Annotated in this window: 49 protein-coding genes (1 of these 49 only partly in view); 26 read left to right on the top strand and 23 right to left on the bottom strand. The window is 70.8% G+C overall.

Annotated features, from left to right (window positions below; genetic code table 11):
* Positions 1-19: 19 nt before the first annotated feature.
* From L0984_RS09930 to L0984_RS09920, 3 genes are all read right to left on the bottom strand, one after another.
* Positions 20-817 carry a hypothetical protein gene (locus L0984_RS09930; protein WP_234193526.1) on the bottom strand — a complete coding sequence of 266 codons (798 nt, stop codon included), beginning with the start codon at positions 815-817 and terminating at the stop codon, positions 20-22.
* 39 nt (positions 818-856) lie between these two features.
* Positions 857-1,624 carry a hypothetical protein gene (locus L0984_RS09925; RefSeq protein WP_234193525.1) on the bottom strand — a complete coding sequence of 256 codons (768 nt, stop codon included), beginning with the start codon at positions 1,622-1,624 and terminating at the stop codon, positions 857-859.
* Between the two features lie 222 nt (positions 1,625-1,846).
* The gene (locus L0984_RS09920) at positions 1,847-2,251 is read right to left on the bottom strand and encodes a phage holin family protein (protein ID WP_114801701.1); all 405 of its coding nucleotides are present in this window, start codon (positions 2,249-2,251) and stop codon (positions 1,847-1,849) included.
* Between the two features lie 143 nt (positions 2,252-2,394).
* Here L0984_RS09920 and L0984_RS09915 point away from each other — a divergent pair, with 143 nt between their 5' ends.
* Complete coding sequence (locus L0984_RS09915) at positions 2,395-2,706, top strand: plasmid stabilization protein (RefSeq protein ID WP_234193524.1); 312 nt, start codon at positions 2,395-2,397, stop codon at positions 2,704-2,706.
* Positions 2,707-2,852: 146 nt separating this feature from the next.
* On the top strand, positions 2,853-3,356 hold the full coding sequence (locus L0984_RS09910; protein WP_234193523.1) for a hemerythrin domain-containing protein: 504 nt from the start codon (positions 2,853-2,855) through the stop codon (positions 3,354-3,356).
* Positions 3,357-3,484: 128 nt separating this feature from the next.
* Here L0984_RS09910 and ubiM read toward each other — a convergent pair whose 3' ends face one another.
* Together ubiM and L0984_RS09900 are read right to left on the bottom strand one after the other, a co-directional pair.
* A complete protein-coding gene (gene ubiM, locus L0984_RS09905) occupies positions 3,485-4,684 on the bottom strand; it encodes a 5-demethoxyubiquinol-8 5-hydroxylase UbiM (protein ID WP_234193522.1) in 1,200 nt (399 codons plus the stop codon).
* A gap of 66 nt (positions 4,685-4,750) precedes the next feature.
* Entirely contained in the window at positions 4,751-6,622 is a 1,872-nt protein-coding gene (locus L0984_RS09900) for an adenylate/guanylate cyclase domain-containing protein (RefSeq protein ID WP_234193521.1), read from the bottom strand.
* 333 nt (positions 6,623-6,955) lie between these two features.
* On the opposite strand from L0984_RS09900, the gene L0984_RS09895 reads away from it, so the two are divergent.
* Together L0984_RS09895 and L0984_RS09890 are read left to right on the top strand one after the other, a co-directional pair.
* The gene (locus tag L0984_RS09895) at positions 6,956-7,960 is read left to right on the top strand and encodes a flavodoxin family protein (protein ID WP_234193746.1); all 1,005 of its coding nucleotides are present in this window, start codon (positions 6,956-6,958) and stop codon (positions 7,958-7,960) included.
* A gap of 191 nt (positions 7,961-8,151) precedes the next feature.
* Positions 8,152-8,682 carry a Spy/CpxP family protein refolding chaperone gene (locus tag L0984_RS09890; protein ID WP_234193520.1) on the top strand — a complete coding sequence of 177 codons (531 nt, stop codon included), beginning with the start codon at positions 8,152-8,154 and terminating at the stop codon, positions 8,680-8,682.
* An 88-nt stretch (positions 8,683-8,770) separates the two neighbouring features.
* Here the strand turns inward: L0984_RS09890 and L0984_RS09885 are convergent, their stop codons facing one another.
* The gene (locus L0984_RS09885; RefSeq protein ID WP_234193519.1) at positions 8,771-9,190 is read right to left on the bottom strand and encodes a serine/threonine protein kinase; all 420 of its coding nucleotides are present in this window, start codon (positions 9,188-9,190) and stop codon (positions 8,771-8,773) included.
* 263 nt (positions 9,191-9,453) lie between these two features.
* Here L0984_RS09885 and L0984_RS09880 point away from each other — a divergent pair, with 263 nt between their 5' ends.
* From L0984_RS09880 to L0984_RS09860, 5 genes are all read left to right on the top strand, one after another.
* Positions 9,454-10,236 carry an endonuclease/exonuclease/phosphatase family protein gene (locus L0984_RS09880; protein WP_234193518.1) on the top strand — a complete coding sequence of 261 codons (783 nt, stop codon included), beginning with the start codon at positions 9,454-9,456 and terminating at the stop codon, positions 10,234-10,236.
* A gap of 26 nt (positions 10,237-10,262) precedes the next feature.
* The gene (clsB, locus tag L0984_RS09875; RefSeq protein WP_234193517.1) at positions 10,263-11,552 is read left to right on the top strand and encodes a cardiolipin synthase ClsB; all 1,290 of its coding nucleotides are present in this window, start codon (positions 10,263-10,265) and stop codon (positions 11,550-11,552) included.
* 5 nt (positions 11,553-11,557) lie between these two features.
* Positions 11,558-12,535 carry a lysylphosphatidylglycerol synthase domain-containing protein gene (locus tag L0984_RS09870; RefSeq protein ID WP_234193516.1) on the top strand — a complete coding sequence of 326 codons (978 nt, stop codon included), beginning with the start codon at positions 11,558-11,560 and terminating at the stop codon, positions 12,533-12,535.
* 50 nt (positions 12,536-12,585) lie between these two features.
* Positions 12,586-13,869, top strand: a complete 1,284-nt coding sequence (locus L0984_RS09865) for a putative DNA modification/repair radical SAM protein (RefSeq protein ID WP_234193515.1) — start codon at positions 12,586-12,588, stop codon at positions 13,867-13,869.
* 167 nt (positions 13,870-14,036) lie between these two features.
* Positions 14,037-15,596: a UdgX family uracil-DNA binding protein gene (locus tag L0984_RS09860; RefSeq protein ID WP_234193513.1), complete on the top strand. Its 1,560-nt coding sequence runs from the start codon at positions 14,037-14,039 to the stop codon at positions 15,594-15,596.
* Here the strand turns inward: L0984_RS09860 and L0984_RS09855 are convergent.
* Together L0984_RS09855 and L0984_RS09850 are read right to left on the bottom strand one after the other, a co-directional pair.
* Positions 15,571-16,755 carry a metallophosphoesterase gene (locus L0984_RS09855; protein ID WP_234193512.1) on the bottom strand — a complete coding sequence of 395 codons (1,185 nt, stop codon included), beginning with the start codon at positions 16,753-16,755 and terminating at the stop codon, positions 15,571-15,573. The two genes, L0984_RS09860 and L0984_RS09855, sit on opposite strands and share 26 nt — an antisense overlap.
* A gap of 155 nt (positions 16,756-16,910) precedes the next feature.
* A complete protein-coding gene (locus L0984_RS09850) occupies positions 16,911-17,414 on the bottom strand; it encodes a hypothetical protein (RefSeq protein ID WP_234193510.1) in 504 nt (167 codons plus the stop codon).
* 259 nt (positions 17,415-17,673) lie between these two features.
* Between L0984_RS09850 and L0984_RS09845 the strand changes: the two genes are divergently transcribed.
* A complete protein-coding gene (locus L0984_RS09845) occupies positions 17,674-17,970 on the top strand; it encodes a hypothetical protein (RefSeq protein WP_234193508.1) in 297 nt (98 codons plus the stop codon).
* Between the two features lie 79 nt (positions 17,971-18,049).
* Here the strand turns inward: L0984_RS09845 and L0984_RS09840 are convergent, their stop codons facing one another.
* Both L0984_RS09840 and mltA read right to left on the bottom strand, forming a co-directional pair.
* Positions 18,050-20,053: a PhoX family protein gene (locus L0984_RS09840; RefSeq protein WP_234193507.1), complete on the bottom strand. Its 2,004-nt coding sequence runs from the start codon at positions 20,051-20,053 to the stop codon at positions 18,050-18,052.
* A gap of 157 nt (positions 20,054-20,210) precedes the next feature.
* A complete protein-coding gene (gene mltA / locus L0984_RS09835; protein WP_234193506.1) occupies positions 20,211-21,413 on the bottom strand; it encodes a murein transglycosylase A in 1,203 nt (400 codons plus the stop codon).
* Positions 21,414-21,489: 76 nt separating this feature from the next.
* Between mltA and L0984_RS29795 the strand changes: the two genes are divergently transcribed.
* A complete protein-coding gene (locus L0984_RS29795; protein ID WP_017760173.1) occupies positions 21,490-21,618 on the top strand; it encodes a hypothetical protein in 129 nt (42 codons plus the stop codon).
* Positions 21,619-21,870: 252 nt separating this feature from the next.
* Positions 21,871-22,539 (top strand): OmpA family protein, encoded by a 669-nt coding sequence (locus L0984_RS09830; protein ID WP_234193504.1) that lies wholly within the window; start codon positions 21,871-21,873, stop codon positions 22,537-22,539.
* A 110-nt stretch (positions 22,540-22,649) separates the two neighbouring features.
* Here the strand turns inward: L0984_RS09830 and L0984_RS09825 are convergent, their stop codons facing one another.
* From L0984_RS09825 to L0984_RS09810, 4 genes are read right to left on the bottom strand one after another with little or no spacing between them, the layout of a single operon-like run.
* Positions 22,650-23,285: a response regulator transcription factor gene (locus L0984_RS09825; RefSeq protein WP_234193503.1), complete on the bottom strand. Its 636-nt coding sequence runs from the start codon at positions 23,283-23,285 to the stop codon at positions 22,650-22,652.
* A 4-nt stretch (positions 23,286-23,289) separates the two neighbouring features.
* Positions 23,290-25,362, bottom strand: coding sequence for a sensor histidine kinase (locus tag L0984_RS09820; RefSeq protein ID WP_370645921.1), 2,073 nt, complete (start codon positions 25,360-25,362; stop codon positions 23,290-23,292).
* A 16-nt stretch (positions 25,363-25,378) separates the two neighbouring features.
* The gene (locus L0984_RS09815) at positions 25,379-26,197 is read right to left on the bottom strand and encodes a carbon-nitrogen hydrolase family protein (RefSeq protein WP_234193502.1); all 819 of its coding nucleotides are present in this window, start codon (positions 26,195-26,197) and stop codon (positions 25,379-25,381) included.
* The gene (locus L0984_RS09810) at positions 26,194-30,243 is read right to left on the bottom strand and encodes a YhdP family protein (RefSeq protein WP_234193501.1); all 4,050 of its coding nucleotides are present in this window, start codon (positions 30,241-30,243) and stop codon (positions 26,194-26,196) included. The genes L0984_RS09815 and L0984_RS09810 overlap by 4 nt, the downstream gene beginning before the upstream one ends.
* Positions 30,244-30,370: 127 nt before the next feature.
* On the opposite strand from L0984_RS09810, the gene glnE reads away from it, so the two are divergent.
* Complete coding sequence (glnE, locus tag L0984_RS09805) at positions 30,371-33,106, top strand: bifunctional [glutamate--ammonia ligase]-adenylyl-L-tyrosine phosphorylase/[glutamate--ammonia-ligase] adenylyltransferase (RefSeq protein ID WP_234193500.1); 2,736 nt, start codon at positions 30,371-30,373, stop codon at positions 33,104-33,106.
* A gap of 7 nt (positions 33,107-33,113) precedes the next feature.
* Positions 33,114-34,358 carry a septal ring lytic transglycosylase RlpA family protein gene (locus L0984_RS09800; protein WP_234193499.1) on the top strand — a complete coding sequence of 415 codons (1,245 nt, stop codon included), beginning with the start codon at positions 33,114-33,116 and terminating at the stop codon, positions 34,356-34,358.
* A gap of 58 nt (positions 34,359-34,416) precedes the next feature.
* Here the strand turns inward: L0984_RS09800 and L0984_RS09795 are convergent, their stop codons facing one another.
* A complete protein-coding gene (locus L0984_RS09795) occupies positions 34,417-35,280 on the bottom strand; it encodes a ferritin-like domain-containing protein (protein ID WP_234193498.1) in 864 nt (287 codons plus the stop codon).
* Positions 35,281-35,691: 411 nt separating this feature from the next.
* Positions 35,692-36,306, bottom strand: coding sequence for a glutathione S-transferase N-terminal domain-containing protein (locus L0984_RS09790; RefSeq protein WP_234193496.1), 615 nt, complete (start codon positions 36,304-36,306; stop codon positions 35,692-35,694).
* A 115-nt stretch (positions 36,307-36,421) separates the two neighbouring features.
* On the opposite strand from L0984_RS09790, the gene purB reads away from it, so the two are divergent.
* On the top strand, positions 36,422-37,816 hold the full coding sequence (purB, locus tag L0984_RS09785; protein WP_234193494.1) for an adenylosuccinate lyase: 1,395 nt from the start codon (positions 36,422-36,424) through the stop codon (positions 37,814-37,816).
* Positions 37,816-38,376 (top strand): YaeQ family protein, encoded by a 561-nt coding sequence (locus L0984_RS09780; protein WP_234193493.1) that lies wholly within the window; start codon positions 37,816-37,818, stop codon positions 38,374-38,376. The genes purB and L0984_RS09780 overlap by 1 nt, the downstream gene beginning before the upstream one ends.
* Before the next feature lie 47 nt (positions 38,377-38,423).
* On the opposite strand, the gene L0984_RS09775 is transcribed toward L0984_RS09780, so the two are convergent.
* Positions 38,424-38,729, bottom strand: coding sequence for a DUF2007 domain-containing protein (locus L0984_RS09775; RefSeq protein ID WP_234193491.1), 306 nt, complete (start codon positions 38,727-38,729; stop codon positions 38,424-38,426).
* An 18-nt stretch (positions 38,730-38,747) separates the two neighbouring features.
* Positions 38,748-39,224: a DUF3717 domain-containing protein gene (locus tag L0984_RS09770; protein ID WP_017759568.1), complete on the bottom strand. Its 477-nt coding sequence runs from the start codon at positions 39,222-39,224 to the stop codon at positions 38,748-38,750.
* Positions 39,225-39,620: 396 nt separating this feature from the next.
* Between L0984_RS09770 and L0984_RS09765 the strand changes: the two genes are divergently transcribed.
* The 3 genes from L0984_RS09765 to L0984_RS09755 all read left to right on the top strand — a co-directional run bounded on the left by L0984_RS09765 (position 39,621) and on the right by L0984_RS09755 (position 41,311).
* Entirely contained in the window at positions 39,621-40,346 is a 726-nt protein-coding gene (locus L0984_RS09765; protein WP_017759569.1) for a TerC family protein, read from the top strand.
* A gap of 82 nt (positions 40,347-40,428) precedes the next feature.
* On the top strand, positions 40,429-40,902 hold the full coding sequence (locus L0984_RS09760) for a hypothetical protein (protein WP_234193489.1): 474 nt from the start codon (positions 40,429-40,431) through the stop codon (positions 40,900-40,902).
* Between the two features lie 61 nt (positions 40,903-40,963).
* A complete protein-coding gene (locus L0984_RS09755) occupies positions 40,964-41,311 on the top strand; it encodes a phage holin family protein (RefSeq protein WP_234193488.1) in 348 nt (115 codons plus the stop codon).
* 50 nt (positions 41,312-41,361) lie between these two features.
* Here L0984_RS09755 and L0984_RS09750 read toward each other — a convergent pair whose 3' ends face one another.
* Entirely contained in the window at positions 41,362-42,969 is a 1,608-nt protein-coding gene (locus L0984_RS09750) for a M48 family metalloprotease (protein WP_370645919.1), read from the bottom strand.
* A gap of 92 nt (positions 42,970-43,061) precedes the next feature.
* Here L0984_RS09750 and moaC point away from each other — a divergent pair, with 92 nt between their 5' ends.
* Positions 43,062-43,544, top strand: a complete 483-nt coding sequence (gene moaC, locus L0984_RS09745; protein WP_234193487.1) for a cyclic pyranopterin monophosphate synthase MoaC — start codon at positions 43,062-43,064, stop codon at positions 43,542-43,544.
* 154 nt (positions 43,545-43,698) lie between these two features.
* Here moaC and L0984_RS09740 read toward each other — a convergent pair whose 3' ends face one another.
* The gene (locus L0984_RS09740; protein WP_234193485.1) at positions 43,699-44,607 is read right to left on the bottom strand and encodes a LysR family transcriptional regulator; all 909 of its coding nucleotides are present in this window, start codon (positions 44,605-44,607) and stop codon (positions 43,699-43,701) included.
* A gap of 108 nt (positions 44,608-44,715) precedes the next feature.
* Here L0984_RS09740 and L0984_RS09735 point away from each other — a divergent pair, with 108 nt between their 5' ends.
* The 5 genes from L0984_RS09735 (at position 44,716) to L0984_RS09715 (ending at position 51,533) form a co-directional block, all read left to right on the top strand.
* Positions 44,716-45,156: a PACE efflux transporter gene (locus tag L0984_RS09735; protein ID WP_234193484.1), complete on the top strand. Its 441-nt coding sequence runs from the start codon at positions 44,716-44,718 to the stop codon at positions 45,154-45,156.
* Positions 45,157-45,428: 272 nt separating this feature from the next.
* Complete coding sequence (metH, locus tag L0984_RS09730) at positions 45,429-48,146, top strand: methionine synthase (protein WP_234193743.1); 2,718 nt, start codon at positions 45,429-45,431, stop codon at positions 48,144-48,146.
* Between the two features lie 190 nt (positions 48,147-48,336).
* Positions 48,337-50,106 carry an ArnT family glycosyltransferase gene (locus tag L0984_RS09725; protein WP_234193483.1) on the top strand — a complete coding sequence of 590 codons (1,770 nt, stop codon included), beginning with the start codon at positions 48,337-48,339 and terminating at the stop codon, positions 50,104-50,106.
* 49 nt (positions 50,107-50,155) lie between these two features.
* A complete protein-coding gene (locus L0984_RS09720; protein ID WP_234193481.1) occupies positions 50,156-51,103 on the top strand; it encodes a glycosyltransferase family 2 protein in 948 nt (315 codons plus the stop codon).
* Positions 51,104-51,137: 34 nt separating this feature from the next.
* Positions 51,138-51,533 (top strand): GtrA family protein, encoded by a 396-nt coding sequence (locus tag L0984_RS09715; protein WP_234193479.1) that lies wholly within the window; start codon positions 51,138-51,140, stop codon positions 51,531-51,533.
* A 19-nt stretch (positions 51,534-51,552) separates the two neighbouring features.
* Here the strand turns inward: L0984_RS09715 and L0984_RS09710 are convergent, their stop codons facing one another.
* From L0984_RS09710 to L0984_RS09700, 3 genes are all read right to left on the bottom strand, one after another.
* Complete coding sequence (locus tag L0984_RS09710) at positions 51,553-52,752, bottom strand: amidohydrolase family protein (protein ID WP_234193477.1); 1,200 nt, start codon at positions 52,750-52,752, stop codon at positions 51,553-51,555.
* Positions 52,698-53,456: a TetR family transcriptional regulator gene (locus L0984_RS09705; protein WP_234193476.1), complete on the bottom strand. Its 759-nt coding sequence runs from the start codon at positions 53,454-53,456 to the stop codon at positions 52,698-52,700. Before L0984_RS09705 ends, L0984_RS09710 begins: the two co-directional genes overlap by 55 nt.
* A gap of 114 nt (positions 53,457-53,570) precedes the next feature.
* Positions 53,571-54,344, bottom strand: coding sequence for a ferredoxin--NADP reductase (locus L0984_RS09700; RefSeq protein WP_234193475.1), 774 nt, complete (start codon positions 54,342-54,344; stop codon positions 53,571-53,573).
* A 289-nt stretch (positions 54,345-54,633) separates the two neighbouring features.
* On the opposite strand from L0984_RS09700, the gene L0984_RS09695 reads away from it, so the two are divergent.
* Positions 54,634-56,101, top strand: partial view of a 6-hydroxynicotinate reductase gene (locus L0984_RS09695; protein WP_234193474.1) — the 5' portion only. Its footprint extends 161 nt past the window's final position; only the first 1,468 of its 1,629 coding nucleotides appear in the window; the start codon lies at positions 54,634-54,636; its stop codon lies off the right edge, out of view.

Below are 56,101 nucleotides of genomic sequence, written 5' to 3'. Positions count from 1 at the left end.
GGCTTCGTTCACACCTTCTTTAGGCCGCCGGCGCGAGGATCGATGCGCGCAGCCGGTACTCGGCCTGGACATGCGGCATGGGCTGGCCGCGCTGCAGCGACTCGATCCAAGGCCGCAGCACGGGCCGGGGCCGCCACGTCACGCCCAGCGCGAGCAGCAGCGGCCTGGAGGCCCGGCCGAATGGCAGCAGCTGCACCCGCCCGTCGGGCGCGATGAGCGCCACCACCTGCCGGGCGCCCATCACCGGCGCCAGGCGCCAGGCGGACAGGTCGGGCGCCGGGTACAGGCTGAGCCTGCCCACCCGGGCGCGGCCGGCCAGGCGGTAGAGCTGGCAGCGGTTCTTGCCCTCACCGGCCCAGAAGAGGGGGATGCCGGCCAGGCCATAGGCCGTGGCGTCCATGGCTTCGGGGTCCGCATGGAGTTCGTCCACGAGGGCGCGCAACCGCGCCTGTGGCCGCTCGGGCGTGAGGCGGTAGGCGTCCTTGCGCACCCAGCCGAGCGTGCACCAGGGGGGCAGGCTGCTGCGCTCCCAGGTGCCGACGGGCTCGCCGGTGGCGGCGAACCAGTCGCCCAGCAGATGCCGGGCAAAGCGGTCCGGCAGGTGGGAGGTCCTGAGCGCGGCGGCCTGTTGCAGCGTCAGCCCGTGCGTGGACAGGACCTGTGCGGCACGGCCGTGCCGGGCCATGCGCTCGGGCCAGCGCACGGCATGGTCCAGGGCCTCCTTGAGTTCGCACAGCGGCTCCACCAGGCTGCGCCAGCCGTCAGGGACGAAGGGGCCCGTGCGTTCGAGAGTGGGTGAGGGGGGCGAGTCGATCATGGGGATGGGAAAGAATCGGGGTGAGGCGCGAGGGGCCGGTCAGGGCGTTCCTGCGGTGCGGAGCGCGGGCGTCGGGAGGCTGGGGAAGTTCTTTCGCATCACGCCGGGAAGGGTTGCGAACAGCGCTTGGCGCAGGCCGTCGTAGGCGGTCCGGTTCTCCTTCAGCAGCGTGTCGTAGGCGTAGTAGCGGGGCTCGGCCGAGCGGAACGACACCGAATCCCAGGCCAGGGGCGCCAGCTGGTCGTCGCGCAGCGCGTACTCCACCCGGGCATAGGGCCGGAAGCTCGAACCCAGGTCGGGCGCCCAGTAGGCGGTGGAGATGCGCAGCAGCAGCACGTCATGGCCCGGCGTGGGCGTCAGCCCCTCCAGGTGCAGTTCCCCGGCCGTGCCCAGGGCGCGTGCCGCGGGCGTGAGCTTGACCTCGCGGCCGGTCGAACGCAGCGCCTCGGCCAGGCGCTGCGCGTACTCGTGGTTGAGCGCGAGGTCGCTGCCCTCGCCGCGCACGGCCTGCGTGAAGCGCTGGCTACGCTCGCCGGCCTGCTGGGTCGCATTGCCGCGGCTGAGGGCATCGACGCCCATCGCCGCCAGCGCACCCACGGGGCCCAGCAACCCGATCAGGCCCACGGCGGGAATGGCCCCCGAGTCGCGCACCACCAGTTCGGGCTCGGCGTTGTAGAAGATCTCCACGCGCGGATGCGGCAGCGGATGGCCCGGGGTGGCACTGACGGGGGTGCTGTCTGGCTGTGGATGGGCCGCGCATGCGGCGAGCATCGCGGCGACCACGCAGATCGAAATGGCGCGTCTCATGACGTCTCCTTGCCGGCTCCCTGTGAATCGTTCTGTCGATTCTGGGCAGCTGCACGGTGATCGCCATGGCCTGATGTCGTGAAAGCCGCACTCGGCGGCCCAACACCGTCAAAAGCGGCGCGCACACGCGTCGCTTCTTTAACAGGCTTGCGGATTGGTGAACGGAAAGCGGGCGGTCGTGACGTGTGTGACGCCCGTGCCCCGCGGCAGGCGCCGCGGGCTCTAGAGCCAGTTGCCCGTGCCTTGCGGCAGCTGGATGCGGGTGGCCGGGTCGCCGCCGTCCACCAGCGTGCCGATCAGCATGCTCAGCAGCGAGATGAAGATGCTGGCGAACAGGGCGGTCCAGAAACCCGACACCCGGAAGCCCTTCACCAGCGCCGCTACCAGCAGGATCATCAGCGCGTTGATGACCAGCAGGAACAGGCCGAAGGTCAGCAGCGTGAGCGGCAGCGTCAGGAAGATCAGCAGCGGCTTGACGATGGCATTGGCCAGGCCCAGCAGCAATGCCGACACCACCAGCGAGCCCGTTCCGTCGAACTGCAGCCCGCGGAAGATGTGGCTGGCCACCCAGAGCGAGAAGGCGGTGATGGCCCAGTGGAGGAGGAAGGGCGTGAGGTTCGCGAGCATCGGCCGATGATAGGTCGGCGCCCGGCGGGCGGCGCCGCGGCCGCCGTACCCCGCCACCCGCGCACAGGGCCGTTTCGCCTCGGCCTACAGGCGCAGACGGCCACGGGGCGAGCATGTGCTTTCTTGCAACACAGGAGATCACCATGCCCCGTGGCGACAAGTCCGCCTACACCGGCAAGCAGAAGCGGCAGGCCGAGCACATCGAGGAAGGCTACGAATCGCGTGGCGTGCCCGAGAAAGAGGCCGAGCGCCGCGCCTGGGCCACCGTGAACAAGGAGTCCGGGGGCGGCGAGAAGAGCGGCTCGGGCCGCGGCCATGCCGCGAACCATGCACCCTCGCGCAAGGGCGGCCATGCCGGGGGCCAGGCATCGGCCTCGCGCTCGGCGGCCGAGCGCTCCGCCTCGGCGAAGAAGGCGGCGGCCACGCGCAAGCGCAACGCCGCGGCCAAGCACTGAACGTCCGTCCGTCCGTGCGGCCGGCCCGGCGGCGAGGTGACGCGTGGCGGGGATCACCGCCCCTTGCCTTGCGCCCCGTCAAGGCGGCGGTTGCCATGCCGGCCTACTCTGCGATCTCCCCCAACCGACTGCGTGGAGAGACGACGATGGCCACCCTGCAATGGTCCGAAGCCCTGGTGCTGGACGCCCCCGTGATGGACCGCACCCACGAGGAATTCGTGCTGCTGCTGGCCGACGTCGAGCAGGCGCCGGACGAGCAACTGCTGGCGTGCTGGAGCGGGCTGATCGACCACACCGATGCCCACTTCTCGCGCGAGGACCAATGGATGCAGGCCACGGGCTTTTCCGTCGCCAACTGCCACAGCGTGCAGCACAAGGTGGTGCTGCACGCCATGCGCGATGGCCTGGCGGCCGGGCAGCGCGGCGATCTCGCCCTGGTGCGCGAGCTGGCGCGCCAGCTGGGTGCCTGGTTTGTGCACCACGCCCAGACCATGGATGCGGGCCTGGCGCTGCACCTGCGCAGCGTAGGCTTCGACATGGAGACCGGCGAGGTCGGCCGGCCGCACGCGCTGCCGACGGAGCCGATGAAGGGCTGTGGCTCCGCGGCCTGTTCGCCCGCGGCCGAAGAGGCGGTGGCGACGCCCGCTTGAGGGGGACAGCGCTGGCGTGCGCGCCGCCCGCATGAGGGGCTGCGCGTCTTGCGCGGCACGCGTGCCCGCAGCGATTCCCCGCGGCCGTCGAAGGCGCGAAGCCCTCGACATCTCCTCTCTTCAGCCGCTCAGAAGCGTGCGGGACCGGCTCCGATCAGCTGCCGCGTGATCGCTGAGCGCACCGGCGGCAGCCGACATGCGGCTTCGAGCACCAGGCTGCGCAGCAACCGGTGCGGGCCGGTCTGTCCGGCATAGAGGCGCGCGACCGCATTGGTGCCGTGGTAGATCGGCGCCGTTTCGCGGCGATGCACCCGCTCGTACCGTTGCAGCCGGTCCGCCTGGCCCGGGTCGTCGGACAGGGGCCGCTGCGAGAGGGCGGCGCACAGGCTGCGCACGCCTTGCAGCCCCAGGTTGAAGCCATGGGCGGTGACCGGGTGCATGCCCACGGCGGCATCGCCCGCCAGCGCGAAGCGGTGGCCCGCAAAGCGTTCGGCATAGGTCGCCACCAGCGGATAGGCGTGGCGTTCGCCCGCCAGGCGCAGCGGGCCCAGCCCGTCGCCGAACTGGCGCTGGATTTCCTGCGCGAACGCGTCGGGCGGCAGGCTGCACAGCCTGGAGGCCTGCGCGCCCGGCACCGTCAGCACGGCAGAGCTGAAGCGGCCCGGCAGGGGCAGCATGGCCAGCGTGCGCTCCGGGCCGAAGCATTCGTGCGCCACCTCGCCATGGTCCGCGGCCTCGTGGGCCACGCGGCAGACCACCATGGTGCGGCCGAAGTCCTGCAAGGCAGCGCCCACGCCGAGCTGGCGCCGCAGGCCCGAGAAGCGGCTGTCGGCCGCCACCAGCAGCCGTGCGCGCAGCGGCGTGCCGCCTTCGCGGGCGATGTGGGCATGGTCCGCGTCGATGTGCACCTGCTGCACGCGCTGGTCGGGATGCAGCCGCAGGCGCTCCTGCGATGTGGCCGCCGCGAAGCAAGCCCGTCGGATCGCATGGTTGGCCACGATGGCGCCCAGCGCCTCGCAGCCCGTTCCCGCCGTGTGGAAGCGCAGGGCGGGCGAGGCGGGGCCGCCGTCCGTCACCCGGGCTTCGCGGATGCGGCCGATCGCCGCGGCCGGCAGGTGGGGCCAGATGCCCAGCTCGCGCAGCAGCCCGACGCTGGCGTGGGTCAGGGCGATCTCGCGGCCGTCGTCGGCGGGCGCGGCGAGGGCGTCGGCGTCCTGATGGTCGAGCACGTCCACGCCGTAGCCCTCGCGGGCGAGGGCGATGCCCAGGGCGAGTCCGGTGGGGCCGGCGCCCACGATGGCGATGTCGAGCGGATCGGTGGAGCGCATGGGTCTCGCGGCGGAAGTCGGGCTGGCCATTGTGGCCAGCGCCCTGCCGCATCGGCTTGACCGGCCTCAACCCGCGGCGGCCCGGTCCTCGAGCAGTTCGTACACCGTCAGGGGCGCCTGCCGGCCGCGCAGCAGGGTTTCGGTGGCGATGCGCCGCACGGGCAGGCGCTCGGCCACGCCTTGCCAGGTGGCCTCGGAGATGAGGATCCGCGTGCCCAGCGCGGTGTTGAGCTCTTCCACCCGGCTCGCCACGTTGACGGCATCGCCGATGGCCGTGTAGGCCAGCCGGTCGTTGGAGCCCAGCACGCCCGCGATCACCGGCCCGGTGTGGATGCCGATGCGCGTGGGCAGCGGCGCGCGGCCTGCTTCCCGTGCGCGGTCGTTGAGGGCGTCCACCTCGGCCTGCAGGTCGAGGGCGGCGCGGCAGGCGCGCAGCTCCGCGTCGGGCAGCGCGGTGGGGGCACCCCACAGCACCATCATCCCGTCGCCGATGTACTTGTCGATGGTGCCGCCATGGCGCGCGATCACCGCCGCCGTCAGGTTGAAGTAGTCCGTGAGCTGCGCCACCAGCACGGGCGCGGGGGTGCCTTCGGCCAGCCCGGTGAAGCCGGCGATGTCGGTGAACATGATCGTCACGCGCCGCGGCCGGCCGCTGGCGCCCAGGGGCAGCCCTTCGGCCATGAGCTGCCGCACCAGCTGCACCGGCACGAACTGCCGGAAGGCGCGCAGCCCGCGGGCGGAGTCGTCCAGGGCCTGCGCCAGGTGCTGGATCTCCAGCACGCGGCTCTGCGCGGGGGCCGGGCCGTCCAGCTCCAGCCGCCCGATCCGGCGCGCGAAATCGGCCAGGCGCTCCACCGGCGCCGTCACGCGGCGGGCCAGGCGCAGCGACAGCAGCAGCACCACGCCCAGGAAGCCCAGCGCGGTGGCCATCGCGCCGCCGACCGCCCGGTGCACGCCGCCCAGCACGCGCTCCTCGGGCACCCAGCTGACCAGCCGCCAGCCGGTGGCCACGATCACCGAACTCTGCACGAGGTAGCGCTCGCCGCGGTAGGTGATCGTGAAGCTCGCGGCCCCTGCGCGGGCCAGCGGCTCGCGCAGGGCCGCGAGCACGCCGTCGGCGGGCGACTCCAGCCGGGTGATGCGGCCGGGCCGGTCGCTGCGCGCCAGCACGCGCAGGTCGGCGCTGAGCAGCGCGCTGTCGCCCTCGCCGGCGCGGGCGAACTGGCGCACGAAGTCCGACAGCCGGCCCAGGGTCACGTCCCCCGCCGCCACCTGGTCCGGGGCGTCGTTGTCGCGCGTGCGCAGATCGGGCCGCGCGTAGGTCACGCCCAGCTCGTGCGCCACCTGGAACTCGTAGGGCGCGGTCCACACCGGCCGTCCCGCCAGCGTGGCCTGCCGATACCAGGGACCCGCGAGCGGGTCGTAGCTGCTGGTCAGGGTGCGCCTGCGCGTGGTGGCAAAGCGCTGCGCCGGCATCAGCCGCAGGTCGGGGCGCACCTTGTAGTCCCAGGTTTCGGTGGTGGCGTCGTGCGCGCGCACGATGCGCCGCACGGCGAGGTCGGGGTAGCGCTGCACCATCAGCATGCGCGCGCGCGCATCGGCCACGTACAGGCTGTCGAGCTCGGGCGCCTGCTGCAGCAGCACCCACAGCAGCTCGGCGGTGTCGTCGGCGCTGCTGCCGGCAGGCGCGAGGTGGGGCGCCTGCACCATCGCGTCCACCGCCGTGGCGGCCCGCTCCAGGAAGGCCTCGACTTTCTCCTGGACCCGCTGGTGATTGGCCCGCTGCGCCCCCTCGCCGAAAGAGGAGACCAGCCGTTGCGCGCCCCAGCCCACGAGCGCGATGAGCACGAGCGATTGCGCGAGCACCAGGGCCGCGATGAGGGTGCCCACGTCGACCCGGAAGCGACGGGAGCGGGGCAGGGAGGACGCGAGCGACATGCGAGCGGGGCAGGGTTGCCGCAGCAGGACCGCCGGCGGCCCATGATCTTGCGGGCCGCGGACCGCCGTCCTGCTGATTCCGCAGCAGCGGGGGCCGGATGGCGCAAGGCGTCGTGGGCTCGTGCAGACGCAGCGTCAACAGAGGTGGAGGAGGGCGGACGCGTGTTTGCAGTTCTCCAGGCTGTCGGCGCGGGCTTACCGCGCAAGGCGGTGCGCGCGCCGGCACCGGCCCCGGAACAACTCCTACGCTGCAGCGCATGAACGATCCCCACGCCCCCCGGCACCGGCCAGGCGCCGCCCACCCTCTCGCGAGAGGCCTTCCACGTGCAGTTCATGCAGGTCTTCCACGACCCGGCCTTCCGCGCGGAGGCCGCGGCGATCGGCCGCATCGAACAGGTGGCCTGGGAGGCGTACGAAGACGGGCGCAAGGCGCCGGTGACGCGGGAGGCGGGGCCGGGGTATGCCGATCCGGGCTATGCGCTGTCCGTCGACTGGATCGAGGCGCGTGCGCGCATCGACGCGGCGCAGGCCGCATGGAGCCGGCCCGAGACGCGCTCGCGCGTGCTGCTGATCAACGGCTCGCCGCGCAACGACGGCAGCTGCCCGGGCGAGATGTCCAAGAGCTGGCGCCTGCTGCAGCTAGCGCGCGCGGTGCTCGAGGGCCAGGGCCTGCAGTGCGACGTGCTGGACCTGAGTCGCGTCACCTCCGACTACGGTCGGCACATCCATCCGTGCAAGGGCTGCGCCTCGACCGCCATGCCGCTGTGCCACTGGCCCTGCAGCTGCTATCCCAACCATTCGCTGCGGCAGACGGGCGACTGGATGAACGAGATCTACGAGCGCTGGGTGGCGGCACACGGCGTGATGATCTTCACGCCCACCCACTGGTACCAGGCGCCCACGCCGCTCAAGGCGATGATCGACCGGCTGGTCTGCGCCGACGGCGGCAATCCCGATCCCACGTCCACCCACGGCAAGAAGGCCGCGCAAGCGAAGGCGCTGGAGCTCCAGGGCTGGGACTATCCCAAGCACCTGGAAGGTCGGGCCTATGGCGTGGTGGTGCATGGCGACGTGGCGGGCATCGAAAGCCTGCGCCGCAACCTCTGCGACTGGCTCGACTGGATGGGCCTCATCGACGCGGGCACCCAGGCCAGACTCGACCGCTACATCGGCTACTACGAGCCGTACGCGACCAGCCACCAGACACTGGACGCCGACGAGGCCATGCAGGAAGAGGCCCGCAATGCCGCCCGCGCGGTGGCGACGGCCGTGGGCATGCTGCGCGCCGGCCGCCTTTCCCCGCCCGATGCACGCCTGAAGAGGCCGCGGCCCAAGTAAGCAGCTGCAACGCCCGCGCGAGGGGCGCGGCGTCGCGGCTCCTCGATTCCTGCCCGATCACGCGGCAGGCTTCACGCTTCTTTACCTCGACACACCTGTCGCTTACCGAGGACGAACGCCGTCTTGACCTGCGGGGCGCACAGTCGTCTCCACGCTGCCGATCCGGTGGCGGTCTTCGGAAAGGAAGCACCATGAAATCCCGTCGTCATTCCCTCTTCGCGGCCGGCCTGCTGGCCTGTGCCGCCTTCGCCGCCTCCGCGCAGCCCGCGTCGTCGGCCCCGGCAGAGGGCGCCCCGCCGCCGGCCGGCATGCACGGCCAGCGCCATGGCAAGGCCATGGACCCGCAGCAGCGCATGGAGCGCATGAAGGAGCACCATGCCAAGCGCATGGAGGCCCTCAAGGCCAAGCTGCAGCTGACGCCGGCCCAGCAGCCCGCCTGGGACGCCTATGCCAGCGCCTTCACGCCGCCAGCGCGTCCCCCGGGGGCGCGTGAAGATCTGGCCAAGCTCAGCACCCCCGAGCGGCTGGACCGCATGCAGGCCCGCCAGGCCGAACGCCAGGCCCGCTTTGCCAAGGTGGCCGATGCGACCCGCGGCTTCTATGCGCAGCTGTCGCCGCAGCAGCGCCAGACCTTCGATGCCGAGACGCTGCCGCGCATGCATGCACGGGGCGAGCATCCGCACGGCCACGGTCCGCGCCCTGGAGACGCTCCCCGCGGCTGACACGCTGAGCGGCTGCCCATGAAAAAACCCCGGCCCATCGACCGGGGTTTTTTTCGTGCGACGCCGCGGTTTGCGGCGCCGGTGCCGGTCACTTCGGCGTGCCGGTCATGTTCTTGGGGTTGGTGGGCACGTCGGGACGTTCGCCCGTGTTGCCATAGGGCCGGCGCTGCATGTCGGCCTTGGTGTCGGCACGGACTTCGGCGCGGGTGTTCTGGTTCACCGGAGGCGTCGGATTGGGCTGGCCATTCATTACGGTCGTCGGCTGGCCGCTGGGCGTCTTGGTGTTGTCGGGCATGCGGTTGTTGGCACGGGCCTCGGCGCGGACGTTGTCGCGTTGGGCGGGCATGGTGCCGTCGGGGCGCTGCGTGGGGTTGGGCACGCCGGCCGGCGTCATGGTGCTGGCCTGGCCTTGCGTCGCGGGCACGGAGGTCTGGGCGAAGGCGCTGGTGCCAAGGGCCATCAGGCCGGCGGCGGCAAGTGCAGACAGGGTGCGAGTGGTGCGGGTCATGGGTCTCTCCTTCGATTGGATGAAGTTGCGGGATGACGTCGCCATCCCGACGACGTGCAGTCACCGTAGCGGGGCCTGTCGCCCCACCCGTGTGGGCGTCGGCTGCGCGCCCCTGTAGGAGCCGCATCCGCACGGGCCGCTGCCGAAGCGAAAGCGGCTGGCGAAAAAATGGGCGTGGGGAACCGGACGCGCTCCTACAGGGCGTTTCCGGCCCCTGGCCTACAACACGGCCCGTGTCCTCACTGCCCCGATCCGATCTGTCCATGCCCCCGCCCGAGCCGGCCTCGGCGCCGGCGCCCGCGCGTCGCCTGAAGGTGATGACGGTGAACACGCACAAGGGCTTCACTACCTTCAACCGGCGCTTCATCCTGCCGGAACTGCGCGAGGCCGTGCGCACGGTCGGGGCCGACGTGGTCTTCCTGCAGGAGGTGCTGGGCACGCACGAGCGGCATGCCCGCCGCGTCGACAACTGGCCCGAGGCACCGCACTACGAATTCCTCGCGGACACCATGTGGCCGCAGTTCGCCTATGGCCGCAATGCGGTCTATCCGCGCGGCCACCATGGCAATGCGCTGCTGTCCAAGTTCCCGATCGTCCAGCATCGCAACCATGACGTGTCGGTGGCGGGGCCGGAGAAGCGCGGCCTTCTGCATTGCGTGGTCCGCATGCCCGGCTGGGCGGGCGACTTGCATGCCATCTGTGCCCACCTGGGCCTAGCCGAGGCGCACCGGCAGCAGCAGCTGGAGCTGCTGTGCCACATCGTCCGCGACGAGGTGCCCGCCGATGCGCCCCTGGTCGTGGCGGGTGACTTCAACGACTGGCGCAGCCGCGCCAATGCCGTGCTGGAAGACGGGGCCGGCCTGAAGGAGGTCTTCATGACCGCCACGGGCAAGCCCGCCCGCACCTTCCCGGCCCGCTTTCCGCTGCTGCCGCTGGACCGCATCTACGTGCGCAATGCCGGCGTCTCCTCGCCGGTGGTGCTGCCGCGCACGCCCTGGTCCCACCTGTCGGACCACGCGCCGCTGGTGGCCGAAATCCATTTCTGATCCCTGACCATGGAGCGACTGCCCTCATGACCGCGCCCGCATGGCACCCCGGCAACGACGTCGAACTGCTGGAAAACGGCGAGGCCTTCTTCCCCCGCGTCTTCGAGGCCATCCGCCGCGCCGAGCGCGAGGTGGTGATCGAGACCTTCATCCTCTTCGAGGACAAGGTCGGCCTCGCGCTGCATGAGGCGCTGTGCGAGGCCGGCCGCCGCGGCGTGAGCATCGACCTGATGATCGACGGCTTCGGCTCGCCCGACCTGTCGGCGCGCTTTCTGGGCGAGCTGGCCGCGGCCGGCGTGAAGGTGCGCGTGTTCGACCCCGGCGAGCGCTTCTTCGGCAAGCGGCTCAATGTGTTCCGCCGCATGCATCGCAAGATCGTCGTGGTCGATGGCTGGCGCGCCTTCATCGGCGGCATCAACTACTCCGCCGACCACCTGGCCGACTTCGGCCCCGAGGCCAAGCAGGACTATTCGGTCGAACTGCGCGGCCCCATCGTGGGCGAGCTGCACCGCTTCGTGCTGCGCGAGATCGCGCTGGGGGCACGCAAGCCGCGCTGGTACCGGCGGCGCATGAAGCGGGTGCAGGCGCTGCAGCAGTCGCCCGCCCACCATGACGCACCGCCCACGGCCACGCGGCTGCGCGGGCCGCAGGCGGCGCAGGGCATGCAGGCCCTGCTGGTCACGCGCGACAACCGCCACCACACGACGGACATCGAGCGCCACTATCTGGAGGCGATCCGCAAGGCGCGTCGGCGCGTGGTGATCGCCAATGCCTATTTCTTTCCGGGCTACCGCTTCATCAAGGCCTTGCGGCAGGCGGCGCGGCGGGGCGTGGATGTGCGGCTGATCCTGCAGGGCGAGCCCGACATGCCCATCGTGAAGAAGGCGGCGAGCATGCTCTACCACCACCTGCTGCATGCCGGCGTGCGCATCTACGAATACTGCGAGCGCCCGCTGCACGGCAAGGTGGCGCTGGTGGACGACGACTGGAGCACCGTGGGGTCGAGCAACCTCGATCCGCTGTCGCTCTCGCTCAACCTCGAGGCCAACGTGGTGCTGCGCGGCGAGGGCTTCAACCGCGTGCTGTCGGAGCGGCTGGAGCACCTGATGCGCCACAGCTGCAAGCAGATCGCGCCCGAAGACCTGGCCGAGGAGTGGAGCGGCTGGCGCCTGGTGCGCAGCTTCTTCGTCTTCCACTTCCTGCGCTGGTATCCCTCGCTCACCAGCTGGCTGCCGCGCCATGCGCCCCAGCTCAAGCCGGCGGTGCCGCCGGCTGCGGCCGCGCCCCTGGGCGCGCAGCCGGCCGACGCCGTCTGACGGCCATGCCGACGGCCGCCTCTGCCCGCGCGCCAGTCCGGCCGGCGGCGTCCGAGCGACGCTGGTGGCCCTGGCTCAAGCGCGGCGCGCTGTGGGCCTTCCTGCTCGGAGTCGGATGGCTGATCGTGCGGCAGGCCCGCACCATCGAATGGGACGAGGTGCTGGACGCATTGCAAGCCCTGCCGCTCGCCCTGGTGGCCGCCGCGGCGGCCCTGGCGGCGCTCAGCTTTGCGCTCTACACCACCTTCGACCTGCTCGGCCGTCACCTCACCGGCCATGGCCTGCGCGCGCCCACGGTCATGGGCGTGGCTTTCATCAGCTATGCCTTCAACCTGAACTTCGGCTCGCTGGTGGGCGGCGTGGCCTTCCGCTACCGGCTCTATTCGCGGCTCGGGCTGCGCGCCTCGGACATCACGCGCGTGCTGGGCTTCTCGATGCTCACCAACTGGATCGGCTACCTGCTGGTGGCGGGCGCCGCCTTCGCGCTGTCGCCGCTGGCCCTGCCGCCGGAGTGGCGCATCGACAGCGGCGGGCTGCGCGTGCTCGGCGTCGTGCTGGTGGCCGTGGCCCTCGGCTACCTGCTGCTGTGCGCCTTCGCGGGCGGGCGCTCGATGACGGTGCGCGGCCATGCGCTGGAAGTGCCCTCGCTGCGCATGGGTGCGCTCCAGTTGCTGCTGTCCGCGGCCAACTGGTCATTGATGGGCGCGATCGTTTGGTTGTTGCTGCAAGGGCGTGTGGACTATCCGCAGGTGCTGGCCGTGCTGCTGGTCGCAGCCGTGGCCGGCGTCATCACCCATGTGCCCGCGGGGCTGGGCGTGCTGGAGGCGGTCTTCGTCGCGCTGCTGTCGCACCAGGTGCCGCAGGCCCCCTTGCTGGGGGCGCTGCTCGCCTATCGGGCGGTGTACTACCTGCTGCCGCTCGTGGTGGCCGTGGTGCTCTACGGCGCCACCGAATGGCGGGCGCGCCACAGGCGCAAGACCTGACCCCGCGCGGGGCCTTAGCGCGCGGCGGCGCAGGGCTGTATATTCATCCAGTGGACCTCCAGCGCAAACTCGCCATCCTCGCCGACGCGGCCAAGTACGACGCCTCCTGTGCCTCCTCCGGCACGGACAAGCGCGACTCGCGGGGCGGGCGCGGCATGGGCTCGACCGAGGGCATGGGCATCTGCCACAGCTATGCGCCCGATGGCCGCTGCATCTCGCTGCTGAAGATCCTGCTCACCAATTTCTGCCAGTACGACTGCCTGTACTGCATCAACCGCGTGAGCAGCAACGTGCCGCGGGCCCGCTTCTCGGTGGACGAGGTGGTGCTCCTCACGCTCGACTTCTACGCCCGCAACTGCATCGAGGGCCTGTTCCTGTCCAGCGGCATCATCCGCAGCCCCGACTACACCATGGAGCAGCTGGTCGAGGTGGCGCGCATCCTGCGCGAGGTGCATGACTTCCGCGGCTACATCCACCTCAAGACCATCCCCGATGCCGATCCGGTGCTGCTGGCCCGCGCCGGGCGCTTCGCCGACCGGCTGAGCATCAACGTCGAGCTGCCCACGCCCGCCGGCCTCGAGGCCCTCGCGCCGGAAAAGGACGCCACGGCCATCCGCCGCTCGATGGCCCGCATGGCGGTGCACATCGGCGAGGCCAAGGGCCAGGCCGGCGACGACGCGGTGGCCGCGGCCAAGGCCGTCTCCCTGCCCGTCACCGGCCCGCGCCGCGGCAAGGCGCCGCGCTTTGCGCCCGCCGGCCAGAGCACGCAGATGATCGTTGGCGCCGATGCGGCCACCGACGTCGCCATCCTCGACACCAGCGCCAACCTCTACGGCGCCTACCGGCTGCGGCGCGTGTACTACTCGGCCTTCAGCCCCATCCCCGATGCGGCCAGCCGCCTCCCGCCCGCCGCGCCGCCGCTGATGCGCGAGCACCGCCTCTACCAGGCCGACTGGCTCATGCGCTTCTATGGCTTCGAGCACCACGAGATCGTGCCGGCCTCGCAGCAGGGCATGCTGGCGCTGGACGTCGACCCCAAGCTGGCCTGGGCGCTCGCGCACCGCGAGCGCTTTCCCATCGACCTCAACACCGCCCCGCGCGAGCTGCTGCTGCGCGTGCCCGGCCTCGGTGTGCGGGCCGTGCAGCAGCTGGTGGCGGCGCGGCGCCACCGGCGCCTGCGGGCCGAGGACCTGCGCCGCCTGCGCGTGCCCGTGGCGCGCGTGATGCCCTTCGTGCAGCTCGATGGCCATCGTCCCGCGCGGGCGCTGGAGTCGCCCACGCTGCGCGCCTCGCTCACCGCGCCCGCGGCGCCCGTCCAGGCCAGCCTGTTCTGAGCGTTCGGCGTGGCGCGTCAGGGCGGCGGGCGCCACGCCAGGACCCAGTGCGCTGGCCTGCGCACGCGCTGCAGTCCCCCGCTGACCCGGGTGCATGAATCCGACCCGTGCGCCGCGGGTCACCTGCCTACAGAACGGGCGCTTCTGCCTCCCTACCTTGCATGCCCATGAGTCCCCGTGTCATCACCCTGGAAAGCGAGATCGATTGGCCGGGCTTCCGTCGTGAGGCACGCACGCTGCTGGCGTCCTTGGTCCCGCCCGACGAGGTGGTGTGGCAGACGCCGGGCCACCCCGCGCCGGAGCTGTGGCAGGCCGAGGCCGCGCCTGCGCCCGTCGCCCCTGTGGCGTCGCAGCGGCCGCTCAGTGCGTCGCGGCCCGGGAGGCTGGTGGTGCCACCCGCCTTCATCACGCTGTGCGAAAAGGTGGTGCTGCACCAGGACCCGCAACGCTTCGCGCTGCTCTACCGCCTGCTGTGGCGGTTGGTGCACGAGCGTGGCCTGCGGCAGGACCCGCTGGACCCCGATCGCCTGCGCGCGCGGCAGATGCTCCAGTCCGTGCGGCGCGACATGCACAAGATGAAGGCCTTCGTGCGCTTTCGGCCCGTCGGCCAGCCCGAAGGCGAGCCGCCGCTCTCGGTGGCGTGGTTCGAGCCGGAGCACCACATCGTCGAAGCCGTGGCGCCCTTCTTCGTGCGGCGCTTCACGCAGATGCACTGGGCCATCCTGACGCCCGAGTGCTCCGTCCGCTGGACGCCGGCGCCCAAGGACACGCCGCCCCTGGCGGGTGACGAGGCCCTGCCCGGCGAACTGGAGTTCGGCCCCGGCGCGTCGCGGGAACAGGCCCCGGGACCGGACGAAGGCGAGGCGCTGTGGCTCACCTACTACGCCCACATCTTCAATCCCGCCCGGCTCAAGCTGTCGATGATGGCGCGGGAGATGCCGCGCAAGTACTGGGCGAACCTGCCCGAGGCGCAGCTGATCGCGCCCATGGCGACGCAGGCGGCCGAGCGCACGGGCCGGATGGTGCAGACCGTGCCGGCCGAGCCGCGCCGTCGCATTCCCGCCCGTGCCCCGCTGCCGCCAGTGGACACGGCCCAGGACCCCGCGCTGACGCTCACCTCCCTCGCCAAGGCTGCCGATCGCTGCCGCGACTGTCCGCTCGGCGAGCATGCCACGCAGGTCGTGTTCGGCGAGGGCGCGCTGCATCCGCCGCTGATGCTGGTGGGCGAACAGCCTGGCGACCAGGAGGACCTGGCGGGTCATCCCTTCGTCGGTCCGGCCGGCCGCCTGCTGGACCGTGCACTGGAGGAGCTGGGCTGGCCGCGCGAGGCGCTCTTCCTCACCAATGCGGTGAAGCATTTCAAGTTCGAGCTGCGCGGCACGCGCCGCATCCACAAGAGCCCGGGTCAGCGCGAAGTGCTGGCCTGCCAGCAGTGGCTGGAGCGGGAGATCGCCCTGGTGCGTCCCCAGGCCTTCGTAGCCCTGGGCGCCACCGCCGCCCGTGCGCTGGTGGGGCGGGCCGTGCCGGTGATGAGCGAGCGCGGGCAGTGGCTCACCGGACCGGACGATCTGCCGGTGCTCGTCACGCTGCATCCTTCGGCGCTGCTGCGCGGCGACCCGGCCGAGCGGGATACGGCCTGGCGTGCCTGGCTGGACGACCTCGCCCTTGCCGGGCGCTACCTGCGCGGCGAGGACCCGGCCCTCAGTCTTCCGCGCGCCGCAGCGTGACGAGCGTGATCTCCGAGGGGGCACCCAGGCGCTTGGGCGGCCCCCAGTAGCCGGTGCCCCGGCTCACGTAGACCCACATGTCCTGCAGCCGGTGCAGGCCCGCCGTGAAGGGCTGTTGCAGCGGCACGAACAGGTTCCAGGGAAAGAACTGGCCGCCATGCGTGTGGCCCGACAGCTGCAGCTGGAACCCGGCCTCGGCCGCCGCAGGCGCGCTGCGGGGCTGGTGGGCGAGCAGGATGCGTGTCGCCACCATCGGAGGCGCATCGCGCAGCGCCTCCTGGGGGTCGCTTTCATGCGCGGCGTCGAAGTGGCCGGCGGTGTAGTCGGTCACGCCGGCCACCAGCAGCGCGCTGTCGAGGATCTCCTCGTCGGTCTGCGCGCCGTGCACGCTGCGCGTCTGCAGCACGACATGCTCGTTCAGCAGCACCTTCAGGCCCAGGCGGCGCAGTTCGTCGATCCAGGCATGGGCGCCGGCGTAGTACTCGTGGTTGCCGGTCACCACGAAGGTGCCGTGGCGCGCCCGCAGCCGTGCGAGCGGTGCCACATGCGCGCGCAGCTCGGCCACCGAGCCGTCGACCAGGTCGCCGGTGATGGCCACCATGTCGGCGCCGAGCCGGTTGACCTCTTCCACGATCCGGGCGATGTAGGCGGCGCGGATGGTCGGGCCCACATGCAGGTCGCTCAACTGGGCGATGGTGAAGCCGGCTAGGCGCGCAGGCAGCCCCGCGATGGGCACCTCCACGCGGCGCACCGGCGGCGTGCGCCGGGCAAAGAACAAGCCCACCAGCGAATCGGCCGTGGCCAGTGCCATGACGGCCAGGGCGCTGCCCTGTTCCCACGAGGCGCGGTCCATGGACAAATCGGCGAGCCGCGTGACGGCCCAGGCCGAGAGCAGCCCGATGTCGCGCACCACGGCGAGCACGAACACCGAGGAGAACCAGCCCATGGCCAGCAGGCCGACCCAGCGCACCGGGGCGCGCAGCGCGTCGGGCAGGGGCAGTCGGCGAAGGAAGGGCAGCGGCATGGTCACGGCCGACAGCAGCAGCAGCAGCGCGAAGACCGGCCAGGCGCCGGTTGCCTGCGCCAGGGCAGGCAGCAGCCGCACGGCCAGGAAGACGTGCAGCAGCGTGGTCAGAAAGGCGATGGGAGCGAGAGGCATGGCAGGCGGGCGCCATTTTGCTGCGCCGCAGCAAACTGCGCACGTGGGGAAACCCGCTGTCCTTGCAGAAGCGGGTAATAAAAAGCGCTAAAGGTAAGAAATTACCGCCGGCGTGTGAGCGAACCGGCGGGCGGCCCCCCGCGGACGCCCCGCGCTCAGTGGTCGGCCTGCGGACCTTGGGCCAGGGCCTGCGGCGGATGCGTGGCGGCGGCGATGTCGAAGTTGGAAGGCCACAGGAACAGCGTCCGCCCCGGTGCACCCAGCGCCACGTTGAGCGTCTGCGTGAGCGTCAACGGCCCGAGCGTGGCCTGCACGTCGTAGGTGCCGGGGGCCAGCCGCGCCAGCATGTACGGACCATGGGCGACCGCATCGAGCACCTGTTCGCCGTTGTACTTGTTGACCACGCGCACCTTCACGGGCTCGTCGAACTGGCCGCGCTGGCCGCGCGAGACCGCGAACTCGAGGGTGGCGCCCCAGCGCGGCGCGACCATCTCCATGAAGGCCTGCTGTTCGCGACCCACGCCACCGCACATGTATTCGGTGCCCTGCGGCGCCATGAGGATGTCCGGCAGCGGCGCGGCGGAGGCAGGGCCCGCAGACAGGACGCAGGCGCCGGCGGTGACGGCGGCGGAAAGAAGACGGGAGAGCCGGAAGGACATGGACTTCTTCAACAACGGTGGACGGTGCGCGGCCCGGATCGACCCGGCCTCGCGGGCCGCAACGGCGGCCGGGCCATTGTGCTCAGCAAGAATCGGGCGCAGTCTGGGGACTGCTCCCCTTGACAGCGGGCGCCGGCACGGGCGGGCTTTGGCGCCGGAATGCGCCAGCATGGGGCATCGGCAGCGGGCGTGCACCTACAGGCGGGCGACGCCCGGCCGTCTACAAGCGTCGCTTCTCTGCCTATTTCCGATGCCTGCCATGACCCAGCCCGGTTTCCCCCAGACGCCCGAATCGCCCGTCGAGCCCGCCCGCACCGACGGCCAGCAATCCTGGCTCGACGCAATGAAGGCCTTCGATGCCCGACGCCCCGACCTGCCGGGCGAGCACCTGGTGGTGCTGGGCCTGGGGGTGGCCCTGCTGCTGTCCTCGGGACGGAGCCGCTCGCTGATCGGCCGGCTGGTCAAGGCCGCGGCCGGCGGTGCCCTGGTGGCACGCGCCGCCAGCGGCACCGGCGGTGTGGCCCGCGTGGCGCGGGTCATCTCCAAGGTCACCTGAGGAAGGACGCGCCCGTCAGGTCCTGACGAACGCGCCTTCGAGGCGGCCGGGCCGCATCGCGCCGCGCCGCCTTGCGCGCTCAGCCCTTGGCCAAGCGGTACTGGACGGGGTCTGCAGTGAGGTAGCCGACGGCGCAACCGTCGCCGTAGTTCGAGCGGATCAGCGGCTCCAGCGTGCCCTTGACGACGTTGTGGATGCTTCCCCAGTCGCCGGGGTGCTGGAAGTTGCTCATGATGTAGGTCCAGCCATTGATCTCGTCCACCGCATGCAGGCCGGTGGATTCGGCGCCGGCCGGCGTCGACAGGATGCGCGACAGCTTCTTCGTGTCCACGTTGTACGCCCACAGGAAGTTGTTGACGTGGTGGCCGCTGTCCTCGCCGATGAAGAGCGTGCGCATCTTCTCGGAGAACTTCAGGTTGTCCGCGCTGGAGATCTTGTCCGGGTTGGTCGTGTTGCCCAGGCTGTCGGGGGTGCTCAGGTCCTCGCCCGTGAGCAGCACGCGCGAGCTCACCGCCACCCATTCGCTGTCGATGGCCGCGCCGGAGGAGTCCTTGGCGCCGCCGGCCAGCTTGTGCTCCAGCACCACGCCGCAGTTCAGCACCTTGGGGAAGGTCACGTTGGCGCTGCTCATCCAGGCGCTGTTGCCGTTGACCATCGAGCTCTGCACATTGGCAAGCGCCGAGTAGGCCACCTTGTCCTTGACGTTCACCGTCGTGCCTTCCATCTTGGTGAAGGCCATGCTGCCGCCCTTGAGGGCGGCATAGCGGTGGGTTTCCAGGAAGGCCGCGGCCTTGTCCTTGTTGGTCTTGACCTTGATCCAGTTGGCCTTGCCGCTGTACATGATCCGGGTGTACGTCGTGTCGGCCGGATCGGCGGTCTGCACGTCCATGATGTCCGTGGGCACCAGGGCGTTGGCCAGCGCCTCGATCTCCGCGCTCGTGGCATGGCCGAGGTTGATCCACGTGAGCCTGGCGGTGCTGGTGTCCGTCAGCACCTCGTCGTAGCGCGCCACGTACAGCGTGCCGGCCGACAGGTCGCGGGCCTTGTCGGCCACGAACATGAACAGGCCGCCGTTGGTGGCGTCGTCGCCCATCAGCGCGGTGCGCTCGTCGGGCATGACGTGGATCAGCTCGTGCGAGATGCGGCCCAGGCAGTAGTGCTTCTTGCAGCTGCCGGTGCCGTCGGCGTTGACGGTGATCTCGGGCAGATGGCCGTAGTGGTACGGGTTGGCCTTGGTGGCATCGCCGAACACGTTCTTGCTGTAGGCCTGGAACATCGTATTGGAGGCGATGGTGAAGGCGTCCGGCTCGTACTCCTCGCTCGACAGGTGCGTGCCCCAGGGCGACAGGCTGGCGCCGCAGGTGATCCACAGGCCATGCGCGGCCGAGGTGTCGACGTTGTGGTACTTGACCAGCGACAGCTTGCCCGTCTTCGGATCCTGGTCGAGCGTGAGCACGGCGATGGGCGAGGGCAGCTTGCCGTACATGTCGGTCTTGCGATCCTGCGCCAGGCTGGTGTACTCGAACTGCACCACGGCGAACACCGCATTGCCCTTGACGCCGCTCACCTTGGCGCCCGGCACCGTCAGCAGCGAGCTGCCATCGGCGCAGTCCGAGAAGAACTGGCGCTCCTTGCCGGCCACCGAGCTGTCGATGATCGGCTTGTTGTTGATGTCGTAGTAGCCGCCGGCCAGGACGGTGCCGCCCTTGCCGTCCGGCACCATCTGCCCGCTGATGAAGTAGGGCTGGTAGGCCAGGTTGTAGCTGACGCTGCTGCCGTTGTTGAACGCGACCTTCATGACCGAGCTGGTCGTCGTGGTGGCCATCTCGGCCGGCTTCACGAGCGATGGCGCGGGCATGCTGCTGAACTCGGTGGACACGTACTGCGCGGCGGGTGCCGGAACGGGCGCAGGGGCGGGCGCCGGGCTGGGCGTCACGCCCGCGAAGTTGAAGTTGCCGTCGCTGCCGCCGCCGCAGGCGGTCAGCAGGGCGGCGCCGCCCAGCGGCAGCAGCGGCGCGGTGCCGAAGAGCTTCAGCGCCTTGCGGCGCGTGGGGACGGAAAGGGTGCTGTCGTGGGTCGTCATCGTCGGACTCTCAAACGGGGGAGAACAAGGCCGGCACCGCAATGGAGGTCGGGCGCCGGCCGAAAGCCGTGACGATGGCGCCGCTCGATGACAGCGGCGTGAAATGGTCAGCCTGGTGGCAGTTTTTTGCGATACGCGCCAGGCCGGCCGGGGTCGCTCAGAATCCGGCGCCCGAGGGGTCCACCCCGCGCGGCCACAGCGCCCACAGCCGCAGCGGCTGCTTCATGCGCGCCGCGAAGCGGCCGGCCTCGGCGCCGGTGCCGGCGAAGAAGTCGGCGCGCACGGCACCCAGGATGGCGCTGCCCGTGTCCTGCGCCACCACCAGCCGCGACATCTGCGCCACCGGCCCGCTGGTGGCCAGCCACACGGGCGTGCCATAGGGGATGGACTCGCGGTCCACCGCGATGGAACGCCCCGCCGTCAGCGGCACGCCCTGGGCGCCGCGCGGGCCGAAGGCGGCATCCAGCTCGGTCAGCGGCTCCTCGCGGAAGAACACGTAGCGCGGATTGCTCCACAGCATCTGCTGCACGCGCTGGGGGTTCTGGCGCGCCCAGTCCTTCACATCCTCTGGCCAGCGGCCGATGGGCGAGACGCCCTGGCTGGCCAGCCACTGCTGCACGCTGCGGTAGGGCTGCTCGTTGGTGCCGGCGAAGGCCAGGCGCACCGTGCGGCGGCTGCCGTCGGGCTCGGTGATCTGCAGCCGGCCCGAGCCCTGGATGTGCAGCATCAGTGCATCGACCGGGTCGGACAGCCAGGCGATCTCGCGCCCGCGCAGTGCGGCCTGGGCCTCGGGCAGGGTGTCGATCTGCTGGCGGGTGTACCAGGGCCGGCGCGGCGCCCAGCCGGCCGGGGTCTGGTAGAGCGGCACGGCATAGGCGGAGGAGGGCGTGCGGCTCGCCTCGAAGACGGGCTCGTAGTAGCTGGTGAGCATGCCCTGCGACTGGCCATCGGCCGCCTCCACGCGGTAGGGCTGCAGCCGCTCCATCAGGAAGGCGCGCTGCTCCTCGGGCGTGCCGATCGACAGCCGGCGCAGTTCCTGGCACAGCGGCGAGATCACGGCGTTGGGACGCTGGCAGTTGGCCATGAGCACGATCCAGGCCTCGTGCATCGCATCGTCCTGCACGCCGGGCAGTTCGGACCAGTCCACCGGCACCCAGCGGCTCTTGGGATGGGTGAGGGGCCCGGTGAGCGGCGCCAGCGGCGGCTGGGGCGGCGGCGCGGTGGGCGCCACCGTGCGGGCCGGGGGCACCGGCGCCGAGGCGCAGCCGGCCAGCACCGCTACGATGGCCGCCGCGGCCAGGGCCGCCAAGCCGCGCCAGCGCCCCGCGCCCTGCCGGCGCAGGGATGTGCCGTCCTGCACGGGCGCCGGTCCAGGCGCGGTGGCAAGGCGGCCCTGCAGGAGGAACAGCCGTGAAACTTGTGGAGCATTGGGACGCATGTACTTGATTTTGCTGGAGGCATTCGCCGCATTGGCGGTGCTGGTGCTGATTGTGTGGTGGACCATGTTCCACGGTCGCCGCGGGGGTGAACTGCCGCCGGACGAGGACCCCGACAAGAAGCCCTGAACCCTGTCGGACAGTCGGCCAGCGGCCTGTGGGAAGGGCATGCGACCTCGGCGGTGCCAAGGGGCAAGCGATTCACTTTTGATAGCGGTCAATAATGATGGATAAAGGCGTATGTCAGGTTTTCAGGGGCGCTGACAGGCCATCCTCCCTGGCTCGCCGCCGCCCTGGGCGCCTCCCATAATGGCGCCAACCCGCCGGGTGGACGGACGTCCCGGCCATGGTGAGGCGGGTGCCATCCAAGGAGAAACAACCATGCAGAAACTCTCGGGCAAGCTCGTCCTCAGCTCCGCCGCCCTGGCCGTCTTCCTCACTGGCTGTGCCGGCATGAGCGACACCCAGCGCAACACCGGCATGGGCGCCGGCATCGGCGCGCTGGGCGGCGCGGCCATCGGCGCGGCCACCGGCAACAGCCGCAGTGCCGCCACCGGCGCGGCCATCGGTGCCGGCGTGGGCGCCCTGGGCGGCTACCTGTGGTCGCAGCGCATGGAGAACCAGAAGCGCCAGATGGAGCAGGCCACGCAGGGCACCGGCATCGCCGTGTCCCAGACCGCCAACAACGAGCTGAAGCTGGCGATCCCGAGCGATGCCGGCTTCGACACCGGCCGCGCCAACATCCGCCCGACACTGGCGGGCGTGCTGGACCAGTTCGCCACCGGCCTGCGCAACAACCCGAATGCCGAAGTGCGCATCATCGGACACACCGACAACACGGGCACCGACGCCATCAACGACCCGCTGTCGGTGCAGCGCGCCGCCGCCACCCGCGACTACCTGACCTCGCGCGGCGTGCCCGCCCGGGCCATCCAGATCGATGGCCGCGGCTCGCGCGAGCCCGTGGCCAGCAACGCCACCGACGCCGGCCGCGCGCAGAACCGCCGCGTCGAGATCTACGTCGGCGAGCGCGCGCCCAACCGCGGTTGATCCGCAGCACCGCCTGCTCCACCGGGGGGCGGCGGCAGATGACGAAACGCCGTGGACCGGTCCCTCGGGACTGACCACGGCGTTGTCGCGTCCGGCCGGGCGCGGCGCACTCAGGCGTCCGCGCCGCGCAGCAGGTTGGCCAGCTCGACGGCCGACTTCACTTCCATCTTGTCGAACACTCGCGCACGGTGCACTTCCACCGTGCGCACGCTGATCGACAGTTCGTCGGCGATCAGCTTGTTGGGCAGGCCGCGCACCACACGGCGCAATACCTCGCGCTCGCGCTCGGTCAGCTCCTCCAGCCGTTGCTGGATGCGCTGGCGCGCCTGCCGCACGTCGATGGCGGCCTGCGACAGGCGCAGCGCCTCCTCCACGCGGTCCACCAGGGCGTTGTCCGAGAAGGGCTTCTCGCAGAAATCGAAGGCGCCGCGCTTGACGGCATCGACCGCCGTGGGCACGTCGGCATGGCCGGTGAGAAAGATCACGGGCATCTCGTCCAGCTGGCCGGCGCCGGCCAGCCGGTCGAACAGCGCCAGGCCGCTGGTGCCGGGCATGCGCACATCCAGCAGCAGGCAGCGGGGCTGGTTGCGGAAGGCGGTGCTTTCCTCCAGCCGGGCGGTGAAGGCGTCGGCACTGGCGAAATGCTCGCTGGCCAGGCGGCGCGAGCGCAGCAGCCAGGCCAAGGCCTCGCGCACGCTCGCGTCGTCGTCGACGATGAAGATGAGGGCGTCGATGAGGGGTTGCATGGGGTCAGAAGGAAAGGGGCGCCGCGTCGCCGCGGCCCGTCGGCAGCGTGAAGCGGAAGACGGTGCCGCGCGGGCGGTTGGGCGCGTGCCCGAGGGCGCCGCCGTGCTGCTCGACCACCGTGCGGCACAGGCTCAGGCCGAGGCCCATGCCGTCTCGGCGGGTGGTGAAGAAGGGGGTGAACAGGCGCTCCTGCACCTCCGCGTCGATGCCGCAGCCCTCGTCGGCCACGCTGAAGGCGATCCAGCGGCGCGTGTCGCCGGCGCTGCCGGCCGCGGGTTCTGCACTCAGGGTGAGCACGCGGCGGCGCAGCTCGGGCCGGTCCATGGCCTGCATGCCGTTGCGGGCCAGGTTGAGCAGCACCTGCTCGACCAGCGAGCGGTCGCACAGCACCGGCGGCAGGTTCGCGGGCACCTGCAGTTCGACGCGCACGTCCAGCTTGCGGGCCTGCAGCTGCACCAGCGGCATCACGGCCTCGAAGAGCTGCAGTGGCGTCACCAACTCGCGCGCACGCTCGCGGCGGCGCACGAAGTCGTGCACGCTGCGGATCACGCGGCCGGCGCGCTCGGCCTGCTCGGCGATGCGGCGCATGGCCAGCGCCAGTTGATGGCGGTCCTCCGCCTCCTGGCCGGGCAGCGGCGGGCTTTCGAGCAGGTTGATGGAGCCGGTCGCATAGCTGGCGATGGCGGCCAGGGGCTGGTTGAGCTCGTGGCTCAGCAGCGAGGCCATCTCGCCCACTGTGGCCAGGCGCGCGGTGGCCTGCAGCCGCTCCTGGCTGGCGCGCGACATTTCCTCGATGCGGCGCTGCTCGCTCAGGTCGACGATGGCGCTCATCCAGCCGGTCTGCACCCGCCGGTCGTCGATCAGCGGCGTCTCGAAGATCAGCACCGGGAAGCGGCTGCCGTCCTTGCGGCGGAAGACCGACTCGTAGCCCTCGCGCGCCGTGCCGCCGCTGGCCTGGCGCATGTGCTGGCGGTTGCGGTATTCGGCCGACAGTTCCGGCGGCCAGTAGGGCATCTCGTCGGCGCGGCCCAGCAGCTCCTCGGCCGTGAAGCCCACCATGTCGCAGAAGGCGGCATTGACGTAGGTGACGCGGCCGTCCAGATCCCGCGCGCGCAGTCCGGTGAGCACCGAGTCCTCCATCGCCTTGCGAAAGGCGAGGGTGTTCGAGAGGTCGTGTTCCACGCGCAGCCGCCGGCGCGTGTCGCGCGCCAGCAGCACCAGCACCGACACCAGCGCGATGGACATGGCCGTGACCAGGCCGGTGAGCAGGTTGGGGAAGAGATCCGGCGCGCTGCGCCAGCCGTCCACGCGCAGCATCAGCGTGAGGCCGGGCAGTTCCAGCGCCTGCTGCGCCGTGAACACGCGGTTGCCGGCGCGCCGGGCGGTGCCGATGCTGGCCAGGCGCGTGCCATCCAGCTCCAGCAGCGAGACCTCCTGGCCGCGCGTCATGCTCGCATCCAGCAACTCCGAGAGCACGCCGCGCAGCGAATAGAGGGCGATCAGGTAGCCGCCGTGGCGGGAGGGCAGGCAGACCTCCAGCACCTCGATGCCGCCGCCGCCGGGCAGCGGCAGGTAGTGCGAGGGCGCATAGGCGCCGCCGCGCTGGCGCTCGGCCGCAGTGCAGGCCTGCACCAGTTCCGGCAGGCTGGACGGGCGCTGCTGCAGGTCCAGCGGATGCGGCCGGTAGGGCGTGTCCTCGGCCGTCTGCAGCACCAGCGAGGCGTCGCGCCGCTCGATGCGCAGCCACTCCCGGTGGCCGCGCAGCAGTTGCGCCGCCTCGGCGGAAAAGCGCTGCGGGTCGGCATCGGTGGCCTGCAGGCTCTGCAGGTTGCGCGCGAGCGCCGAGCGCAGCTCCGAGGTGGCGTCGGCGGTGTCGCGCTCCAGCCGCTGCTGCACCTGCTCGATCTCGTGGCGCCCCGCCAGCCAGACCACTGTGATGAGCAGGCCCATCACCAGCAGCGCCATCAGCACCCACAGGAACCAGCGGCGCCACATCGAGCGCAGGCGCCGCCAGCCGGGAGGCGGCAATGCGGCGGCCTCGATCGGCAGCTCGGCGGCGGGCAGGCTGGCGCTCATCGACGAAGGGCCCGGCTCACAGCACGCGGTGGCCCAGCGCCGGCAGCTGTTCGCGGCAGGCGGCCAGGCGCGCGATGTCCAGCTCGGCGATCACCACGCCTTCGCCGTCCTCGCGGCGTTCGGCCAGCAACTGGCCCCAGGGTTCGGCCACCAGCGTCTGGCCCCAGGTGCGCCGGCCGTTCTCGTGCCGGCCGCCCTGGGCCGGCGCGGCGACGAAGGCGAGGTTCTCGACCGCGCGGGCGCGCAGCAGCAGCTCCCAGTGGGCCTGGCCGGTGGTGTGGGTGAAGGCGGCGGGCACCAGCAGCAGCTCGGCGCCCTTGGCCGACAGCTGGCGGTACAGCTCCGGAAAGCGCAGGTCGTAGCAGACCGAGAGGCCCACCTTCCAGCGGTGGCCGTCGCGCGAGGGCAGCTCGAACAGCGTCGGCGTGCCGCCGGGTGCGATCACGCGCGACTCGTCGTAGCGCTCGCGGCCGTTGTCGAAGCAGAAGAGATGGATCTTGTCGTAGCGCGCCACGCATTCGCCCGTGGGCGCATAGGCGAGCGAGGTGTTGAACACATGGGCCTCGTCCGCCGCCTGCAGGGGCAGCGTGCCGCCCACGATCCACAGGCCGAACTCGCGGGCGCAGGCCGCCAGGAAGTCCTGCACGGGCCCCCGGCCCGGTGCTTCGCGCAGCGGCAGCTTGTCGGTGTCGCGGTGGCCCATGAGGCAGAAATATTCGGGCAGCGCGGCCAGTTCGGCGCCGGCCTCGGCGGCCTGGGCGAGCAGGGCGCGGGCCCGCGCGAGGTTGTCCTCGCGCACGGGGCCCGAGACCATCTGGATGGCGGCGATCTTCATGGTTTGGCTTCGTTGTCGGTGGCGGTGCCGGGGCCGGGTTGTGCTGCGGCGCGCGGCACCTTGACCACGCGCGGATCGGTCCAGGTGCCGTCGATCAGGAACTCCTGCGTGGTGGCGGCCACCAGCGGGCGGCTCAGCACCATCTGCGCCAGGAAGGTGCCCAGGCCCACCGCCGGGTTGATGGCCGTGGCCACCAGCGCGGCCGTGCCGGCGTTGATCTCGGGGATCACCACCACGCGCAGCTGCTGCGTCTCGTGCGCGATGTCGGCCGAGCCGTCCATGAAGACGGCGGCGTTCACGCCCTTCATCTGCAGGTTGTTGGTGCTGGCGATGCCGTTGGCGATGCGCGCGTCGCCGCGGATCTGGTCGAAGGCGAAGCCGGCGCTGAACAGGTCGCGGAAGTCCAGCGTCAGCCGGCGCGGCAGCGCCTGCAGGTTGATCACGCCCAGCAGCTTGGCGATGCCGGGCTCGGCCTTGAGGAACTGGCCGCTGGTGACGTCCAGGTGCAGGTTGCCGCCCAACGAGGCCAGGTCCAGGTCGAAGGGCGAGCCCTGCCAATGGACGTCGCCGCCCAGCCGGCCCTTGCCGGAGGCCAGCACGCCCGGCATGCCGAAGCGGCCGAGCAGCGCGCCGGCATCCTGCATGTCGAGCGTGAAGTCCAGCGTCATGTGGCGCTTGGCGCCCGTGGAGGTGGGCGGTGCCCAGCGGCCCTTGGCGTCCAGGCGCGCCTCGGGCAGCGTGAAAGCCAGCTTGTCGAGACGCCATTCACGCCGGCCGCTCTCGGCCGCCTGCGTGGCGGCCACGACCTCGGCCCGGCCCAGGTGGCGGCCCAGCAGTTCCAGGTCGTCCACCACCACGTCCAGCGCCGGCAGGTCCTCGGGCGGTGCGGTGTCGAGCAGCGATTCGACCTGCTCGCGCGACTCGCCCGGCGCGATGCGCAGATAGGCCAGCCGCGCCTTCACCTGGGCGGGCGCCTGGTTGCGGTATTCGACGGTGCCGCTCAGCTCGCGGGCCTGCACCTTGGCCTTGTAGAGATTGCCGTCGATGGTGCCGTCCACGCTCAGGTCGTGCAGCGTGCGGCCGGCCACCTGCAGGCGGCCGGCCTGCAGCGCGACGCGGTTCGGCAGCCAGGGCGAAGCGGCCACGGCCTGGGCGGTGCCCGGCGGCGCGGGCGTGGCCGGGGCGGCCGGCGCCTTCTGCGTCGCCAGGGCGCGCCAGGCGTCCACGTCGATGTCGTCCAGGTGGATCTGCGCCAGCACGCCGCTGGCGGGCAGCGTCTTCGAGCCTGCCACGGCCGTGCCGACACGCAGCGCGCCGCGCACCACGGTGGGCTGGGGCGCGTCGAGCTCGCGCACGTACTCGGCCGAGGCCACGTCGCCCAGGCGCACGTCGATGGTCTCGGTGCGGCCGCGGCGCACTTCCTCGGCCTGGCGCAGGCCGAGGCGAAGCGGGCGCGTCGCTTCGGCAGACTTGCCCAGGGGCGCCGGCAGGTCCATGCCCAGGCCCTGCAGGCTGCTTTCGAACTGGAAGTCGGGGACGCCGTTCTGCAGCTGCAGGCTGGCCGTGTAGCTGCTGCCGCCCTGCAGCCGGCCGGCCAGACCGTTGAGTTCGGGCTGGCCTTCCACCGTGCGCAGGCCTTCGGCCGTGAACTGGCCCTGGGCCTTGAGCGCAAGCGGCTTGGCGCTGCCGCCGTAGCCGCCCTGGCCTTCGATGCGGATGGGGCCGCCGGCCAGCTGGGCCTGCACGCCGGCCAGCGAGAAGCCGCTGTCGGTGAACTGGAGGGTGCCCTTGACCTGCGTGAAGGGTGGCGAATTCGGCACCAGCCGCACGTCGTTGCCCGGCAGGGCGACGCTGGCCTTGACTTGCGTCTGCGCCATCTGCGTGAGCGGCATGTCCATGTCGAAGCGGTAGTCGGCGTTGCCGCTGGCCTGGATGCCCCCGATGAAGCTGCGGGCGTCGCCGGTGAGCGGGGCGCCCTGGCGCAGCAGGTCGGCCACCGGGCCGCGGGCCTGCAACTGCAGCAGCAGCCGGGGCGCATGGGCGAGGTCGGGAATGCGGGCCTCGCCCTTGACCAGCTCGATGGAGGGCGCCCCCGCCATGCGGCCCCGGGCGTTCAGCACCTGCATCGTCTGCCGGTCGAACACCAGTTCGCCCGACAGGCCGGTGACGACCGGCCAGGTTGCATGGCCCGCGGGCACCTGCGGCACGTAGTTGAAGTGCACGTCCTGCACCTGGGCCGTGATGCGGAAGGCGTCCTGCGGCGCCGCCGAAGGCACATGGTGCAGGTCGCCGCGGATGCGGAACTGCACGTCGCTGGCGCGGCCCTTGACCACGGCGTCGCGCACGTAATGGCGCGTCTCGGCCGGGATGCCCAGTGGCAGGTAGCGGTGCACGCGGGTGCCGTCGGCGCGGGTGAGCTGGGCCGTGAGATCGAGCACGCCCGGAAAGCGGCCCTGCCCGGCGGGCGCGGGCTGCCCGGTGTGCCAGCGGATCTGCGCGCTGCCTTCCGCGTCGGCATTGGCCAGGCGCAGGTCGGGCAGCCGCACGTCGATGTCCTCGTCCTTGCGGGTCCAGTGCACGGTGGTGTCGAGCCGGTCGACCGGCACCGACGGTTCCTCGAACACGCCCGGCACGTCGACCGCGCCGTTGCGGATCGCCACCCGGGCGGTGCCGCCGGCCTGGTTCAGGTCGACCTCGGCGTCCAGGCCACGCACGCCAGGCGAACCCAGGTGGTGGCCATCGGGCGTGGCGTTGCGACCGTCCGCGGCCACCGCCAGGCCTTTCACACGCAGCTTGGCCTGGTAGCGCGTGGGCGAATCGGCCGGGCCCTGCCAGCTGCCCTCGATGTGTTCGAGCAGGCCGCGCGGCGCCCGCACCGCGAGCAGGCGCCGCACCTGGGTGCCGATGGGTAGCCGGTCGGCAATGAGGGCCATCGCGCCCAGGTCGAGCTGGTCCGCCCGCAGGGCGCCGCTCTCGGGTGTGCGGCCGTTGGCCGGGTGCGTGCGCAGCCAGAAGTTGCCGCCGGGCCAGCGCTGTCCGTCGCCGGTGGCGAACTGCAGGTTCTGGGTCGAGAACTCGAACAGCTGGTCGGTGGCGCGTACCGCCAGGCGCCCGGTCAGGTCGCGCAGTTGCAGCGGCTCGAGCTGGGCCCCGAGCACGGCGTCGATGCGCGACAGGGCCAGGTCGGCCGCGCCGCCCACGGCCCGGCCGGATTCGACGTCGATCCAGGCCCGCACGGCGCCTTCGCCCTCGCGGATGCGGGCGTCGAGCTTGACGTACTGGCCCAGCCGGGTGACGTCGATGGCGGGCAAGTCGGCATAGAGCTGGCCGCTCCAGTCGCGCCAGTCGCCGCTGCGCAGGCTCAGCAGCGGCTGGCGGAAGCGGCCGTTGATGGAGAAGCGCCGCCCCCAGCCTTCGGGCGGCGTGGCGTCCAGCCGCATCGCGTGGCTGCGCACGCCATTGCGCACCACGAAGCGCACGTCTGCCAACGTGAGCGTGGGCGCATCGCGTGTCTCATCGGTCCAGCGCACCGTGCCATGCTCGACCACCACTTCGCGCTGCGAGAAGAGCCAGTCGGCGCCCGGGCTGTCGTCCTTGCGGTCGTCGGGATTGAGCACCACGCCGGCGATGCGCAGCCGGCCGTCGGCATCGCGCCGCACGTCGAGCTCGGGCCGCTCGATGTAGAGCTGCTCGAAGCCGCGGTGCCACAGCGAGCGCGGCGACACGCTGGCCACCACGCGCGCCAGCCGCAACGCCTCGCCGCGGCCAGGGTCTTCCAGCACGACGTCGTGCAGCTCGATGGTCGGAAACAGGCTCCTGGAGTACGCCTCCAGCGAGCCGATGCGAACGGGTACCCCTGCGAGACGGCTGGCTTGCGCCTCCAGCGCGCCGCGCCACTCGCCGATCCGCGGCACAATCCACGCGTGTAGGACGACGACGCACAGGCCGACGAGCAACCAGCCGGCCACCACCAGGGCCAGCAGCCAGCGTGCTGCGGCAGCTGCGATCCTGAGCAGACGTGGAGGAGATGGCGTCGTGACATTCATGAAGGATCGCGCTGTGTCGGAAATTATGACCGGCCGCCCCTGGCCCGGTTCCGAGCCGGCCGGCGGAGAAGGCCCCTCAAACCGTCCGATTTCGGAGCATGCGCAGTCGGCTGTCTCGTCGGCCGCCATGCCGCCCTCGCGAGGGCTTTCATCGGGCTCTCGTTTCGTGCAGCGGCTGCGCCGGCGCTACGCCGACGAACTGGCGCTGCTGCCCCCCGGGGCGCCCCGCCGCCTCCATATGGAGAGCGCGTTCGCCGCATTGCGCGCGGCCGGCCGGCCCACGGGCGATGCGCTGCGCATCGTGCGCCAGCTGGTCATGGAGCGCCTGATCGCCCGCGACTGCGATGAGCGCGCGCCCCTTGAGGAAGTGCTGCAGGCCGTCACCGAGCTGGCCGAGTTCGCGCTCGACACCGCCTGCCGCGAGGCCTGCGCCGAACTCGACATGGTGCACGGCGCGCCGCGCACCGCCGACGGCCAGCGGGCCCAGCTGTGGATCGTGGGCATGGGCAAGCTGGGCGCGCGCGAGCTCAACGTCTCCAGCGACATCGACCTCATCTACCTGTACGACCAGGACGGCGACACCGCCGGCGACGCCCAGGGCCGCGGCAGCATCGCCAACCAGGATTACTTCGGCCGCGCGGTCAAGCGCATCTACCAGCTGGTGGGCGACACCACCGAGCACGGCTTCGTCTTCCGCGTCGACCTGGCGCTGCGGCCCAACGGCAACTCGGGGCCCAGCGTGGTCTCGCTCGATGCGCTGGAGGAGTACTTCCAGGTCCAGGGCCGCGAATGGGAGCGCTTCGCCTGGCTCAAGAGCCGCGTGGTGGCGCCGACGGCCGCCATCGAATCGGGCAGCGCCCAGGCCCTGCGCGGCGTGGTGCTGCCCTTCGTCTTCCGCCGCTACCTGGACTACAGCGTGTTCGACGCGCTGCGTTCGCTGCACCGCCAGATCCGCGAGCAGGCCATGCGCCGCAGCGCCGGCCGGCCCGAGCGGGCCAACGACGTCAAGCTCTCGCGCGGCGGCATCCGCGAGATCGAATTCATCGTCCAGCTGCTGCAGGTGGTGCGCGGCGGGCAATTTCCCGAGCTGCGCACCCGGCCCACGCTGGACGCCCTGCAGCGCCTGGCGCGCGCCGGCCTCATGCCCCAGGCCACCGCCGACGAGCTGGACCGCGCCTACCGCTTCCTGCGTCAGGTGGAGCACCGCATCCAGTACCTGGACGACCAGCAGACCCACATGCTGCCCGTGGCGGACGACGACCTGCGCTGGATCTCCGCCACGCTGGACTTTCCGGACTGCTGCGCCTTCCTCGAAAAGCTGGACACCTACCGCGAGTTCGTCGCGCAGGAATTCGACACCCTGCTCGGCGGCGAAAAGCGCTGCAGCGGCGGCAGCTGCCAGCGCGGCGGCGCCGGCCAGCGTGCGGCGCCACAGGACCTGGGCGAACTGCTGGCCAGCCTCCCCGCGCCCTTCGCCGAGCGCGTGCGCCATTGGGCAGACAACCCGCGCATCGCCGCCCTGCGCGACGAGGCCCGCGCGCGGCTGCGGCAACTGGTGATCCGCACCGGCCGCTGGCTGGAGGAGGCCGAGGCCTCGACCGCGGGCGACCGTTGTGCCCATCCGGTCGACGCCGCCCTGCGCTGGGCCGACTGGATCGAGCCGCTGCTGCGCCGCGAAAGCTACCTGGCGCTGCTGGTCGAGCGCCCCGGCGTGCACGAGCGCCTGCTGCGCCTGCTGGGCGCGGCCAAGTGGCCGGCGCGCTACCTGCTGCAGCACCCCGGCGTGATCGACGAACTCGCCAGCCCCGACATGCTGGCCGCTCGCTTCTCGGCCCTGGAATTCGAGGGCGAACTGGATGCGCGCCACCGCTCGCTCTCGCGCACCGGCGAGGCCGACGAGGAGGCGCTGATGAACCTGCTGCGCCGCGCCCACCATGCCGAGGTCTTTCGCATCCTGGCGCGCGACCTCGAAGGCCGGCTGACGGTCGAGCAGGTGGCCGACGACCTGAGCGCCCTGGCCGACACCGTGCTGGCCATCACCGCGCGCTGGTGCTGGCCGCATGTGCGCAACCGCCATCGCGAGCTGCCGCGCTTCGCCGTCATCGGCTACGGCAAGCTCGGCGGCAAGGAGCTGGGCTACGGCAGCGACCTGGACATCGTGTTCGTCTACGACGACGAGGACGAGCGGGCGCCTGAGGTCTACGCCGCCTACGTGCGCAAGCTCATCAACTGGCTGACCATCAAGACGCGCGAAGGCGACCTGTTCGAGATCGACACAGCGCTGCGGCCCAACGGCAACTCGGGCCTGCTGACCATCACCTTCGACGCCTACGAGAAATACCAGCTCGGCCGCGGCAGCAACACCGCCTGGACCTGGGAACACCAGGCCATGACACGCGCCCGCTATGTGCTGGGCAGCGCCGAACTCGGCGCGCGCTTCAACGAGGTGCGCCACGCCGTCATCGCCGCCCCGCGTGACCGCGCCGCGCTGCGCCAGGAGATCGTGGCCATGCGCGAGAAGGTGCGCGCGGCCCATCCGGTGCGCGCCGGCCGTTTCGACGTCAAGCACAGCGCGGGCGGCATGGTGGATGCCGAGTTCGCCGTGCAGTACCTGGTGCTGGCCCATTCCGGCGAGGTGCCGGCGTTGCTGGACAACGTGGGCAACATCGCGCTGCTTCAGCGTGCCGAGGCCGCCGGCCTGCTGCCGGCGGGCGTGGGCCATGCCGCCGGCGATGCCTACCGCGAGCTCCGCCGCCTGCAGCATCGCGCGCGCCTGGACGAGGCGCCCACGCAGGTGCCGCCCGAGCTGGCGGCCCGCGAGCGCGCCGCCATGCTGGCGCTGTGGGAGGCGGTCTTTGGCTGAGGCGGGCATGCGCGGCCACGCGCCCGTCGGCATGCCCTTGCGCTGGGCGACCTGGGCGGCGGCCTGCGCCGCCGCCGTGCTGGCCGGATGCGCCAGTGCGCCGCGCGACGGCCCGCCCCGCAATCCACCCGCGGGCCTGGCGCAGACGCCCGATGCCGAGCCCCGTGTCGAGCCCATCCGCGCCGAGGGCGGGACCAGCCGGCCCTACACCGTCGCTGGCCGCAGCTACACGCCGCTCACCGATGACCGGCCGCTGGTCGAGCGCGGTCTGGCCTCGTGGTACGGCCAGGGCTTCCATGCGCGCTCCACCGCCACCGGCGAGCCCTACGACATGTATGCCATGACGGCCGCCCATCGCACCATGCCGTTGCCCAGTTACGCGCGGGTGCGCAACCCGGCCAATGGGCGCGAGGTGATCGTGCGGGTGAACGACCGCGGCCCCTTCCGCGACGACCGCATCATCGACCTGAGCTACACGGCGGCGCTGCGGCTGGACCTGCTGCGCGGCGTGGCGCCGGTGGAGGTCGAGCGGCTGACCAACGAGGCGATCCGCACCGGCGCCTGGCGCCGGCCGTCGGACACGCAACTGGCGGCATCGCCTGCCTCGCCGGCTCGGGCCGAGGCCGTGCCCGTGCCGGCCGCCTGGGTGCAGCCGGTCGCGGCCGTGCCGTCGGGTGCAGCGGCGTCGCCTTCGGCGTCCGCACCCGTGCCGGTCTGGCGGCTGGCGCAGGCGTCCACGTCCGTGGCCAGCGATGCGGCGCCTGCGTCAGCGGCGCCCGAGCCGGCCACCGCCATTCCGCCCGCGGCGGCACTGCCCGCCGAGCCGCCGCCGCGTTTCCGCAACATGGAAGTCGCGCCCCTGGCGCCGATGACGCCAGCGCCTGTGCCGGCGCCCGCGGCGGCTGCGCCTGCCTCGCCGGCTGCACCGGCCGCAACGCTGCCTGGCTCGGCGGCCTCCGCTGGCGCATCGCCACCGTCCGCCGCAGGCGCGGCAGCGTCCGCCTCGTCAGCCATCGCTGCAGGCGTATGGATGCAACTCGGTGCCTTCCGCGAACGCGATGGGGCGCAGACGCTGCTGGCGCGCGTGGCCGCCTCCCAGCCCGAACTGGCGGGCCGCCTGCGCATCGTGGAAGAAGCGGGGGCGCACAAGGTGCAGGTCGGCCCCTATGCCACGCGCGACGCCGCGCAGGCGGCGGTCGGGCCCCTGCGCGGTGCGCTGGGCCTGTCGCCCTTCGCGGTGGAACGCCGCTGAAGGCCTGGCCCGGCGGCTTCCGCCTCGGGCCGATCCGGGCGCAGCGGCCGAGCGAGGCTCAGGTGCCCTGCGGGGCGGCGCCGGCCGGCGAGCCGAGCCGGCTCGTCAGCTCCTTGCGGTAGCGATTCAGGTCCTGCACCGTCTTGAAGCTGCGGTTGAACAGCAGTCCCAGGTTGTGCAGGATCCGCTCGCCCACCTTGCCTTCCCACGTGGCGTCGAAGCGGATCTGCTGGTCGAGCCAGTGCTCCAGCCAGTCCGGGTCGGGCATGCGGCTTTGCACCGTGTCGCGCGGGAAAAGGGTCTTGTTGACGTGCAGGTTGGTGGGGTGCAGCGCCTGGGCAGTACGGCGGGCGCTGGCCATCAGCACGCCGACCTTGGCGAAGGCCGCGCGGGCCTCGTCGCCGCACTTCTCGAGCGCACGGCGCATGTAGCGCAGGTAGGCGCCGCCGTGGCGCGCCTCGTCCTGCGAGAGCGTGGTGTAGATGTGCTTGATGACCGGCTCGCTGTGCCACTCGGCCGCGCGGCGGTACCAGTGGTTCAGCCGGATCTCGCCGCAGAAGTGCAGCATCAGCGTCTCCAGCGGCGGCGCGGGGTCGAAGTCGAAGCGCACCTGGTGGAGTTCTTCCTCGCTGGGCACGCAGTCGGGGCGGAAGCGCCGCAGGTACTCCATCAGCACCAGCGAATGCTTCTGCTCCTCGAAGAACCAGATGGACATGAAGGCGCTGAAGTCGCTGTCGTGCCGGTTGTCCCGAAGGAACATCTCGGTCGCCGGCAGCGCGGCCCATTCGGTGATGGCATTCATCTTGATGGTCTGCGCCTGTTCGTCCGAAAGGCGCGCGCCGTCGAAGTCCTGCCAGGGGATGTCGGTCGCCATGTCCCAGCGAACCGATTCGAGCTGCTTGAAGAGATCGGGGTAAAGCATGTCCGAAGGTCTGTGGGTGAGCCTTGCATTGTCCCGGTCACCCGGGCGCATTGGTGCCGTTGTCCGAGCCGCCGCGGGGTCTTCCGCCGTGCTGCGAAGACGGGCTTACGGAAATTTACAGACTCCCACGGGAACCATGGAAGTCCGCCTACGCTCCGAGAAAGGGTGAGCGCGGACCATGCGCTCAACGGTTTTCGATGCTGCGAGGTCTTCCGGATTCAGAGCCGGTCGAAGCATCCCGAGGCGACTCTTCTCCTCCTCCCTCCCTCCCTCCTTCGTGTCGGGATATCTCGCAGCATCTTTTTAACAATTGGCACCGGCGCCTTGTCGCGCCGCGATGCTGCCCCTCAAGGCGCGATTTCTCCATCGCGCCTTTTTATTTGCCGGTGGTGTATCGCCGGCGCGCGGCGCTCAGCGGGGGGCGGTGTCCTTGATGCTCGGTCGCTGGTGGAGCTTGTCGCACAGGCGGGCCAGCAAAGGATGTTCGGTGCGCCAGTCCAGCTCGGGAAAGCGGAAGCCGATCCAGTCCAGGGCGCAAACGACCGCGATGTCCGAGAGGCTCAGGTGGATGCCGCTGCAGAAAGGCTTGTCGCCCAGGCCCTTGGCCATGGCGGCGATGCCGGCCTCGACCTTGCCGCGCTGGCGGTCCATCCAGGCCTGGCTGCGCTCGCTGTCGGCGCGCTTGGGCCAGACGGCTTCCATGCGCCAGAGCACGCCGGCGTCCATCACGCCGTCGGCCAGGGCTTCCCAGGTCTTCACCTCGGCGCGCTCCCGGCCGGAGCCGGGGATGAGCTTGCCCACCGGCGACAGGGTGTCGAGGTACTCGACGATCACGCGCGAGTCGAACATGGCGTCGCCGCCGTCCATCACCAGGCAGGGCACCTTGCCCAGGGGGTTGGAGGTGGCGATGCTGGTGTCGTCGGCCCACACGTCTTCCTGCACGAACTCGTAGTCCAGGCGCTTCTCGGCCATGACGACGCGCACCTTACGCACGTAGGGGCTGGACGTCGATCCGATGAGTTTCATGCAGGCAGGATCCTCGAAAGTGGGCCAGGGGAGGCGGGGGCGCGGCGGATTCTAGAGGGAGCGCCGCCGGGCCGCCCCAGGCGCCTGCCGCCAAGGCGCCACCTACAATCCCGGGATGAGTTTCGCGCCCGTTTCCGCCCTTTCGCCCCTCGATGGCCGCTATGCCGGCAAGCTCGCGCCGCTGCGTCCGCTGATGAGCGAGCAGGGCTACATGCACCGCCGCGTCCAGGTCGAGGTGGCCTGGTTCATCGCCCTGTCCGATGCCGGTTTCGCCGAGTTCAAGCCGCTGACGCCGGGCGCCCGCAAGTACCTGATGGGCCTGGTCTCGCATTTCTCCGAAGCCGACGCGCTGGCGATCAAGGAGATCGAGAAGACCACCAACCACGACGTCAAGGCCGTGGAGTACTGGATCAAGTCCAAGTTCGAGGCCCGGCCCGAGCTGGAGTCCGCCGCCGAGTTCGTGCACTTCGCCTGCACCAGCGAGGACATCAACAACACCAGCCATGCGCTGCAGATCCAGGCCGCGCGCGACCAGGTGGTGCTGCCGGCGCTGGACGGCATCCTCGCCACGCTGCGCAAGATGGCCGGCGACTTCGCCGCCGTGCCCATGCTCAGCCGCACCCACGGCCAGACTGCCAGCCCGACCACCGTGGGCAAGGAGATCGCCAACGTCGCCGTGCGCCTGGCCAAGGCGCGCGAGCAGATCGCCGCGGTCAAGCTCATGGGCAAGATGAACGGCGCCGTGGGCAACTACAACGCCCACCTGGCCGCCTGGCCCGACTTCGACTGGGAGGCCTTCAGCCGCAAGGTCGTCGAGACCCCGGCGCCGCAGGGCCTGGGCCTTGTCTTCCAGCCCTTCAGCATCCAGATCGAGCCGCACGACTACATGGCCGAGCTGTTCGATGCGCTGGCGCGGGCCAACACCATCCTGGTCGACTTCTCGCGCGACGTCTGGGGCTACATCAGCCTGGGCTATTTCAAGCAGCGGCTCAAGGCGGGCGAGATCGGCTCGTCGACCATGCCGCACAAGGTCAACCCGATCGACTTCGAGAACGCCGAAGGCAACCTGGGCCTGGCCAACGCCCTGCTGCGCCACCTGTCGGAGAAGCTGCCCATCAGCCGCTGGCAGCGCGACCTGACCGATTCGACCGTGCTGCGCAACGTCGGCGTGGCCTTCGGCTATGCCGTGCTCGCCTACGCCAGCCTGGCCACCGGCCTGGGCAAGCTGGAGCTCAACGAGGCCGCCCTGGCCGAGGACCTGGACAGCAGCTGGGAAGTGCTGGCCGAGCCCATCCAGACCGTGATGCGCCGCTACGGCGTGGCCGGTGCCTACGAGAAGCTCAAGGAAGTGACCCGCGGCCAGGCGGTGACGGCCGAGGCGCTGCACGGGCTGATCCGCTCGCTCGAGATCCCCGAGGCCGAGAAGGAGCGCCTGCTCACCATGACGCCCGGCAGCTACACGGGCAAGGCGGCCGAACTGGCCCGACGCGTGGGCGGCGGCCAGGCCTGATGGCGCTCAAGTCCACCATCTTCAAGGCCAACCTGGCCGTGGCCGACATCGACCACGGCTACTACGCCGACCATGCGCTGACCCTGGCCCGCCACCCGAGCGAGACCGACGAGCGCATGATGATCCGCCTGGCGGCCCTGGCCCTGCAGGCGCACCAGCTGCAGGCGATGTGCGGCGGCGACGGCCAGCTGGCTTTCGGTGCCGGCCTGTCCGACCCGGACGAGCCCGATGTCTGGCTGCGCGACTTCACCGGCCGCACGCGGCTGTGGATCGAAGTGGGTCAGCCCGAGGACAAGCCGGTGACCAAGGCCTGCGGCAAGGCCGACCAGGTGGTTGTGTATGCCTTCGCCAGCTCCGCCGAGGTCTGGTGGCGCGGCATCGAGACCAAGCTGACCCGGCCGCAGAACCTGCAGGTGTGGCGCATTCCGACCGCGGCGTCCCAGCAACTGGCCGGGCTGGCCCAGCGCAGCATGCAATTGCAGGCGACGGTGCAGGAAGGCGTGCTGATGCTGGGCGATGGTGAGCGCTCCGTCGACATCGAGCCGCAAAGGCTGAAGTAGGTCCCCGCGCGGCTCCAGCGCCTTCGGTTCTGAGAGCCGCAGCGCACTCAGAGCCCCGGCATCGGCGCGCCGCAGTTCCAGCACTGCTCGAACCCGCCCTCCACGAACTCGCCGCAACGGCAGTGCCACTGGCGCTGCGGTGGCCGCTGCAGCGCGCCCAGCAGGCGCAGGGCGCGGCTGTGGTCGTCGTCGTGCTCGATCCACAGCTCCGGCAGGCACTGGTCCGGCGGCAGCTGGCCTGCGGCGGCGCCCAAGTACTCGCGCTGCACGCTCACCGACAGCCCCTGTGCCCGGAGGGCATCGGCCCACAGGGTGGCCAATGCCAGATTGGGGGCCTGGGCCAGGCGGCGCATGGGCGTGCGGGGATCCGCTCAGGGCGTCGGATCGCCGCCCGCTGGCGCGGCAGGGTCCGAGGGCGGCGGCTCGTCTGCGGCAGGCGCATCCGCCTCGCGCGCACGTTCGGCATAGCGGTTGAAGCGCCACGCCGTGTCCTGCATGGTGATGCGGCGCCAGGTCTGCCGCTTCTCGGCCGGGCTCATGGCCGGCCAGTGCTGCACCTCGTCGAAGCTGCGTCCGCAACCCTTGCATTCGTCATCGCCCTGGCTGGTCGAGCAGATGGCGATGCACGGCGTGTCGGGGGTGGTCTCATACCAGGCCGTCCACGCCGCCCAGGCCTTCGGCGGAAAGCCGAACTCGTCGGCCTCGTCTTCGCGGTGGAAGACCATCAGCGCATAGACCTCGGCCAGCGCGCGCACCTCGGGTGCCAGGCTGATGCCGTCGGGCGAGGGCTTCAGTCGCCGCCAGTGGTTGATGGCGGCCTCGATGTCGGTGATGTGGATGCCGGCCATGCAGGAGGAAACGTGGCGACCGCGACGGCCGGAATGCCGTCTCGATCGAAATGAGGGCGGGCGATCTTATCGCCATGGTTCCCGCCTTGCGCCTCGCAAGGGCGCTGTGTTCCAATCGCGCCGTTCGAAGGGGAGTAGCTCCCGGCCCGGCCCCACGCCGGCGCTGTCGGTCCTGTCGTCAGTACGAAGCGCAAGCTTCCGGCAGTTCCGGGTCCGGTATCCGCAAAGGAGCCGTTCCGAGCAAGACCTTTGATGAGCCCGCTTCGGGCTGATCAAGGCCGTCCTTCGGTTCCATGGTGCACCCCTCGGTGCACCTTCCTCGATCAGCCCGCAGCGGGCTGCCCTCCCCGGCAGGCGCCAGCCGCCTGCTCATCGGTCACAGGTATTGAGGAATCTATGGACTTTCTGACTTCTCCCGAGTTCTGGGTCGCACTCGGGCAGATCATCATCATCGACATCCTGCTGGGCGGCGACAACGCGGTCGTGATCGCGCTGGCCTGCCGCAAGCTGCCGCCCGCGCAGCGCACCAAGGGCATCATCTGGGGCACCGCCGGTGCCATCATCCTGCGGGTGGTGCTCATCGCCTTTGCGATGACGCTGCTGAACCTGCCCTTCCTGAAGCTGGTCGGCGCACTGCTGCTGGTGTGGATCGGCATCAAGCTGCTGGCGCCCGATGAAGAGGGCCACGGCGAAGTCGCGAGCAGCGACCGCCTGTTCGCCGCCATCAAGACCATCATCGTGGCCGACCTGGTGATGAGCGTGGACAACGTCATCGCGATCGCCGGCGCCGCCCAGAACGCGGGCGAGCACTCGCTGCTGCTGGTGGTGCTGGGCCTCGTGATCTCGATTCCGATCATCGTCTGGGGCAGCCAGCTGGTCATCAAGCTGATGGAGCGCTATCCGCTGATCATCACGCTGGGCGGCATGCTGCTGGGCTGGATCGCTGGTGGCATGCTGGTCACCGACCCCGTGCTGGCCAACCCCGACCGCTGGCAGTGGATGTTCAAGCTGCCGCAGACCGACGTGATCAGGTACGGTGCCCAGATTGCCGGTGCGCTGCTGGTGCTGGCCATCGGCAAGGCCGTGCTGGCCCGCCGCAGCAAGCAGGTGGCCGTGCACTGATCGCGCCCGAGGCCGGCTGAACCTTTTCGGTGGGCCGGCCTCCTTCTGTCATCCCCACTTTCCCGGCCCAAGGAGCCCCTCGATGGACAAGATCATCCTGTACGTGGACGACGCGGCCTATGCCGTGGAACACCTGGACCAGCTGGCGCCGGCCGCGCGGGGCCGGCACTGGATCGTGGTGGCCTGCGCACCGCGCATGACCCACCGCATCAGCAAGTGGGTGAGCCACAGCGCGCGCGAGAACTGGCGCGCCAAGTGGTTTGCCCGCGTGCAGGAGGCGCTGGCGCCGCTGCTGGCCCGCGAGGGTGCGCAGACGACCGCTGTGCTGGCCAAGGGGCCGCTGGTCGAGCTGACCCAGCGGCTGCATCTGGAGCACGGCGCCGCCCGCGTGGTGGATGCGCGCCGTCCCCGCATCGGCTCGGCCATGGAGCCCCTGGTGCCGGCGGCAGCGGATTCGGCGCCTCGCCGTCCGCTCGTTCCGGGCGCACGTGCGCTGCCGGGTGGCTTGGCAGGGCTCGCTGCCTTCCTGCTGCTGGCGCCCGGCCTGGCCGACTGAGCGGCGTGCCGGCCGGGCCGGCATGCGGCCCGTCGTCAGGTCCACCGGCTATGCTGGCGCCATGCGATTGATCCTCAAATGGGTGCTCAGCGCCTTGGCGCTGCTGATGGTCACCTACCTCTACGGCGGGGTGCAGATCTCGGGATTCGGCAGCGCGATGATCGCCGCGGCCGTGCTCGCACTGCTCAACGTCTTCGTGCGGCCCGTGCTGGTGATCCTGACCCTGCCGGTCACGCTGATCACGCTCGGGCTGTTCCTCTTCGTCGTCAATGCGCTCATCTTCTGGATGGCTTCTGGACTGCTGCCGGGCTTCCATGTCGACGGCTTCTGGGCGGCGCTGTTCGGCTCGCTGCTGTACTCGATCTTCGGCGTGATCATCGAGGCCGCCATCGGCGCCAGCCGCCGCTGAGGCCGCGGCACCGCTGATGTGCCACCCCGCCTGTTGGGCGGCTCGGCCGGCTACATCGGCTTCTCTTCCATCTGCTCGCGCGCGAGGCGTTCGATCTCGCGCGCACGCACGTCCACGATCGAGGCCTCGATGTGGTCGACGCGGCCACCCTTGGCGGTGGTCTCGCGCACGTAGTCCTGGGCGGCCCGGAAGCGGTCGCGCGCGGCCACGTAGTCCAGCTGGGCGACCTGCGCCTCGGCCTCGGCGCGGATGGCGCGCAGGGTGTCGCCTTCCACGTCGTACAGCCCGCCCAGCAGCCGCCACACGGTCGCGTCGCGCGGATGCGTGGCCACCCAGTCGCGCAGCACCGGCGCCGCCTCCGCGGCATGGGTGCGGGTCAGCAGCGCGGCCTGGCCGGCCATCAGCATCTCGCCCCGCGTCTTGGCGCGCACGTCGAGCAACGCGACGGCCGCGGGCGCATTGCCGGCGCCCATCTCGATCTCGGCCGCCAGCAGCCGCGCCAGCCGGGCCGGTTCGCCGGCCGTGCCGACCTGCGTGCGCAGCTTCTGCGCCAGGCTGCGCGCAGCGGGCAGATCGCGCAGTTCCCTGGCGGCCATGGCGCCTGCATAGAGGGTGCCGGCCGTGGCCGCACTGGCCGGTGCCGTGCTGCCCTGCGCGGCCTGCACCCACTGGCGCAGCAGGTCTACGCCCGGGCGGCCCAGTACGCGGGCACGGGCCGCGATCATGGCGTGCTCGGGGGTCAGGGCCACGGTCGGCGGGGGCGCCCCTTCGCGGAACTGCACGCGCGCCTGCATTTCGGTGATGCGCTCGCTGGTCAGCGGGTGGCTGCGCAGGTAGGGATAGCTGCCGTTGTCGTTCAGCCGCGAGGCGTACTGCAGCTTCTCGAACATGACGGCGGCGCCCTGCGGCGCGAAGCCGGCCTGGCTCATCACGCCGAAGCCGATGCGGTCGGCCTCGCGCTCCATGTCGCGCGAGAAGTCCAGCTGCTTCTGCATGGCCATGGCCTGGCCGCCGACCATCATGGCCGAGCCCAGGTCGCCCCCGCTGCGGCCGCTCTTGCTCATCGCCAGGCCGCCCAGCAGCATGGCCGCCAGCATCAGCGGCATCTGCCGGCTCTGCTGCGTGAGCATGCGGGAGATGTGCCGCTGCGTGACGTGGGTGAGTTCGTGGGCCAGCACCGAGGCGAGCTCGTCGCGGCTGCCGACGATGGCGATGAGCCCGGTGTTCACGCCCAGGTAGCCGCCTGGTAGCGCGAAGGCATTGATGCTGCGGTCGCGGCCGATCAGCAGCACCCAGGCGAAGCGTTCGTCCAGTTCCGGCGTGAGCTCGCCGCGCTGGCGGGCCGCGGCCAGCAGCGGCTGCCAGATGCCCTGGACGTAGTCGGCAAGCACCGGGTCGTCCACGAAGTCCGGGTCGCGGTAGAGCTCGCGGGCGATGCGGTCGCCCAGTTCGCGCTCGGTGCCGGTGCTCATTTCGGCGCCATCGCCCAGGCCGGGCAGCGGGCGGGCAGGCGTCAGGGTCTGGGCATGGAGGGGCACCGCAGCGAGCTGGGCGGCCGCCAGGGCCACGGCCAGCGCGACGCGCGCACCCCGCCGCGGTCGTCGCTGCCCAGGCAGCGAAGAGGTACCGCGCGCAGCGGCGGACGGCGGGGCAGGCATGTCGCGGAGGGTGGCAGAAGACGGCATCGGACGCGGCATCGGTGGCTTTTTCCGGCCCGTATGATGCGCCTCCCGCCGGATCGTTCAGCCTCATGTCCTCACCCCTCACCCATTTCGACGCTCAGGGCCAGGCCCACATGGTGGACGTGGCGGCCAAGCCCGCCACGCACCGCATCGCGATCGCACAAGGGCGCATCCGCATGCAGGCGGCCACGCTGGCGCTGGTCGAGTCGGGCACGGCCAAGAAGGGCGACGTGCTGGGCGTGGCGCGCATCGCCGGCATCCAGGCGGCCAAGAAGACCAGCGACCTGATCCCGCTGTGCCATCCGCTGGCCATCACCCGCGTGGCGGTCGAGTTCGCCACCGAGCCAGGCGCCGAGCCCGCCGTGCGCTGCCGCGCGACGGTCGAAACCGTGGGGCCGACGGGTGTGGAGATGGAAGCGCTCACCGCCGTGCAGGTGGCGCTGCTGACCATCTACGACATGTGCAAGGCGGCCGACCGCGGCATGGTGATCGACGGTGTGCAGGTGCTCGAGAAGCACGGCGGGAAGTCGGGCTCGTACATCGCGCGCTGACACCCCCCAGAGGCCTGGCAAAGCCAGTTCCTCGGGTGCCCTGGCACGGCCTGCTCCGACGCCGCTTGATCGTCAGCGCGCGGCCGTAGCAAGCGCAAGGCGTGGCTTCGCATTCGGAGTCCGAAGGGCCAGGACGGTGGGACGATGAGCGCCTTCAGCTTCCGTTGCGTTCCTCCTCGTCCGGCCGCTTGCGCCGCAGCGCCTCGATCACCTGCCGCGCGCCCAGCCCCAGCGGGCGCTCCTTGGACCAGACCACGTCCACCCACAGGTCCAGCCGGTTGCTGAGGTTCTCGAACGGGATCTCCACCAGTGCGCCCGCCGCCACATGCGGCTGCACGGAGGGCCTGGGCAACCAGCCCCAGCCCAGGCCGGCCGTCAGCAGGCTCAGCGCCGCCAGCGCGTTGTCGGTGCGCCAGGTGTGACGGGCGAACACGGTGCGCGGATCTCGCTGCGCCGGGTCGCGGCCGGCCACCACGATCTGGCGGGTGTCGATCAGGTGCTGCTCGCGCAGCCGGCCGCCGGCGGCGACCAGCACCGGATGGTCCGGCGCCATCACGGCGACCAGCGTCTCGGTCGCCACCTCCTGGAAGCCCTCGCGGCCATCGAGGCTGGGCCGCTCGAAGACCAGCGCGAGCTGCGCCCGGCCGCTGTGCAGCAGGGCCAGCGCATCGGCCTGCGGGGCCGCCAGCACTTCCACCTCCAGCGAGGGATGCGACTGCGCCAATGCGGCCAGCGGCTGGCTCCAGGGGCCGCTCAGCAGTTCGGGCGCGATGGCGAGCGTCAGCCGCTCCTCCAGCCCCTGCGTCAGGGCCAGCGCCTGCACCTCCAGCGCCTTGAGCTGGGCGGCGAGCAGACGGGCCTGCGGCTCCAGTGAGCGGGCGGCGGCGGTGGGGCGGGGCTCACGGCCGCTGCGGTCGAAGAGTTGCAGGTCCAGCTCGGCCTCGAGCTGGGCGATGCCCATGCTCACCGCCGAGGGCACGCGCCGCAGGGCGCGGGCGGCCGCCGAGAAGGAACCGTGGTCGAGCACCGCGAGGAAAAGGGCGACATCGTCGCTGTTGAGCATGCCGATCTTTCAGTGAATCTGAAAGAAGCTGACTTTATGTGTCAGTGCAGGAGAAATAAAGTGACACCGTCATCCAACGTGTTTCGAGCAGACAGAAAGAAGAAAGCCATGCAGGGCATCAAGCGCCGCGTCGTCTACATCAGCCTCTACGAAGGCATCGCCATCGTGGTGGCCAGCCTGGGGCTGGCCTGGATGTCGGGGCAGGGCGTGGGCCATTCCGGCGTGGTGGCGGTGATGGCATCGGCCATCGCGATCGCCTGGAACCTGCTGTTCAACACCCTGTTCGAGCGTTGGGAGGCGCGCCAGGCCAAGCGCGGCCGCAGCCTGGGCCGCCGGGTGGCGCATGCCATCGGCTTCGAGGGCGGGCTGGTGATGCTGCTGGTGCCCACCATCGCCTGGTGGCTGGAGATCAGCCTGTGGGAGGCGCTGGTGATGGATCTGGCGCTGGTGGTGTTCTTCCTGGTCTACACCTTCGTCTTCAACTGGGTGTTCGACGCGGTGTTCGGGCTGCCTGCCTCGGCGGCGGCACGGCCGGCCAGCGCCACCTGAGGGCCGCCGCGCTGCGCTGATGGAGGCCGGGGGCGCGCGCCGGTCTTTCGGGGTTATCCCGGGTCGCGCCCTATAAAATCCGCGCTCCCCGCGCAAGGAGCGTTGCAACGGCGGGCCCCGGCACACCACCTGCGGTGGCGCCCGAGCGGCCCGGACCGTGAGGCTTGGCGGGACCGGACGCCGGCCGCCAGGCGCCGGCTGCAACGACGCTCACCTGATTCCCGCCCCCAGGTGTGCCGTCCATGAATTCCTCCGCCCCTTCCGTTCCCCCCATGCTGCTGTCCGGCCTGGAGCCGGTCGTCATCGACGCGGGCACGCTGTTCGTCAACATCGGCGAGCGCACCAACGTCACGGGTTCCAAGGCCTTCGCCCGCATGATCCTCAACGGCCAGTTCGAGGAAGCGTTGGCCGTGGCCCGCCAGCAGGTCGAGAACGGTGCCCAGGTGATCGACATCAACATGGACGAGGCCATGCTCGATAGCAAGGCGGCCATGGTGCGCTTCCTGAACCTGATCGCGAGCGAGCCCGACATCGCGCGCGTGCCGATCATGGTGGACAGCTCCAAGTGGGAGGTGATCGAGGCCGGGCTGCGCTGCATCCAGGGCAAGGGCATCGTCAACTCCATCTCCATGAAGGAGGGCGTGGACAAGTTCAAGCACGAGGCGCGGCTGATCCGCCGCTACGGCGCCGCTGCCGTGGTGATGGCCTTCGACGAGCAGGGCCAGGCCGACACCTATGCCCGCAAGATCGAGATCTGCGAACGGGCCTACCGCGTGCTGGTGGACGAAGTGGGCTTTCCGCCCGAGGACATCATCTTCGACCCGAACATCTTCGCGGTGGCCACGGGCATCGAGGAGCACAACAACTACGCCGTCGACTTCATCGAGGCCACGCGCTGGATCAAGGCCAACCTGCCGGGCGCCAAGGTGTCGGGCGGCGTGTCGAACGTGAGCTTCAGCTTCCGCGGCAACGACCCGGTGCGCGAGGCGATCCACACCGTCTTCCTGTACCACGCCATCCAGGCGGGCATGGACATGGGCATCGTCAACGCCGGCATGGTGGGCGTGTACGACGACCTGGAACCCCAGCTGCGCGAGCGCGTGGAAGACGTGGTGCTCAACCGCCGCCCCGATGCCGGCGAGCGCCTGGTGGAGATCGCCGAGACCGCCCGCAGCGGCGCCAAGGACGAAAGCAAGAAGCTCGAATGGCGCGGCACGCCCGAACAGCCGAAGTCCGTGGACGAGCGCCTGGCCCACGCGCTGGTCCACGGCATCACCGACTTCATCGTCGAGGACACCGAAGAGGCCTACCAGGCCATCGTGGCCCAGCCGGGCGGCCGCCCGCTGCACGTCATCGAAGGTCCGCTGATGGATGGTATGAACATCGTGGGCGACCTGTTCGGTGCTGGCAAGATGTTCCTGCCGCAGGTGGTCAAGAGCGCGCGGGTGATGAAGCAGGCCGTGGCCCACCTCATTCCCTACATCGAGGAAGAGAAGAAGCGCGACGAGGCGGCGGGCCGCGATGTGCGCAGCAAGGGCAAGATCGTCATCGCCACCGTCAAGGGCGACGTGCACGACATCGGCAAGAACATCGTCACCGTCGTGCTCCAGTGCAACAACTTCGAGGTGGTGAACATGGGCGTGATGGTCCCGTGCCACGAGATCCTGGCCCGCGCCAAGGTCGAGGGCGCGGACATCGTGGGCCTGTCGGGCCTGATCACGCCCAGCCTCGAAGAGATGCAGTACGTGGCCGGCGAGATGCAGAAGGACGAGCACTTCCGCATGAGGAAGATCCCGCTGCTCATCGGTGGCGCCACCACCAGCCGGGTGCACACGGCCGTCAAGATCGCCCCGCATTACGAAGGCCCGGTGGTCTACGTGCCCGATGCCTCGCGCAGCGTGAGCGTGGCGCAGAGCCTGCTGTCGGAGCAGGCGGCGAACTACATCGCCGAGCTCAACGCCGACTACGACAAGGTGCGCCAGCAGCATGCCAACAAGAAGCAGGTGCCGCTGTGGCCCTTGCCCAAGGCGCGCGCCAACAAGACGCCCATCGACTGGACGGGCTACCAGCCGCCCAAGCCCAAGTTCATCGGCCGCCGCATGTTCCGCAACTACGACCTGGCGGACCTGGCGAAGTACATCGACTGGGGCCCCTTCTTCCAGACCTGGGACCTGGCCGGGCCCTTCCCGCAGATCCTCAAGGACGAGATCGTCGGCACCGAGGCCCAGCGCGTCTTCAGCGACGGCAAGCGCATGCTGCAGCGGCTGATCGAAGGCCGCTGGCTCACGGCCAATGCGGTGGTGGGCTTCTGGCCGGCCAACACCGAGCGCGACGACGACATCGTGCTGTATGCCGACGAGTCGCGCCAGACGCCGCTGCTCACCTGGTACGGCCTGCGCCAGCAGACCGAGAAGCAGGCGGTGGACGGCGTGATGCGGCCCAGCCGCTGCCTGGCCGACTTCGTGGCGCCGCGCGAATCGGGCGTGGCCGACTACGTGGGCGCCTTCGCCGTCACGGCGGGCATCGGCGCCGAGAAGCGCGAGAAGTACTTCCTCGACGACCTGGACGACTACTCCGCCATCATGTTCAAGGCCCTGGCCGACCGCCTGGCCGAGGCCTTTGCCGAGGCGCTGCATCACCGCGTGCGCCTGGACCTGTGGGGCTACGCGGCCGACGAGCAGCTGAGCAATGAGGAGATGATCAAGGAGCAGTACCGCGGCATCCGCCCGGCGCCGGGCTATCCGGCCTGCCCCGACCACAGCGTCAAGGGCCCGATGTTCGAGCTGCTGCAATGCGCCGAGATCGGCATGGGCCTGACCGATTCGCTGGCGATGACGCCAGCGGCCAGCGTCTCGGGCTTCTACCTGAGCCATCCCGACAGCACCTACTTCAACGTCGGCAAGATCGGGCACGACCAGCTGCAGGACCAGGCGGCGCGCCGCAAGCTGGCCGAGGCGGACCTGGAGCGGCTGCTGGCGCCGAACTTATGAACTCCCCCCCAAGCCGCTTCGCGGCTCCCCCCCTCTCTGGCGCCTTCGGCTTGGAGGGGGGGCACACCCTGCGGCCTGGCGAAGCCAGTTCAGCGGGTGCTCTGGCGAGGTCCGCCGAGCGGTGCCGCTCGCCTGAACTTCTTGATCCCCACTGGAGGCTGCCATTCTGCAGAAGCTGAGCTTCACGGCCGTGCACCTGGCCGGCGTGGCCGTGGTGCTGTTGGCGCTCTGGGGCGCGGGCGACGCGCTGATGCGGCGCATGTGGGCAAGCGCCGGCGACACACCCGGTCGCGAGGACCCCTGGCTGCGCATGGCGCTGTCCGCCGCCACCGGCCTGGGCCTGGCCATCCTGGCGCTGCAGGCGCTGGGCATCGCGGGCCTGCTGAAGCCGCCCGGCACGCTGGCGCTGCTGGCCATCGGGCTGGCGCTGGCGCTCTGGCGCCTGCCCGCGCAGTGGCGGCTGCTGCGCGCCCTGCCGTCAGGCCCGCCGCTGGGCCGCGCCGAGCGCGTGGCGACGCTGGTCGCCATCGGCGCCTTCATCATCAGCCTCTTCGAGCCGATGGCACCGCCGCATGCCTTCGACGAGATGATGTACCACCTGCCCTATGCGCGGCAGGTGGCCGAGAGCGGCGCGCTGGGCATCCACGACTGGCTGCGCTATCCCTGGTTCCCCTACAACTACGACCTGCTCTATGCGGCGGCCCTGCCGCTCGCGGGGGACGTGTTCCCGCATCTGCTGCACGCGCTGGGCGGCTGGCTGGCGGCTGCGCTGGTGTGGCGCCTGGCCGTGACGCACACCGACCGCATCTGCGCCGCGATTGCGGCGGCGGTATGGCTGATGATGGGCGAGTTCTTCAACGCCCTCATCGACATGGGCGTGGCGCTGTTCGTGGTGGCGGCCTTCACCGTGCTCTGGCTGTGGTGGAGCACGCCGGTCACGCCGGCGCAGCCGCGGCGGCCGGCGCGCTGGCTGGGCCTGGCCGCCTTCTACCTGGGCGTGGCGGCAGGCAGCAAGTACCAGGCGCTCACCTTCCTGCCGCTGGTGGCCGTGTGCGTGGCCTGGCGCGAGCGCCGGCCGGGGCCCTGGCTGCTGGCGCTGGGCTGCTTTCTGCTGCCGTGCATCTACTGGTTCGGCCGCAACTGGCTGCAGACCGGCGACCCCTTCAATCCCATCGGCGCCAAGGTGTTCGGCTTCACGAACTGGAACCTGGACGACTATCAGCGCCAGGTCGACGACGTGCGTGCCCATGCCGCGCTGCCCAACGTCATGCTGTGGCCGGCGCTGCTGGTGCCCTTCGCGGCGGTCTGGAAGACGCGGCCCGCGGTGCGCGCCGCGGCGCTGTTCGGCGCCTGGTCGGTGCTGGTGTGGCTGGCCACCTCGCGCTATCCGCGCTACATGGCGGCCTCGTTCCCGATCCTGGCCTGGCTGGGCGCCATCGGCTGGTGCCAGCTGTGGCGCTGGGCCGCTGCCGCGCTGCAGCGGCGCGTCGGCGACCGGGCGCGCGCCCGGTCGGTGGCCGGGCTGGGCGTCGCGCTTCTGTCCGTGCTCGTCATTGCCGGCGGGGTGCGGCTGTGGAACCACGTCCGCCAGATCGCGCCCACGCCCGAGACGCGCGAGGCCTTCCTGGCCCGCAACGTGCCGGGTTACGTGGTGCTGAGCTGGCTGCGTGCGCATCCGCAGCCCGGCCGCCTCTATCAGGTGGGCCTGAGCGACGCGATCTACTTCGCGCCCAACCCGGTCTGGGGTGATGTGTTCGGCCCCTACCGCTACGTCGACTTCCTGCTGCTGCCCGCTCCCGAGATGGCGCGCAAGTTGGTGCAGCACGGCTTCGGTACCATCGTCGTCCAGACGGCGCTCGGGCCCTATGTCGATGGCAAGCCCGGCTTCGAGCACCACTTCAAGCTGCTGGTCGAGCGCGATGGCGTGAAGGCGTACCGGATCGTCCCGGACCCGTCCTGATTCCTCGGCCGCTCTTCCGCCGCCTCGTCACCACCACCGATCTGCCCGCATGCGCATTGCCGCCGTCATCCCCTGCTACAACGAAGCCCTGGCCATCGCCCAGGTGATCGAGGGCTTCCGCACCCATCTGCCGCAGGCCCAGGTGCATGTGTTCGACAACGCGTCCAGCGACGACACCGCCGCCGTGGCCCGGGCCCATGGGGCGCGGGTGACCACCGTGCGCCTGCGCGGCAAGGGCAACGTGGTGCGGCGCATGTTCGCCGACGTCGAGGCCGACATCTACATCATGGTCGACGGCGACGCCACCTACGACCTGGCCCGGCTGCCCGAGATGATCGACATGCTGGTGCAGGGCAACCTCGACATGGTGGTGGGTGCCCGGCAGGACGATCAACAGGACGCGCAGACCTACCGCCGCGGCCATCGCCTCGGCAACCGCATGCTGACGGGGGCCGTGGTCAAGCTCTTCGGCGGCGAGTTCAGCGACATGCTGTCGGGCCTGCGTGTCTTTTCGCGCCGGTATGTGAAGTCCTTCCCGGCGCTGTCGCAGGGCTTCGAGACCGAGACCGAGCTCACGGTGCACGCGCTGGAACTGCGCATGCCCTGGGACGAGCTGCCGGTGCGCTATCTCGCGCGTCCCGAGGGCTCGGAAAGCAAGCTGTCGACCTACCGTGACGGCTGGCGCATCCTGGTCACCATCACCAAGTTGTTCGTGAGCGAGCGGCCGCTGCTGTTCTTCATGATCGTGACGGCGGTATTGGCGCTGGCCTCGCTGGGTCTGGCCTTCCCGCTGCTGCTGACCTACCTGCACACCGGGCTGGTGCCGCGCCTGCCCACCGCGGTGCTGGCCACCGGCCTGATGCTCGCCGCCATGCTGTCGGCCAGCTGCGGCGCCGTGCTGCGCACCGTCACGCTGGGGCGCCGCGAGGTCAAGCGCATCGCCTACCTCGCCATTCCCGGCGCGGCGCGGCTGGCAACGCCGGTGAGCGTGCAGTGAGCGTCCGCCCGGCCGCTCCGGCGAAAGTGCTGCGGTGATCTCCGGCCCGCTGCTGCGCCGCCTGCTGAGCTTCGGCATCGCGGGCGTCATCGGCTTCGCCGTCGATGCCGGCCTGCTGTACCTGCTGGCGCCGCATGTGGGCTGGTATGCGGGGCGGGTGCTGTCCTTCTGGGGTGCGGCCACCGCCACCTGGCTGATCAACCGGCGCTTCACCTTTGCCGATGGCGCGCGGCGCCTGCCGCTGTGGCACGAATACCTGCGCTACCTCGCCGCCATGCTGGGCGGCGCCCTCGTCAACTATGCGGCCTACGTGGCCGTGCTGCATGCGCTGCAGGGCCCGGCGGCACCGCTGCTCGGCGTGGCCGCCGGCAGCATCGCCGGCATGGGCGTCAACTACCTGTCGGCGCGCTACCTGGTCTTCCGACGCTGAGCCAGGCGGGCGCGTTGGCTCAATGCGCGCCGGACACCACCACGGGCACTTCCGTGGCCGGCGGCGTGTTGCGGCTGCGGCCGCAGCGCACGATGCCATCGATCATCACCATGCCCACACCCGGCAGATCGCCCAGCTGCACGCTTTCGAGCAGCGTGCGGCCGGCCGTGTGCTGGGCGCGATCCAGGAAGACGAAGTCGGCCGCATAGCCCTTGTCGATCAGGCCGCAGTTGAGCTTGCGCATGCGGGCCGTGTTGCCGGTGGCGAAGCAGAACACCAGCTCGGCCGGGATGTTGGCCAGCGACGAAAGCATGGCGATCATGCGCAGGATGCCCAGCGGCTGCACGCCCGAGCCGGCGGGGCCGTCGGTGCCCAGGATCACGCGGTGCGGGCACTTGAGTTCCAGCGCTGCCTTGGCCGCGGCGATGGCCACGCGCTCGTTGCCGTTGTGCACGATCTCGATGCCGCGCGTGCTCTTCTCGCACAGCTCGCACACATGCGCCTCGGGCAGCGAGGTGTGGCCGCCGTTGATGTGGCCGATGATGTCGGCGTCGGCCTCCAGCACCACGTCCTTGTCGATCAGGCCCGAGCCCGGGATCGACGGGCCGCCCGTGTGGATGGTGCTCTGGATGCCGTACTTGCGGGCCCAGGCCACCATCTCCTTGGCCTCGTAGCCGGCCTTGACGCTGCCCAGGCCCACCTCGCCCAGCAGGCTGACGCCGGCCTCGGCGAGTTCCTTGAAGTCGCTCTCGACCATGCCCTTCTCGATGACCGGCGCGCCGGCCAGCACCTTCACGCCGCCGGGGCGGAAGGCGTCGAAGGCGCGCTGCGCGGTGATGGCCAGGGCCTTGAGGCCCACGATGTCCTTGGGCCGGCCGGGGTAGTGCACCTCGCCGGCGGAGATCATGGTCGTGACGCCGCCGTTCATGCTGGACTCGATCCAGTTGAGCTGGCTCTGGCGCGGCGTCCAGTCGCCGGCCACCGGGTGCACGTGGCTGTCGATCAGGCCCGGCGCGACGCAGGTCTGGCGCGCGTCGATGACGGTGGTGGCGCCTTCGACATCGCAGTCCTTGTAGCGGCCCACGGCGGCGATCAGGCCGTCCTGGACCACGATGGTGTCGGCCTGCAGGATGGGCTGGTCGATGTCGCCCGAGAGCAGCAGCCCTATGTTCTGGATGACGACCTTGCCCGACTTGCCGGCGGCGGCGACTTCTGCCATTTTTGGGTTTCCTCGTGGGGTGGGAGAGATTCCGTGCTGTCGTCCTGCCGCACGGTGCGCAGCACCGTCTCGGTCACGAAGGCCTCCCAGTGCTGGGCGGCCTCGGGCGCATCGAGCTGCTCGCCCAGGAAGCTGGCGAGCGTGTAGCGGTTGGACATGTAGAAATAGCCTGTCGCCGCGATCAGCAGGTACACGTCGCGCGCGGCCAGGTCGGGGCGGAACAGGCCCTGGGCCGTACCGCTCTCCAGGATCGAGGCGATCACCGCCACCGCCCGCGACGAGTATTCGCGGGCCCGCACCGACTTGGCGATGTGCCGCCCCTTGTGCAGGTTCTCGGTGTTGAGCAGGGTGACGAAGTCGGGGTTGCGCCGGTAGTAGCCCAGCACGAAGCGGATCACTTCGGTCAGCGCCTCGACCGGGCGGGCCATGTCCAGCGCCATGGCGGCCTCGGCCTCGTCCATGCGCTGGTAGATGCCCTCCAGCACGGCCACGAACAGGCCTTCCTTGCTGCCGAAGTAGTAATAGATCATCCGGTCGTACGACTTGGCCGCGCGCGAGATCTTCTCCACGCTGCCGCCCTCGTAGCCGTATTTGGCGAACACCTTGGTGGCCGCACGCAGGATGGCCTCGCGCGAGGCCTGCGCCTGCGCCTCGCGCACGCCGGTCTTGCGCTGCGGCTTGGCGGGCGTCTTGCGCGTGGCCAAGGTATCAGGTCCTCGAAAAGATGCGGCCGAGCGCCGGGCCGCCCCAAGCCGGCCGCGCCTCCCCCTCGGGGGGTGGCGTTACACGCGCGCAGCGCGTGAAAAGCCGGGGGGCGGTCATTTTTCGACGAAGGCGCGCTCGACCACGTAGTCGCCGGGGGTCGTGGTATTGCCTTCGTGGAAGGCGCGCTGCTCCAGGATCAGCTTCATGTCGGCCAGCAGCATGGGGCTGCCGCACAGCATCACGCGGTCTTCCGCGGGGTTGAGCGGCGGCAGGCCCAGGTCGTCGGTGAGCTTGTTGCTGGTGATCAGGTCGGTGATGCGGCCCTGGTTGCGGAAGGGCTCGCGCGTGACGGTGGGGTAGTACAGGAGCTGCTCGCTCACCATCTCGCCCAGGAACTCGTGGTGCGGCAGGTCCTGCGTGATGGTGTCGTGGTAGGCCAGCTCGGCCACCTCGCGCACGCCGTGCACCAGGATCACCTTCTCGAACTTCTCATAGGTCTCGGGGTCGCGGATCACGCTCAGGAAGGGCGCCACGCCGGTGCCGGTGCCGAACAGGTACAGGCGCTTGCCGGGCAGGGTGTAGTCGATCAGCAGCGTGCCCGTGGGCTTGCGGCCCACCACGATGGTGTCGCCGACCTTGATGTGCTGCAGCCGCGAGGTGAGCGGGCCGTCGGGCACCTTGATGCTCAGGAACTCGAGGTGCTCCTCGTAGTTCGCGCTCACGATGCTGTAGGCGCGCAGCAGCGGCTTGCCGTCGACCTTGAGCCCGATCATCGTGAAGTGCCCGTTGGAGAAGCGCAGGGCAGCGTCGCGCGTGGTGGTGAAGCTGAACAGGCGGTCGGTCCAGTGGTGGACGGTCAGGACGCGTTCTTCGGCGAAGGCACTCATAAGCTAATAACCAAATGAAAGGGAAGCTGGCGGGTGGCACGAGGGCATGCGCATCAGGCTTGCGGCGCCACTGGCTGGTGCTGCCCATTTTCGTTCACGACGCACCAGGAAGGGGAGTCGTGCACTCTGGAAAACACCCATGCAAGCATCGCGCCGGGCCGCTAGATTCGTTTCATGTAGCGATCACAACATGAATATGGAGCGGATGCTACACAAACGGTGCATCGCCGCCAAGCCGATTTCCGGCATGCTTGTTGCACACACAGGCCGCGTTGCACGAAAGCCCACGATGACAGAACACACCAAGACCGACGGCCTGCCCGGCATCGACGTGCCGGCCCTGCCCACTACGCCCGACGGCCTGGGCCGCGCGCCCGCGCGCAACGAGCGCATGAGCACGAGCAAGGTCGAATGCAATGCCTGCCCGGTGCTGTGCCAGATCTCCGACGGCCGCACCGGCGCCTGCGACCGCTACGCCAACCGCGACGGCGTGCTGGTGCGCACCGACCCGGTGGTCATGCTGCGGCGCGAGCTGGACTCGCCCGAGCCGGCCCTGGTGCCCTTCGCCCGTCCGGCGGCCGACACGGTCGAAGCCGCCGCGGCCGATGCACCGCAGGACGACTGGAACGGCGACCTGCTGCTGGCCGACCAGGTCTTCGTCACCGGCATCGGCAGTTCCACCACCTACCCCGACTACAAGCCCGCGCCCTTCATCGTGGCCTCCAAGGCCCAGGGCGTGGACATGGTCACCGTGGTCACCGAAGGCATCTTCAGCTACTGCAGCGTGAAGGTGAAGATCGACACCGACCGCTTCCTCGGCAGCGAGCAGGCCAACGTCCGCTACAAGGGCGAGGTGGTGGGCCATGTGACCACGGCCGAGTACGGCTCGCAGATGCTGTCGCTGGGCGGCGTGCACCACCTCACCGGCGGCAGCAAGAAGGAAGGCCGCATGACGCTGGAGATGATGCAGCGGCTGTGCAACAAGCAGGCGGCCGAATGCACCATCGACGGCGGCGCCAGCCTGGTGATCCAGGCCGGCCGCGCGCCCATCGTCAACGGCGTGGAAGAGCAGCGCATGCGCGTGGGCTGCGGCTCGGCCACGGTGGGCATCTTCGCCAAGCAGCTGCTGGGGCTGGCCGACGAGGTGGTGGTGGTCGACGACCACATCACCGGCGTGCTCACCGAGCACCAGGCCGGCCGCTGCCTGGCCATGCCGCCCTCGGGCATCCAGATGCGCGGGCGCAAGTCCACGCCCGGACGCTACTTCCAGGTGGCCAATCCGGGCAGCGGCTGGGGCGGCACCGACATCGCCGACCCGCTGGCCATCATCGAAGGCTGGGAGCCCGGCGTGGCCAGGCCGGGCCTCAAGCTGCTGATGACCTCCACCACCGGCGAACAGGCCGAGTGGTACGTGCTGGACGACGAGCTGCGCCCCGTGCCGCAGCCCATGCCCGAGGCCGTGCGCAAGGTGGTCGAGCGCATCGGCGAGAACTGCGAGCCTTCGCTCACCACGGTGCTCTTCCTCGGCGGTGCAGGCGGCAGCCTGCGCGCGGGCGTGACCGAGAACCCGATCCTGCTCACGCGGGCGATCAAGCGCGCGCTGGTCAACGTGACCTGCGGTGGTGCGCCGGCCTATGTGTGGCCGGGCGGCGGCATCACCGTCATGGCCGACGTGATGCGCATGCCCGACAACAGCTTCGGCACCGTGCCCACGCCGGCCATCATCGCGCCCATCGAATTCAGCATGCGGCTGCAGG

Origin of the sequence: Pseudacidovorax sp. NFM-22 (genome assembly GCF_021401245.1) — a bacterium.
Lineage (GTDB): Bacteria > Pseudomonadota > Gammaproteobacteria > Burkholderiales > Burkholderiaceae_C > Xenophilus.
The sequence above is the reverse complement of the archived record's forward strand: the minus strand, read 5'-3'. Positions and strand labels throughout refer to the sequence as shown.

Bases quoted from the DNA above. Each gene is read 5' to 3' on its own strand.
- L0984_RS09720 (WP_234193481.1), top strand. From the start codon at position 50,156: ATGCGCATTGCCGCCGTCATCCCCTGCTACAACGAAGCCCTGGCCATC.
- moaC (WP_234193487.1), top strand. From the start codon at position 43,062: ATGTCCTCACCCCTCACCCATTTCGACGCTCAGGGCCAGGCCCACATG.
- L0984_RS09880 (WP_234193518.1), top strand. From the start codon at position 9,454: ATGCCCCCGCCCGAGCCGGCCTCGGCGCCGGCGCCCGCGCGTCGCCTG.
- L0984_RS09860 (WP_234193513.1), top strand. From the start codon at position 14,037: ATGAGTCCCCGTGTCATCACCCTGGAAAGCGAGATCGATTGGCCGGGC.
- L0984_RS09855 (WP_234193512.1), bottom strand. From the start codon at position 16,755: ATGCCTCTCGCTCCCATCGCCTTTCTGACCACGCTGCTGCACGTCTTC.
- L0984_RS09750 (WP_370645919.1), bottom strand. From the start codon at position 42,969: ATGCCTGCCCCGCCGTCCGCCGCTGCGCGCGGTACCTCTTCGCTGCCT.
- L0984_RS09925 (WP_234193525.1), bottom strand. From the start codon at position 1,624: ATGAGACGCGCCATTTCGATCTGCGTGGTCGCCGCGATGCTCGCCGCA.
- L0984_RS09790 (WP_234193496.1), bottom strand. From the start codon at position 36,306: ATGAAACTCATCGGATCGACGTCCAGCCCCTACGTGCGTAAGGTGCGC.
- L0984_RS09795 (WP_234193498.1), bottom strand. From the start codon at position 35,280: ATGCTTTACCCCGATCTCTTCAAGCAGCTCGAATCGGTTCGCTGGGAC.
- L0984_RS09740 (WP_234193485.1), bottom strand. From the start codon at position 44,607: ATGCTCAACAGCGACGATGTCGCCCTTTTCCTCGCGGTGCTCGACCAC.
- L0984_RS09800 (WP_234193499.1), top strand. From the start codon at position 33,114: ATGCGCGGCCACGCGCCCGTCGGCATGCCCTTGCGCTGGGCGACCTGG.
- L0984_RS09895 (WP_234193746.1), top strand. From the start codon at position 6,956: ATGCAGGTCTTCCACGACCCGGCCTTCCGCGCGGAGGCCGCGGCGATC.
- L0984_RS09815 (WP_234193502.1), bottom strand. From the start codon at position 26,197: ATGAAGATCGCCGCCATCCAGATGGTCTCGGGCCCCGTGCGCGAGGAC.
- L0984_RS09830 (WP_234193504.1), top strand. From the start codon at position 21,871: ATGCAGAAACTCTCGGGCAAGCTCGTCCTCAGCTCCGCCGCCCTGGCC.
- L0984_RS09825 (WP_234193503.1), bottom strand. From the start codon at position 23,285: ATGCAACCCCTCATCGACGCCCTCATCTTCATCGTCGACGACGACGCG.
- L0984_RS09885 (WP_234193519.1), bottom strand. From the start codon at position 9,190: ATGACCCGCACCACTCGCACCCTGTCTGCACTTGCCGCCGCCGGCCTG.
- L0984_RS09770 (WP_017759568.1), bottom strand. From the start codon at position 39,224: ATGGCCGGCATCCACATCACCGACATCGAGGCCGCCATCAACCACTGG.
- L0984_RS09775 (WP_234193491.1), bottom strand. From the start codon at position 38,729: ATGCGCCGCCTGGCCCAGGCCCCCAATCTGGCATTGGCCACCCTGTGG.
- L0984_RS09820 (WP_370645921.1), bottom strand. From the start codon at position 25,362: ATGAGCGCCAGCCTGCCCGCCGCCGAGCTGCCGATCGAGGCCGCCGCA.
- L0984_RS09710 (WP_234193477.1), bottom strand. From the start codon at position 52,752: ATGGCAGAAGTCGCCGCCGCCGGCAAGTCGGGCAAGGTCGTCATCCAG.
- L0984_RS09850 (WP_234193510.1), bottom strand. From the start codon at position 17,414: ATGTCCTTCCGGCTCTCCCGTCTTCTTTCCGCCGCCGTCACCGCCGGC.
- L0984_RS09920 (WP_114801701.1), bottom strand. From the start codon at position 2,251: ATGCTCGCGAACCTCACGCCCTTCCTCCTCCACTGGGCCATCACCGCC.
- L0984_RS09780 (WP_234193493.1), top strand. From the start codon at position 37,816: ATGGCGCTCAAGTCCACCATCTTCAAGGCCAACCTGGCCGTGGCCGAC.
- clsB (WP_234193517.1), top strand. From the start codon at position 10,263: ATGACCGCGCCCGCATGGCACCCCGGCAACGACGTCGAACTGCTGGAA.
- L0984_RS09890 (WP_234193520.1), top strand. From the start codon at position 8,152: ATGAAATCCCGTCGTCATTCCCTCTTCGCGGCCGGCCTGCTGGCCTGT.
- L0984_RS09845 (WP_234193508.1), top strand. From the start codon at position 17,674: ATGACCCAGCCCGGTTTCCCCCAGACGCCCGAATCGCCCGTCGAGCCC.
- L0984_RS09755 (WP_234193488.1), top strand. From the start codon at position 40,964: ATGCGATTGATCCTCAAATGGGTGCTCAGCGCCTTGGCGCTGCTGATG.
- L0984_RS29795 (WP_017760173.1), top strand. From the start codon at position 21,490: ATGTACTTGATTTTGCTGGAGGCATTCGCCGCATTGGCGGTGCTGGTG.
- glnE (WP_234193500.1), top strand. From the start codon at position 30,371: ATGCCGCCCTCGCGAGGGCTTTCATCGGGCTCTCGTTTCGTGCAGCGG.
- L0984_RS09760 (WP_234193489.1), top strand. From the start codon at position 40,429: ATGGACAAGATCATCCTGTACGTGGACGACGCGGCCTATGCCGTGGAA.
- L0984_RS09735 (WP_234193484.1), top strand. From the start codon at position 44,716: ATGCAGGGCATCAAGCGCCGCGTCGTCTACATCAGCCTCTACGAAGGC.
- L0984_RS09930 (WP_234193526.1), bottom strand. From the start codon at position 817: ATGATCGACTCGCCCCCCTCACCCACTCTCGAACGCACGGGCCCCTTC.
- L0984_RS09910 (WP_234193523.1), top strand. From the start codon at position 2,853: ATGGCCACCCTGCAATGGTCCGAAGCCCTGGTGCTGGACGCCCCCGTG.
- L0984_RS09700 (WP_234193475.1), bottom strand. From the start codon at position 54,344: ATGAGTGCCTTCGCCGAAGAACGCGTCCTGACCGTCCACCACTGGACC.
- L0984_RS09765 (WP_017759569.1), top strand. From the start codon at position 39,621: ATGGACTTTCTGACTTCTCCCGAGTTCTGGGTCGCACTCGGGCAGATC.
- L0984_RS09915 (WP_234193524.1), top strand. From the start codon at position 2,395: ATGCCCCGTGGCGACAAGTCCGCCTACACCGGCAAGCAGAAGCGGCAG.
- L0984_RS09810 (WP_234193501.1), bottom strand. From the start codon at position 30,243: ATGAATGTCACGACGCCATCTCCTCCACGTCTGCTCAGGATCGCAGCT.
- L0984_RS09900 (WP_234193521.1), bottom strand. From the start codon at position 6,622: ATGTCGCTCGCGTCCTCCCTGCCCCGCTCCCGTCGCTTCCGGGTCGAC.
- L0984_RS09870 (WP_234193516.1), top strand. From the start codon at position 11,558: ATGCCGACGGCCGCCTCTGCCCGCGCGCCAGTCCGGCCGGCGGCGTCC.
- metH (WP_234193743.1), top strand. From the start codon at position 45,429: ATGCTGCTGTCCGGCCTGGAGCCGGTCGTCATCGACGCGGGCACGCTG.
- ubiM (WP_234193522.1), bottom strand. From the start codon at position 4,684: ATGCGCTCCACCGATCCGCTCGACATCGCCATCGTGGGCGCCGGCCCC.
- purB (WP_234193494.1), top strand. From the start codon at position 36,422: ATGAGTTTCGCGCCCGTTTCCGCCCTTTCGCCCCTCGATGGCCGCTAT.
- L0984_RS09840 (WP_234193507.1), bottom strand. From the start codon at position 20,053: ATGACGACCCACGACAGCACCCTTTCCGTCCCCACGCGCCGCAAGGCG.